Annotated in this window: 46 protein-coding genes and 1 pseudogene (1 of these 47 cut by a window edge); 27 read left to right on the top strand and 20 right to left on the bottom strand. The window is 66.9% G+C overall.

The features are described from left to right. The 3 genes in view from mnmA to ACTOWJ_RS23985 are tightly spaced (at most 5 nt apart) and all read right to left on the bottom strand, a layout consistent with a single transcriptional unit that may run on beyond the window. On the bottom strand, window positions 1-861 hold the 5' portion of the coding sequence (mnmA, locus tag ACTOWJ_RS23995; protein WP_441337141.1) for a tRNA 2-thiouridine(34) synthase MnmA. It extends 330 nt beyond the left edge of the window; 861 of the gene's 1191 nt are visible here — the first part of the coding sequence; it begins with the start codon at window positions 859-861; its stop codon lies off the left edge, out of view. Between the two features lie 5 nt (window positions 862-866). Further along, a complete protein-coding gene (locus ACTOWJ_RS23990; RefSeq protein ID WP_441337140.1) occupies window positions 867-1361 on the bottom strand; it encodes an NUDIX hydrolase in 495 nt (164 codons plus the stop codon). 1 nt (window position 1362) lies between these two features. Next, window positions 1363-1956, bottom strand: coding sequence for a hypothetical protein (locus ACTOWJ_RS23985; RefSeq protein WP_441337139.1), 594 nt, complete (start codon window positions 1954-1956; stop codon window positions 1363-1365). 171 nt (window positions 1957-2127) lie between these two features. On the opposite strand from ACTOWJ_RS23985, the gene clpS reads away from it, so the two are divergent. The 3 genes from clpS to ACTOWJ_RS23970 all read left to right on the top strand — a co-directional run bounded on the left by clpS (window position 2128) and on the right by ACTOWJ_RS23970 (window position 5373). After that, window positions 2128-2448 carry an ATP-dependent Clp protease adapter ClpS gene (gene clpS, locus ACTOWJ_RS23980; protein WP_441337138.1) on the top strand — a complete coding sequence of 107 codons (321 nt, stop codon included), beginning with the start codon at window positions 2128-2130 and terminating at the stop codon, window positions 2446-2448. A gap of 89 nt (window positions 2449-2537) precedes the next feature. Next, window positions 2538-4820 carry an ATP-dependent Clp protease ATP-binding subunit ClpA gene (clpA, locus tag ACTOWJ_RS23975; RefSeq protein WP_441337137.1) on the top strand — a complete coding sequence of 761 codons (2283 nt, stop codon included), beginning with the start codon at window positions 2538-2540 and terminating at the stop codon, window positions 4818-4820. Between the two features lie 358 nt (window positions 4821-5178). Then, window positions 5179-5373, top strand: coding sequence for a hypothetical protein (locus ACTOWJ_RS23970; RefSeq protein WP_441337136.1), 195 nt, complete (start codon window positions 5179-5181; stop codon window positions 5371-5373). Window positions 5374-5737: 364 nt separating this feature from the next. On the opposite strand, the gene ACTOWJ_RS23965 is transcribed toward ACTOWJ_RS23970, so the two are convergent. Further along, the gene (locus ACTOWJ_RS23965) at window positions 5738-6055 is read right to left on the bottom strand and encodes a hypothetical protein (protein WP_441337135.1); all 318 of its coding nucleotides are present in this window, start codon (window positions 6053-6055) and stop codon (window positions 5738-5740) included. A gap of 201 nt (window positions 6056-6256) precedes the next feature. Further along, window positions 6257-6601: a DUF6491 family protein gene (locus ACTOWJ_RS23960; protein ID WP_441337134.1), complete on the bottom strand. Its 345-nt coding sequence runs from the start codon at window positions 6599-6601 to the stop codon at window positions 6257-6259. Between the two features lie 86 nt (window positions 6602-6687). On the opposite strand from ACTOWJ_RS23960, the gene ACTOWJ_RS23955 reads away from it, so the two are divergent. The 3 genes from ACTOWJ_RS23955 to ACTOWJ_RS23945 all read left to right on the top strand — a co-directional run bounded on the left by ACTOWJ_RS23955 (window position 6688) and on the right by ACTOWJ_RS23945 (window position 7976). Then, on the top strand, window positions 6688-7407 hold the full coding sequence (locus ACTOWJ_RS23955) for a hypothetical protein (protein WP_441337133.1): 720 nt from the start codon (window positions 6688-6690) through the stop codon (window positions 7405-7407). 101 nt (window positions 7408-7508) lie between these two features. Then, window positions 7509-7718 carry a hypothetical protein gene (locus ACTOWJ_RS23950; protein WP_441337132.1) on the top strand — a complete coding sequence of 70 codons (210 nt, stop codon included), beginning with the start codon at window positions 7509-7511 and terminating at the stop codon, window positions 7716-7718. 63 nt (window positions 7719-7781) lie between these two features. Then, window positions 7782-7976: a hypothetical protein gene (locus ACTOWJ_RS23945; RefSeq protein WP_441337131.1), complete on the top strand. Its 195-nt coding sequence runs from the start codon at window positions 7782-7784 to the stop codon at window positions 7974-7976. A gap of 84 nt (window positions 7977-8060) precedes the next feature. Here the strand turns inward: ACTOWJ_RS23945 and infA are convergent, their stop codons facing one another. The 5 genes from infA to trxB form a co-directional block, all read right to left on the bottom strand. Next, complete coding sequence (gene infA / locus ACTOWJ_RS23940; protein WP_031372296.1) at window positions 8061-8279, bottom strand: translation initiation factor IF-1; 219 nt, start codon at window positions 8277-8279, stop codon at window positions 8061-8063. A 104-nt stretch (window positions 8280-8383) separates the two neighbouring features. Next, window positions 8384-9166 carry a leucyl/phenylalanyl-tRNA--protein transferase gene (gene aat, locus ACTOWJ_RS23935; protein ID WP_441337130.1) on the bottom strand — a complete coding sequence of 261 codons (783 nt, stop codon included), beginning with the start codon at window positions 9164-9166 and terminating at the stop codon, window positions 8384-8386. Window positions 9167-9323: 157 nt separating this feature from the next. Continuing rightward, entirely contained in the window at window positions 9324-10481 is a 1158-nt protein-coding gene (locus ACTOWJ_RS23930; RefSeq protein ID WP_441337129.1) for a GNAT family N-acetyltransferase, read from the bottom strand. Window positions 10482-10498: 17 nt separating this feature from the next. Further along, window positions 10499-11011, bottom strand: coding sequence for a GNAT family N-acetyltransferase (locus ACTOWJ_RS23925; RefSeq protein WP_441337128.1), 513 nt, complete (start codon window positions 11009-11011; stop codon window positions 10499-10501). Continuing rightward, the gene (gene trxB / locus ACTOWJ_RS23920; RefSeq protein ID WP_441337127.1) at window positions 11011-11964 is read right to left on the bottom strand and encodes a thioredoxin-disulfide reductase; all 954 of its coding nucleotides are present in this window, start codon (window positions 11962-11964) and stop codon (window positions 11011-11013) included. Before trxB ends, ACTOWJ_RS23925 begins: the two co-directional genes overlap by 1 nt. Window positions 11965-12371: 407 nt before the next feature. Between trxB and ACTOWJ_RS23915 the strand changes: the two genes are divergently transcribed. From ACTOWJ_RS23915 to ACTOWJ_RS23895, 5 genes are all read left to right on the top strand, one after another. Continuing rightward, window positions 12372-13439: an alanine dehydrogenase gene (locus tag ACTOWJ_RS23915; protein WP_441337126.1), complete on the top strand. Its 1068-nt coding sequence runs from the start codon at window positions 12372-12374 to the stop codon at window positions 13437-13439. 291 nt (window positions 13440-13730) lie between these two features. Then, window positions 13731-16094, top strand: coding sequence for a DNA translocase FtsK (locus tag ACTOWJ_RS23910; protein WP_441337125.1), 2364 nt, complete (start codon window positions 13731-13733; stop codon window positions 16092-16094). Window positions 16095-16166: 72 nt separating this feature from the next. Beyond that, window positions 16167-16439: a hypothetical protein gene (locus ACTOWJ_RS23905; protein ID WP_441337124.1), complete on the top strand. Its 273-nt coding sequence runs from the start codon at window positions 16167-16169 to the stop codon at window positions 16437-16439. After that, window positions 16436-17071 (top strand): outer membrane lipoprotein chaperone LolA, encoded by a 636-nt coding sequence (gene lolA / locus ACTOWJ_RS23900; protein WP_441337123.1) that lies wholly within the window; start codon window positions 16436-16438, stop codon window positions 17069-17071. Before ACTOWJ_RS23905 ends, lolA begins: the two co-directional genes overlap by 4 nt. Before the next feature lie 55 nt (window positions 17072-17126). Beyond that, complete coding sequence (locus ACTOWJ_RS23895; RefSeq protein ID WP_441337122.1) at window positions 17127-18116, top strand: SMI1/KNR4 family protein; 990 nt, start codon at window positions 17127-17129, stop codon at window positions 18114-18116. Window positions 18117-18143: 27 nt separating this feature from the next. On the opposite strand, the gene ACTOWJ_RS23890 is transcribed toward ACTOWJ_RS23895, so the two are convergent. Next, window positions 18144-18617, bottom strand: a complete 474-nt coding sequence (locus ACTOWJ_RS23890) for a GNAT family N-acetyltransferase (protein WP_441337121.1) — start codon at window positions 18615-18617, stop codon at window positions 18144-18146. A 151-nt stretch (window positions 18618-18768) separates the two neighbouring features. On the opposite strand from ACTOWJ_RS23890, the gene ACTOWJ_RS23885 reads away from it, so the two are divergent. Beyond that, window positions 18769-19992, top strand: coding sequence for a DMP19 family protein (locus ACTOWJ_RS23885; protein WP_441337120.1), 1224 nt, complete (start codon window positions 18769-18771; stop codon window positions 19990-19992). A 7-nt stretch (window positions 19993-19999) separates the two neighbouring features. Here ACTOWJ_RS23885 and ACTOWJ_RS23880 read toward each other — a convergent pair whose 3' ends face one another. Continuing rightward, window positions 20000-20200 carry a putative peptidoglycan-binding domain-containing protein gene (locus tag ACTOWJ_RS23880; protein ID WP_441337119.1) on the bottom strand — a complete coding sequence of 67 codons (201 nt, stop codon included), beginning with the start codon at window positions 20198-20200 and terminating at the stop codon, window positions 20000-20002. 321 nt (window positions 20201-20521) lie between these two features. Between ACTOWJ_RS23880 and ACTOWJ_RS23875 the strand changes: the two genes are divergently transcribed. Both ACTOWJ_RS23875 and ACTOWJ_RS23870 read left to right on the top strand, forming a co-directional pair. After that, complete coding sequence (locus tag ACTOWJ_RS23875; RefSeq protein WP_441337287.1) at window positions 20522-21832, top strand: replication-associated recombination protein A; 1311 nt, start codon at window positions 20522-20524, stop codon at window positions 21830-21832. 240 nt (window positions 21833-22072) lie between these two features. Beyond that, a complete protein-coding gene (locus tag ACTOWJ_RS23870) occupies window positions 22073-22474 on the top strand; it encodes a fluoride efflux transporter FluC (protein WP_441337118.1) in 402 nt (133 codons plus the stop codon). 246 nt (window positions 22475-22720) lie between these two features. Here the strand turns inward: ACTOWJ_RS23870 and ACTOWJ_RS23865 are convergent, their stop codons facing one another. Continuing rightward, window positions 22721-22933 (bottom strand): hypothetical protein, encoded by a 213-nt coding sequence (locus tag ACTOWJ_RS23865; RefSeq protein WP_441337117.1) that lies wholly within the window; start codon window positions 22931-22933, stop codon window positions 22721-22723. Between the two features lie 339 nt (window positions 22934-23272). Here ACTOWJ_RS23865 and ACTOWJ_RS23860 point away from each other — a divergent pair, with 339 nt between their 5' ends. The 12 genes and pseudogenes from ACTOWJ_RS23860 to ACTOWJ_RS23805 form a co-directional block, all read left to right on the top strand. Then, complete coding sequence (locus tag ACTOWJ_RS23860; protein ID WP_441337116.1) at window positions 23273-24013, top strand: SapC family protein; 741 nt, start codon at window positions 23273-23275, stop codon at window positions 24011-24013. A 925-nt stretch (window positions 24014-24938) separates the two neighbouring features. Beyond that, window positions 24939-26531, top strand: a complete 1593-nt coding sequence (locus tag ACTOWJ_RS23855; RefSeq protein ID WP_441337115.1) for a ShlB/FhaC/HecB family hemolysin secretion/activation protein — start codon at window positions 24939-24941, stop codon at window positions 26529-26531. A gap of 142 nt (window positions 26532-26673) precedes the next feature. After that, entirely contained in the window at window positions 26674-28509 is a 1836-nt protein-coding gene (locus ACTOWJ_RS23850) for a DUF2341 domain-containing protein (protein ID WP_441337114.1), read from the top strand. Beyond that, window positions 28506-28910, top strand: coding sequence for an ExbD/TolR family protein (locus ACTOWJ_RS23845; protein WP_441337113.1), 405 nt, complete (start codon window positions 28506-28508; stop codon window positions 28908-28910). Before ACTOWJ_RS23850 ends, ACTOWJ_RS23845 begins: the two co-directional genes overlap by 4 nt. A gap of 13 nt (window positions 28911-28923) precedes the next feature. Beyond that, a complete protein-coding gene (locus tag ACTOWJ_RS23840; RefSeq protein ID WP_441337112.1) occupies window positions 28924-29595 on the top strand; it encodes a TonB C-terminal domain-containing protein in 672 nt (223 codons plus the stop codon). Between the two features lie 70 nt (window positions 29596-29665). Beyond that, complete coding sequence (locus tag ACTOWJ_RS23835) at window positions 29666-31390, top strand: putative porin (RefSeq protein ID WP_441337111.1); 1725 nt, start codon at window positions 29666-29668, stop codon at window positions 31388-31390. Between the two features lie 16 nt (window positions 31391-31406). Then, a complete protein-coding gene (locus ACTOWJ_RS23830; protein WP_441337110.1) occupies window positions 31407-32081 on the top strand; it encodes a hypothetical protein in 675 nt (224 codons plus the stop codon). Then, window positions 32081-32491 carry a hypothetical protein gene (locus ACTOWJ_RS23825; RefSeq protein WP_441337109.1) on the top strand — a complete coding sequence of 137 codons (411 nt, stop codon included), beginning with the start codon at window positions 32081-32083 and terminating at the stop codon, window positions 32489-32491. Before ACTOWJ_RS23830 ends, ACTOWJ_RS23825 begins: the two co-directional genes overlap by 1 nt. A gap of 376 nt (window positions 32492-32867) precedes the next feature. After that, window positions 32868-44903, top strand: a complete 12036-nt coding sequence (locus ACTOWJ_RS23820; protein ID WP_441337108.1) for a filamentous haemagglutinin family protein — start codon at window positions 32868-32870, stop codon at window positions 44901-44903. A gap of 319 nt (window positions 44904-45222) precedes the next feature. After that, complete coding sequence (locus ACTOWJ_RS23815) at window positions 45223-46596, top strand: substrate-binding domain-containing protein (RefSeq protein WP_441337107.1); 1374 nt, start codon at window positions 45223-45225, stop codon at window positions 46594-46596. A 469-nt stretch (window positions 46597-47065) separates the two neighbouring features. Further along, window positions 47066-48400 carry a PstS family phosphate ABC transporter substrate-binding protein gene (locus ACTOWJ_RS23810; protein WP_441337106.1) on the top strand — a complete coding sequence of 445 codons (1335 nt, stop codon included), beginning with the start codon at window positions 47066-47068 and terminating at the stop codon, window positions 48398-48400. Between the two features lie 256 nt (window positions 48401-48656). Further along, window positions 48657-48976, top strand: a pseudogene (locus tag ACTOWJ_RS23805) (transposase); the annotation flags it as partial. 143 nt (window positions 48977-49119) lie between these two features. On the opposite strand, the gene ACTOWJ_RS23800 reads toward ACTOWJ_RS23805, so the two are convergent. From ACTOWJ_RS23800 to ACTOWJ_RS23770, 7 genes are all read right to left on the bottom strand, one after another. Then, on the bottom strand, window positions 49120-49563 hold the full coding sequence (locus ACTOWJ_RS23800) for a hypothetical protein (RefSeq protein ID WP_441337105.1): 444 nt from the start codon (window positions 49561-49563) through the stop codon (window positions 49120-49122). 230 nt (window positions 49564-49793) lie between these two features. Then, window positions 49794-50297 carry a HEAT repeat domain-containing protein gene (locus tag ACTOWJ_RS23795; protein ID WP_441337104.1) on the bottom strand — a complete coding sequence of 168 codons (504 nt, stop codon included), beginning with the start codon at window positions 50295-50297 and terminating at the stop codon, window positions 49794-49796. A gap of 839 nt (window positions 50298-51136) precedes the next feature. Next, complete coding sequence (locus ACTOWJ_RS23790) at window positions 51137-51634, bottom strand: hypothetical protein (RefSeq protein WP_441337103.1); 498 nt, start codon at window positions 51632-51634, stop codon at window positions 51137-51139. Window positions 51635-51969: 335 nt separating this feature from the next. Next, the gene (locus ACTOWJ_RS23785) at window positions 51970-52755 is read right to left on the bottom strand and encodes an ABC transporter permease subunit (protein WP_441337286.1); all 786 of its coding nucleotides are present in this window, start codon (window positions 52753-52755) and stop codon (window positions 51970-51972) included. 26 nt (window positions 52756-52781) lie between these two features. Further along, window positions 52782-53639: an ABC transporter permease subunit gene (locus ACTOWJ_RS23780; protein WP_441337285.1), complete on the bottom strand. Its 858-nt coding sequence runs from the start codon at window positions 53637-53639 to the stop codon at window positions 52782-52784. Window positions 53640-53927: 288 nt separating this feature from the next. Beyond that, on the bottom strand, window positions 53928-55061 hold the full coding sequence (locus tag ACTOWJ_RS23775) for an ABC transporter ATP-binding protein (protein ID WP_441337284.1): 1134 nt from the start codon (window positions 55059-55061) through the stop codon (window positions 53928-53930). Window positions 55062-55107: 46 nt separating this feature from the next. Beyond that, entirely contained in the window at window positions 55108-56256 is a 1149-nt protein-coding gene (locus ACTOWJ_RS23770) for a polyamine ABC transporter substrate-binding protein (protein WP_441337102.1), read from the bottom strand. 267 nt (window positions 56257-56523) lie between these two features. Between ACTOWJ_RS23770 and ACTOWJ_RS23765 the strand changes: the two genes are divergently transcribed. Beyond that, window positions 56524-57306: a TorF family putative porin gene (locus ACTOWJ_RS23765; protein WP_441337101.1), complete on the top strand. Its 783-nt coding sequence runs from the start codon at window positions 56524-56526 to the stop codon at window positions 57304-57306. Window positions 57307-57671: the final 365 nt, after the last annotated feature.

Below are 57671 nucleotides of genomic sequence, written 5' to 3'. Positions count from 1 at the left end.
GACGTACAGCACGTTGCCGACGACATCCTTGCCGATCACGTACCACGGCGCGGGCTCGAAGCCGCGCACGCCGCCGATGTTGAGGCCTTCGCGTTGGCCCAGGGTGAAGTAGAACACGCCTGGATGAGCGCCGACGAGCTGCCCGTCCGGAGTGCGGATCTCGCCCTGTTTCGCCGGCAGATAACGCGACAGGAACTCGCGGAAATCGCGTTCGCCGATGAAGCAGATGCCGGTGGAATCCTTCTTGGCCGCGGTCGGCAGCCCGGCCGAATGCGCCATTTCGCGCACGTCGCGCTTGAGCAGTTCACCGAGCGGGAATTTGGTCGCGCTCAGTTGTGCCTGGCCCAGCTGATGCAGGAAGTAGCTCTGATCCTTGCTGCGGTCGAGCGCGCGCAGCAGACGGAAGCGGCCGCCGGCCTGATCGACCCGCGCGTAGTGGCCGGTCGCGATGTAGTCGGCACCCAGTTCGCGCGCTGCGTCGAGGAAATACTTGAACTTGATCTCGCGGTTGCACAGCACGTCGGGATTGGGCGTGCGGCCGGCCGCGTATTCGGCGACGAAGTGCTCGAACACCCCGGCCCAGTACTCGCCAGAGAAATCGCGGAAATGGATCGGCAACCCGAGCCGGCCGGACACCGCGACCGCGTCGCGGCGGTCGTCCTCGGCCCGGCAATCGCCGCTGCCGGTCGCTTTCGGCTTCCTGCCTTCGGCGGCACTCGCGCTGTCCTGCGCATCGTCATCGGCCCAGTTCTGCATGAACAAGCCCGACAGGGCTTCGCCGGAATCGCGCAACAGCAGGGCTGCGACCGAGGAATCGACTCCGCCCGACATGCCCACGATGGTGTTGGCCGACCTGGACATCGCGATCACAGCGCTTCGGGCGCGACCGAATGCTGCAGCAGGTCGAGCGAGTGCCGGCGCCCGCCGAGGTAATCGGCGACGACCTGCCAGACCAACGGGCTGCGATGCTCGGCCGAACGCGCCTGCAACTCGGCCGGAGTCATCCACAGCGCCTGCACGATGCCCTCGTCGAGCTTGCGCCCGGCGTGGTGGCGCACCGGTTCGGCGGCGAAGGCGAAGCGCAGGTAGTGGCGCCCGCCGGAGCCGTCGGGCTGGGCCGGCGCTTTCCACTGATAGGCGCCGACGAAAGCGGTCAGGCGCACGTCCCAGGCGGTCTCCTCCAGGGTCTCGCGTAGGGCCGCGTCGCGCAGGCTCTCATCCGGCTCCAGGTGGCCGGCGGGCTGGTTGATGACGCGCCGTCCGCCGACGTTTTCTTCCACCATCAGCAGGCGGCCGTCGTCGATCACGATCGTGGCGACGGTGACGTCGGGTTGCCAGAAGCGGCCTTCGCGGTAGCTCACGTCAGAATTCGTCCTGCGCGGGGGTGAGTTCGGATTCCATCTCGTCGGCGGCGCGGACCACGTAATCGATCGCGTCGTCCAGGTCTTCCTGCGAGGCGCCGGCGTCGAGCTTGACCACGAACACCGCCACGCCGTCCTGCTTGACCCAGCCGCCCATCTTGCTGAGTTGGCTGTCCTCGAGCAGACGGTTGGCGACGTCGCCCGGCAGCTGGCTGTCGCTGCCGCGGTAGCCCGGCGACCAGATCTCGCGCACTTCCAGCTTGCCGTAGCGCTGGGTGCCCGACAGCACGTAGGCCATCTGGCTGCGGTCCTTGTCCAGGGCGAAGGTCAGGACGAAATCGCCGTCCTTGTCGACCTGGTACTTGTAGCCCAGCGCGTCGAGCTGGGCGCGCACGCGCGGGTCGCCGCCTTGGGACTCGCTGCGGTCGGGTTCGACCCGCGCCGGATCGTTGCGGTCGGCCTTGGCCGGCGCAAGCTTGCCGGGGGCGGAGGCCGGCGCGGCGGGCTTGGCCGCATCGGCGGCCAGCGCCTGGCCGGCCGCCAGCAGCGGCAGCGACACGAGCACGGCGGGCAGCAAATGGCGGATCGGGCGCATGACGGTCCTTGAATTCGACAGCATCGGCGCAATCTGGACCGACGGCTCCGCAGTAGATGGCGGCGCTACGGCATTTTGCAATGCGGCCGTGCACGCGTCCATGTCGCGACGCGACCCTCTCCACGGCCCCATGCTCCACGCCGGCATGGGGCAGACGTCTATAATCGCGAAATGGCAAAACAGACCGAACAAGAACACAGTCATGGCGTGCTGGTGGCAACCGGCAAGCCCGAAGTCGCCCGTCCGCCGCTGTATTCCGTACTGCTGCTTAACGACGATTACACCCCGATGGACTTCGTCATCGAGGTGTTGATGCGCTTTTTCCCGATGAACGTCGAAAAAGCCACCCAGATCATGCTCCACGTCCATACCCGCGGCCGCGGCGTATGCGGCGTCTTCACGCGCGAAGTCGCCGAATCCAAAGTCGCTCAGGTGAACGAATTTTCAAGACTGCATCAGCACCCCTTGCTGTGCACGATGGAAAAGGCCTAAAAGGGAGCTGAGCACCGCCCGGGGGCGGGGCATGGAAAAGCCGGCGAGCGCCCCCACGTAGCGTGCATACGTCCTGGAGGCTCCGCCCCATGTTCAGCAAGGATCTCGAATACAGCATCGGCCAGTGCTACAAGCGCGCCCGCGAGGCGCGCCATGAGTACATGACGGTCGAGCATCTGCTGCTCGCGCTACTCGACAACCCCTCCGCCGAGGCCGTGCTCAAGGCCACCGGCGCGGACTTCGCGCGATTGCGCAGCGACCTGGAACAAGCCATCGCGACCTCGGTCCAGGTGTTGCCCGACGACGTCGACCGCGACACCCAGCCCACTTTGGGCTTCCAGCGGGTGTTGCAGCGCGCGGTCTACCACGTACAGTCCTCGGGCAAGAAGGAAGTCACCGGCGCCAACGTGCTGGTGGCGATCTTCGGCGAGAAGGACTCGCACGCGGTCTACTTCCTCAACCAGCAGGACGTGGCCCGGCTCGACGTGGTCAATTACCTGTCCCACGGCATCGTCAAGCACAGCGGCGAGGACAGCCACGGTCATCACGAGGAAGAAGCCAAGCCGCCGGAGGGTCCGGACGTGGACGGCAAGTCGTCCGACGCCCTGGCCGAGTTCGCCAGCAACCTCAACCAGCTCGCCCGCGAAGGCAAGATCGACCCACTGGTCGGCCGCGCGGATGAAGTCGAACGCACCATCCAGGTGCTGTGCCGCCGGCGCAAGAACAATCCGCTCTACGTCGGCGAAGCCGGCGTGGGCAAGACCGCGATCGCCGAAGGCCTGGCCAAGCGCATCGTCGACGGCGAAGTGCCTGAGGTGCTGCGCAACGCCACCATCTTCGCCCTCGACCTGGGCGCGCTGGTCGCCGGCACCAAGTACCGCGGCGATTTCGAAAAGCGCCTGAAGGCGGTGCTCGCGCAGCTCAAGAAGCAGCCCGAGGCGATCTTGTTCGTCGATGAGATCCACACCATCATCGGCGCCGGTTCCGCCAGCGGCGGCACCATGGACGCCAGCAACCTGATCAAGCCGGCGCTGTCCTCGGGCGAGCTGCGCTGCATCGGTTCGACCACGTTCCAGGAATACCGCGGCATCTTCGAGAAGGATCGCGCGCTGGCGCGGCGCTTCCAGAAGATCGACATCGTCGAGCCGACCGTGGGCGAGACCTACGAAATCCTGCAAGGTCTCAAGCCCAAATACGAATCGCACCACGGCGTCACTTATGCCGACGAGGCGCTGCAGGCCGCGGTCGATCTGTCGGTCAAGCACATCGGCGACCGTCTGCTGCCCGACAAGGCCATCGACGTGATCGATGAGGCCGGCGCGCGGCAACGGCTGCTGCCCGAGTCGGCGCGCAAGTCGGTGATCGATATCGAGGAAGTCGAGATGATCGTGGCCAAGATGGCGCGCATCCCGACCAAGCAGGTTTCGGCCAGCGACAAGGACGTGCTGCGCAATCTCGAACGCAACCTCAAGATGGTGATCTTCGGACAGGATCCGGCGATCGAGACCCTGGCCTCGGCGATCAAGCTCGCGCGCTCGGGCCTGGGCAATCCGGACAAGCCGATCGGCAACTTCCTGTTCTCCGGTCCCACCGGCGTGGGCAAGACCGAGGTGACCAAGCAGCTCGCGCTGCAGTTGGGCATCGAGCTGGTGCGCTTCGACATGTCCGAGTACATGGAACCACATTCGGTCAGCCGCCTGATCGGCGCGCCTCCGGGCTACGTCGGTTTCGACCAGGGCGGCCTGTTGACCGAGAAGATCGTCAAGACCCCGCACTGCGTGCTGTTGCTCGACGAGGTCGAGAAGGCGCATCCGGACATCTTCAACATCCTGTTGCAGGTCATGGATCGCGGCACCCTGACCGACACCAACGGTCGCGAAGCCAACTTCAAGAACGTGGTGCTGGTGATGACCACCAATGCCGGCGCGGCGCAGGCCTCGCGGCGTTCGATCGGTTTCACCAAGCAGGACCATTCCACCGATGCGATGGAAGTGATCCGCAAGGGCTTCAGTCCGGAATTCCGCAACCGCCTCGACGCGGTGGTGCAGTTCCAGGCGCTGGGCTTCGAGCACATCCTGCGCGTGGTCGACAAGTTCCTGATCGAACTGGAAAGCCAGCTGCACGAGAAGAACGTGACCCTGACCGCCACGCCGACCGCGCGCGACTGGCTGGCCCAGCACGGCTTCGACCCGCTGATGGGCGCGCGTCCGATGGCGCGGGTGATCCAGGATCAGATCAAGCGTCCGCTCGCCGACGAACTGCTGTTCGGCAAGCTGATCGGCGGCGGCCGGGTCACCATCGACGTCAAGGACGATCAACTGGTGGTCGACGCGCAGGCCGAACCGGAGAGGCTGTTGCCGGCGACGGTGTGATCTTGGGTGGCGCGGATCTTGGGTGGCGCGGATCTTGTATGGCGCGATCGCGCGAAGAAAAGGCGGCCCTCGGGCCGCCTTTTTCGTAACCGGACATGGTGGACAAAGCCTCGGTCGTCGCCGATGGGACGGGGAGCGAGCGCGCCGAGTGGCGATGCGCCGATCGCGGACCGCAGGGTGCCAGGCGCGTCGAGGCGAATTGCCCGCCAACATGCAGGTGCGTGTGCCCGAACTGCGAGTTGCCGCGATTGCCGCCATGCGTCCCGACAGCCGTCGCCGAGGCGGTGCTAGTTTCGGGCCCGCTCGCGATCTCGCGGGCCGCAGCCTCAATGGCTGCCTCATCGACCAGGAGAGAGCCATGACCCGATTGTCCAAGCGTTCTGTCGCCGCGATCTCGGCGTTCGTGTTCGGTTGTGCGTTAGCCAGTACCGCCAGTTATGCCTACGACCCCTGCGAGCGTTGCTGGACGACGTACTCGCGGTGCGTGCAGCTCGGGTCGCCGAACTGCAAGACCCAGCTCAATCAGTGCCTGCATCGTTACAGCTGCGGGTAGTCGCCGGTCGCGGCCGCGAGCATCCGTTGCGGTTTCGGCTCGGCGGATGCTGTGGGCGACTTTGGCGTGCTGAGCCGTGATTGGGCGGCGATCGAAGGGGGCGCGCTTCGGGGCAGTTGGGGAGTGGGTAAAAGCGTCCGAAGAGGCGGGGCTTCGGTTGGGGAGCGTGGTATTCGGTCTCTTCGGTTGATCGCGGCTTGGACCGCTCCTGCAGGGGCTTCATCGCGATGCGATGGCCTCGGGTAGCCCCCTGCAGGAGCGGCGCAAGCCGCGACCGCCGGGTCGCCTGCGCCATTGCAACTATGTCGATGCTGCACCAGGTCGATGCCGCGGCCGTCGCTAGAAGCCGGCCGCGGTGCGCGAATCAACGTCCGCCGTGTCGTTGGTAGGCCGCCTCGTCGATTTTCTCCGCAAGGATCACTTCGCAGTTGTCGCGGTTGGTCAGCACGCGCGTGCCGCTCGGGCAGAGCCGGCCTTTTTGCTTGTCGGTCGAGATTCGGAACTGCTGGGTATAGCCCAGGTCGGAGCAGGCCTTGACGTTCAGGCGGTAAAAACTGTCCGCGTCCTTGATCAGCACGGCCTTATCGCCGAGACGCGAAATCCTGGGCTTGGCCAAGTCGACGCAGGCGTCGAGCGGAGCGGCGAACGCGGCGTTCGCGGCGAGGCTGAGCAGGGTGGCCAACGCAATCCTTGTGGGCAACATCATGGAGACATCCTCGGTGGGGGCGGTTCGATCTTGCAGCGCAATCTATCGATGCGTGCTCGTGTGCAAATCTGGAGGAGTCGTGGTGACCTTCGTCATGGCATGACCTTCGGCATGACCGTGTCGCGTCGCGCGTTCGGCGAATCGGCGTCGCGAAGGCCGGCCCGTATCGACTCGACTTCAACGCGTGCGGCGCGCGCGTTCGAACGCGTTGGCGTCGATGTCCTGGATCGCGCTCACCGCGCAACGGTCGCGCGAAGTGACGATCTCGCTGCCGCTCGGGCAGAGCCGGTTTTTGCGCTGTTCGGCGGTGATTTCCAGCTTCCCGGAGGTGTTGAGATCCTTGCAGGCGGACTGCAGATCGAGCCGGTAGTGGCTGCGATCGTGTTTAAGCAGCACCGCGTTGCGTGCGCGCGCCAGTTGCCAGCTCGCATCGAGATCGACGCATTGCGTGAGCGTGTCGGCGTGCGCGGACGTCAGCGAGGCGAGCGCAAGCAAGGGGAGGGCGACGATGCGAGTCTTCATGGAGGCCGATCGCGATGGCGGCTCGGATTGAGCCCTCGGCGCAATCTATCGGCATGCGGTTCGCGTGGAGCCTGCATAAAGTCGCCATGACCTTCGTCGTGTCGCGACATCGCTTTAAACCTTTTTCGCGTCGACGGCATCCGTCGACGGCCACGCACGGACCCGGCGAGCATGGCCGCGATGCGATCGGCTGCGATGCGCGGTCGCGCGGCGTTGCGAACGGCGAATCGTGCGCGCGAGGTTTTCGATGCGCACGCGATGCCGCGCGCCGGATCAGGGTTGCGACGAATCCGGAGCAACCGATCGGCCGAGACGATCGGCCGACAGTGCGCCGACCGAAGCGGGGGCGATCGGCGATGCGCCTGGTCGGTGTCGGCGACCCGCACGATCCCGCAGCGTTCGCGGCTTGTTGCGCGGCAACATCGAATCGGCCGATTCGGAACAGCCGGGGGGTGCGCAGCGCGGCCCCGGCCGTCGCGTTCCCGGACGCCGTTCCGATTACGGCAGTGCGCCCCGGCACGCGTCGCGCCGCGGTGCTAGCGTCGGCCTCGCCCGCGATCGCGTGGGCGGCAGCCCAGAGCGGCTGTCTCATCGATCAGGAGATGATCATGACCAAGTTGTCCAAGCGTTCTTTCGCCGCGCTCGCCGCATTCGTATTCGGTTGCGCGCTGGCCGGCACCGCCAGCTCCGCCGCCGATGCCTGTCAGACGTGCTGGAACACTTACAACAAATGCGAGCAGTTGGGAGGCTTGAACTGCGAGATCCGCCTCAACGATTGCTTGCGCCGCAACAACTGCCCGTTGTAACCGCCGGCCCTGTCGTCGGTATTCGCCACTGCGTCCGCTCGCGGGCGCAACCACTCCGGCCGGGTCTCGTCCCGCGCCGATCCAAGGAAAAGGATGCATCCATGAAAATGCGCAAGCTCACCCTCGCGGCCACCGCCGCATTCGTCTTCGCCGCTTCGACCGTCGCGCTCGCCCGTCCGCCGCTCAGTCCCTGCCAGGAGTGCCGGATCGCCTACAACGTGTGCATGTACGAGAGCGGGGGGCAGCACGACGGCGAGTGCGAAGCCGAGTTCAGCCGCTGCCTGATCGGCGCGGGCTGTCCTTTGGAGTAAGGCCTCGGCCCGACGCCGCGCAGCGGCGAGTAGCGAGCTAGTCAAACAAGACGGAGATCGATCATGAAATCGAAGCGATGGACGCTGGCGGCATTGGCCGCATTCGTATTCGCCGGGTCGCTGGTCGCAACCGCGAGCGCTATCCCTAGCCAGTGCCTGGAGTGCTACACCAAGTACCAGGCCTGTGTCGCCAATGGCGGCAGCGATTGCGCGGCCCGGCATACGCTGTGTCTGAAACGGTACCTGTGCCCCTTGTAGCAGGGCGGTCCGCAGGCCGGAAGCGCGGTCTGCTGGCATGAAAAAGGCGGCCAATGGCCGCCTTTTTTCAAAGAGTTACCGCGATTACTTCATGCGGTAGGTGATGCGACCCTTGGTCAGGTCGTAGGGCGTCATCTCGACCTTGACCTTGTCGCCGGTGAGGATGCGGATGTAGTTCTTGCGCATGCGACCCGAGATATGGGCAATGATTTCGTGCCCGTTTTCGAGACGCACGCGGAACATGGTGTTCGGAAGAGTTTCCGCCACCGTGCCCTCGAATTCGATCACGTCGTCTTTTGCCATGTGTCTCTCAAAAAGGTGGACCGGTGCGGTCCGCAAGGATCGGGCGTCGCGCGCCCGCGAAGCCGCGCATTCTGCCACGGCAACGGCCCAGGAGCAAAAATCCGTTAATCGGCTGGCCTGGGGGCCGTGTCGCCGGGCTGCGGCGGGGGCGCCTGTGCCAGTTGCGCGGCGGGCATTTCGCCGAACCGCTGGGTCCACGGGCCGGGCTCGAAGCCAGGCTGGGCGGCCAATTCGCCGGCCTGGGCCAGGAACCGCGCGCGCGGCAGGGCGGTCGCGCCCAGGCTCAGCAGGTGCGGATTCTCGACCTGGGCATCGAGCAGCGGCCAGCCCCAGTCGCGCAGGCGCCGCGCCAAAGCCGCCAGCGCGATCTTGGATCCGCCCGATTGCGCGCTGAACATGCTTTCTCCGTAGAACATGCGACCGATGGCGATGCCGTAGATGCCGCCGGCCAGACGCTCGCCGTCGAACACTTCCACCGAGTGGGCATGGCCGAGGCGATGCATGCGCACGTAGGCCTGGATCATCTCCTCGCTGATCCAGGTGCCGTCCTGGCCCGGCCGCGGCGCGGCGGCGCAGGCGGCGATGACCGCTTCGAAGGCGGTGTCGGCGCGCACCGTCCAATCGCTGCGGCGCAGACCGCGCCGGAACTTGGAGGTCAGGCGCACGCCGTCGGTGCGGAACACGGTGCGCGGATCGGGGCACCACCACAGCAGCGGATAGCCCTCGGTCGGCCACGGAAAGATCCCGTGCCGATACGCGTTGAGCAGCCGCGGCGGAGTCAGATCCCCGCCGACCGCGAGCAGGCCGTCGGGATGCGCCAACGCCCGCTCGCCGGGTGGAAACTCGGCATCGGGGTCGGGCGAGAGCAGGAAGGGAAGGCGGCGCATGGAGCGGTGGGACTCAGGATTCGGGATTCGGGATTTGGGACTCAGGATTCGGGATTCGGGATTCGGGATTCGGGATTGGTCAGAGCCTAAGCCAGAACGGGATTCGTGATTCGGCATCAGGAGAGGCTGGTTCTGCTTTGGCTCTACGAATCGCGAATCACGAATCCCCAATTCCCGCCTTGAACGGCGTATGCGCCGCCAACGTGCGCGCATACCCAAGCACCGAAGTCGCTTCGTCGCGGCACCAGGGTCGCAGCGCATCGCGGAAGCCGGGGTGAGCGATCCAATGACGGCTGCGCACCTGAGTCGGCAGAAAGCCGCGGGCGAGTTTGTGCTCGCCCTGGGCCCCGGGTTCGAAGGCGTGCAGGCCTTCGCGCAGGCAGTACTCGATGCCCTGGTAATAGCAGGTTTCGAAATGCAGGCCGGGCAGGTTGGCGTGCGCGCCCCAGTAGCGGCCATACAACGTGTCGCCGCCGCGCAGGCACAGCGCGCCGGCGATCGGTTCGCCGTCGCGCTGGGCGAGGAAGATCACCAGCGAGCGCGGCATCTCGCGCGCCAAGTGGCGCAGGAATTCCAGGGTCAACGCGGCGTGGTTGCCGTACTCGGCGAAGGTGTTGCGGTAGAAGCCGTGCATGGTCGCCAAGTCCGCGTCGCTGGCGTCGCCGCCTTCGATCACGCGGAAACCGATGCCGGCGCGGGCGACCTTGGCGCGTTCCTGGCGGATATTCTTGCGGTGCTTGTGGTCGAACGCGGCCAGGAATTGATCGAAGTCCTGCCAGCGCCGGCCTTGCGCGTCGGGCTCGTTGCGCCAGTGGTACTGGATGTCGACGCGCTGCAGCCAGGCATCGTTGTCGTCTTCGAATGCGCGATCGTCGTCGGCGCTATGGAAATTGACGTGCGCCGACGACAGGCCCTGGCGTTCGCACAACTGCGCCATCGCTTCGACCAGCACGCGCCGATGCTCGGGCGTGCGCGCCAGCAGGCGCGGGCCGGTGACCGGCGAGTAGGGCACCGCGGCCAGCCATTTGGGGAAGTAGTCGAGCCCGCGCTGGGCGTAGGCGTGCGCCCAGGCGTGGTCGAACACGAACTCGCCGTGCGAGTTCTGCTTGAGATAGGCCGGCATCGCCGCGACCAGGGTGTCGCCGTCCCACACCGTCAGATGATGCGGCGTCCAGCCCCAGTCCTCGCGCAGGCAGCCGTGTTGCTCCAGGCCGAGCAGGAAGGCGTGGGCGAGAAACGGATTGGCGCCATCGTGCAGTGCGTCCCATTGCGCGGGCGCGAGCGCGGACAGCGAGTCGAGCAGGCGGATCGACACGGAGCTCTGTGGCGCGTTCACGGCTGCGGCGCGACCTCGGGCTGAGTGTCTTGCATGGATGAGCGACGCAGATAAACGTCGGGATCGTGCTTCTGCATGTGCTGCCCGGGCTGGCTCAATTCGCTGAAACCGACCTGCGCGTACAACGCTTGCATGTCGCGGGTGACCAAGTGCCAGCGGCGCAGGCCTTGCAGGCGCGGATCGGCCATCAGCGCGGCGACCACCGCGCGGCCGTGGCCGTGTCCGCGCTGCGCCGGCGCGACGAACACATCGGCGAGATAGGCGAAGGTGGCTTGATCGGTGATCGCACGCGCGAAGGCGACCATCTGCCCGCCGATATGGCCGCTGCAGCAGATCGAATGCTGCAGCGCCCGCCGCAGCGTAGCTTCGGGAATGCCCGCCGCCCAATAGGACTGGCGGGCGAGGAAGTCGTGGATCGCGGCGAAGTCGAGATCGCCGGGCTCGCGGCTGATGCGCAGCGGGCCGGTCGGCGAGGGTTCGCTGTCGTGCGCGTCCGCGCCTTCGTCCATCACGCGTCCTTGTCGAGGAACTTCTCCGCGTCCAGCGCGGCCATGCAGCCGAAACCGGCCGAAGTGATGGCCTGGCGATAGACCTGGTCGGCGACGTCGCCGGCGGCGAACACGCCCTCGACCGAGGTGCGGGTGGCGTTGCCGTCCAGACCGGTTTCGATGGTCAGATAGCCGTTCTTCATCGCCAACTGGCCTTCGAACAGGCTGGTGTTCGGGGTGTGGCCGATGGCGATGAACAGGCCGTGGATCGACAGATCCTTGGTCGCGCCGTCCTGCACCGACTTGACCCGCAGGCCGGTCACGCCGGCGTCGTTGCCGAGCACTTCCTCGACAGTGTGGTGCCACACCGGCTCGATCTTGCCGGCCTGGATCTTGGCCTGCAGCTTGTCCTGCATGATCTTCTCGGCGCGCAGGCTGTCGCGGCGGTGCACCAGATAGACCTTGCGGGCGATGTTGGACAGGTACAGCGCTTCCTCGACCGCGGTGTTGCCGCCGCCGATCACCGCCACGTCCTGATCCTTGTAGAAGAAGCCGTCGCAGGTCGCGCAGGCGGATACGCCGCGGCCCTTGAATTCATCTTCCGAGGGCAGGCCCAGGTACTTGGCGGTGGCGCCGGTGGCGATGATCAGCGCGTCGGCGGTGTAGTCGCCGTTGTCGCCGGTGAGCCGGAACGGGCGCTTGGACAGGTCGGCGCTGTGGATGTGGTCGAACACCACTTCGGTGTCGAAGCGTTCGGCGTGCGCCTGCATGCGCGCCATCAGGTCCGGGCCCATCAGCCCATGCGCGTCGCCGGGCCAGTTATCGACCTCGGTGGTGGTCATCAGCTGACCGCCCTGCTGCAGACCGGTGATGACCAGCGGCTTCAGGTTCGCGCGAGCCGCATAAACGGCGGACGTCCAGCCGGCCGGACCGGAACCGAGGATGACGACGCGGGAGTGCTTGGTAGGGCTCATGTATATAATCGCGGCCTGTTGGGAATGCGCTGGGCGCGGAAAGAATCTTCTCGATCTCGGCCATACGCCGGCGTGTTGAAGATTCCGAAGCAGGGCATAGCTTGGAGGCGCCGTCCCGGCAAAACAAGGCGTGATGGGCGGATGCAACGTTGCGTATCGCGCAGTGTGGCGCGAACCGCCAAACGGCAGCTAGCGCGCTGCCGGGCGCGGGCCGTACAAAGGCCGCCGTGCCGGTGTCGTTCCACGCGGTATTTCCATCGCAGCATCCGGCTCGACCGCGGCACCGGTTTCAGTTTCAGCAACACCGCTTTACCGCAAGCTCCACCCAAACGACAACCGCTAATAAGACAACATGGCTTGGGACGCCGCATATGCGGCGTTTTTTCTGGGCCGCACTGGAGACAGCAATGCGTATCGGCGTACCGAAGGAAACCAAGACTCTCGAAGGGCGCGTCGCGCTCGTTCCCGCCGCGGCGGGCGATCTGGTCAATCGCGGCCACGAGGTCTGGCTGGAAAAGGACGCGGGCATCAAGAGCGGCTTCAAGGACGCCGACTACACCCGTCTGGGCGTGAAGATCGCGCCGGATGCCGCCGCGCTGTACGAAAAGGGCGAGCTGATCGTCAAGGTCAAGGAGCCGATCGCCGGTGATCTGCAGCATCTGCGCAAGGATCACCTGCTGTTCTGCTACCTGCACCTGGCCGCCGAGCCGGTGCTGACCAAGCAGTTGCTCGACATCGGCCTGACCGGCGTCGCCTTCGAGACCGTCGAGCTGCCCAACGGCGATCTGCCGCTGCTGGCGCCGATGTCGATCATCGCCGGCAAGATCGGCGTGCAGGTCGGCACCCACCTGCTGCACCAGCCCATGAGCGGCAAGGGCAAGCTGCTCGGCGGCCTGCCGTCGACCGAACGCGGCAAGGTGGTGGTGTTCGGCGCGGGCCAGGCCGGCGGCGCTTCGGCGGCGCTGGCGGCCAGCGGCGGCTCCAACGTCACCGTGTTCGAAATGCGCCAGGACCGCATGGATCAGATGATGCGCCTGGGCAATAACGTCACCGCGTTGTTCCCGTACGTCGACGTCGTCGCCCGCGAAGTGGCTTCGGCCGACCTCGTCATCGGCGCCGTGCTCGTGACCGGCGCGCGCGCACCGCACGTGCTGACCCGCGAAATGCTCAAGGGCATGGAAGACGGCAGCGTGGTGGTCGACATCTCGATCGACCAGGGCGGCTGCTTCGAGACCTCGCGTCCGACCACCTGGAAGGAACCGACCTACGTCGAAGAGGGCGTGACCCACTTCTGCGTGACCAACATGCCCGGCGCGGTGCCGCAGACTTCTTCGCAGGCGATCTGCGCGGCGATCCTGCCGTGGGTCAACAAGCTCGCCGGCGGCGAGTGGCGCGGCAACCAGGCGCTGGTGCGCGGCATCAACGTCGAAGGCGGCAAGCTGATTCACCCGGCGCTGCAGGGGATGAAGCTTTAAGGCGGGGAATGAAAAGCGGGAATGGGGAACCGGGAATGGAAGGGACGGCCTGATTCGGGCCCCCGCCATGGCTTGATTCCCCGCCAGGGGCGGTGGGTTGAACGGGCACTTTGGGTGCTACCGTTCGCCCATCGCCTTTTTTCCATCCGCTATCAACCCAAAAACCCCGGGGGCAGTCACCGCGGGCCTGATCGGCGCAACCATTCCCCATTCCCGCCTCATCATTCCCCATTCCCCGCTTCTGCCGTATATTCAACGACTAACGAAACCATCCTAAGGCAGCACATCACGGTGGCGTCCGCTCCCACAGCCAGTCGCAAGAAGGTCAAGCCCACCGAAGCGACGGTCAACACGCCGTCGCCGAAGCGACAGCGCCTGATGCGCGATATCTCGCTGATCATCATCGCCCCGTTGCTGCTGTACCTGCTGGCCAGCCTGGTCACCTTCTCCCCGACCGACCCAGGTTGGTCGCATTCGGGCTCGATCACCGCGCCGCTGCACAACCTCGGTGGTCGCGTCGGCGCCTGGATCGCCGATGTGCTGCTGTATCTGTGCGGTTACGTCGCGTTTTTGCTGCCGATCATGCTCGCTGCGGTCGCCTGGATCGCGTTGTTCGGCATGGACACCGATGGCGACGGCGAGGCGGACCTGGGTCCGGCGCTGCGTCTGGTCGGGATCGTCGGATTCCTGGTGTCGGCCACCGGCCTGCTGCAATTGCGCTTCGGCCCGGCCGAGGATTTTTCCGCCGGCAGCGGCGGCATCCTCGGCCAGTTGGTCGGGCGTTCGCTGTACTCCGGCTTCGGCCCGGTCGGCGGCAATCTGTTCTTGCTGGCGCTGCTGCTGATCTCGGTGACCCTGGCCACCGGCATCTCCTGGTTCGCGGTCATGGACAAGCTGGGCCAGTGGACCATGGCGCTGGGCCCGGTGCTGAGCAAGCTGTTCCGCCGCGGCAGCCAGCAGGCGACCGAGTGGCGCCAGACCCAGGTCATGCGCGAGGAGCGCGAGGAAGCGCGCAAGGTTGATACCGAGCTGCGTTCCAAGCGCGAGAAGGTCAAGATCGAGCCGCCGCCGGCGCCGGTGGTGGAAAAGAGCGAACGCGCCAAGCGCGAAACCCAGATTCCGTTGTTCAACACCGGCGACGGCAGCGGCTTGCCGCCGCTGGCGCTGCTCGACGATCCCAAGCCGCAGGCCAAGGGCTACAGCGAAGAAACCTTGGAAACGCTGTCGCGGCAGATCGAGTTCAAGCTCAAGGATTTCCGCATCGATGCGCAAGTCATGGGCGCGTACCCGGGCCCGGTGATCACCCGGTTCGAGGTGCAGCCGGCGCCGGGCGTCAAAGTCAGTTCGATCAGCTCGCTCGACAAGGACATCGCGCGCGGCCTGTCGGTGAAGTCGGTACGCGTGGTCGATGTGATCCCGGGCAAGTCGGTGATCGGCCTGGAAACGCCGAATACCAGCCGCGAGATGATCTATCTCTCCGAATTGCTGCGTTCGAAGGAATACGACAAGTCCGGCAGCCCGCTGACCCTGGCGCTGGGCAAGGACATCGCCGGGCGGCCGACCGTCGCCGATCTGGCGCGCATGCCGCACTTGCTCGTCGCCGGCACCACCGGCTCGGGCAAGTCGGTCGCGGTCAACGCGATGGTGCTGAGCCTGCTGTACAAGGCCTCCGCGAAAGAGCTGCGGATGCTGATGATCGACCCGAAGATGCTCGAGCTTTCGGTCTACGAAGGTATCCCGCACCTGCTCGCGCCGGTCGTCACCGACATGAAGGAAGCCGCCAACGGCCTGCGCTGGTGCGTGGCCGAGATGGAGCGGCGCTACAAGCTGATGTCGATGATCGGCGTGCGCAACCTGGCCGGTTTCAACAAGAAGGTCCGCGACGCCGAGGAAGCGGGCCAGCCGATGATGGATCCGCTGTTCAAGCCCAATCCGGAGCTGGACGAGGCGCCGCGTCAGCTGGAGACCTTGCCGTTCATCGTCATCTTCATCGACGAATTCGCCGACATGATGATGATCGTCGGCAAGAAGGTCGAAGAACTCATCGCCCGTCTGGCGCAGAAAGCGCGCGCCGCCGGCATTCACTTGATCCTGGCCACCCAGCGCCCGTCGGTCGACGTCATCACCGGTCTGATCAAGGCCAATATCCCGACCCGCATCGCCTTCCAGGTGTCGAGCAAGATCGACTCGCGCACGATCCTGGATCAGTCCGGCGCCGAAACCCTGCTGGGCCACGGCGACATGCTGTACCTGCCGCCCGGCACGGCGATGCCCGAGCGCGTGCACGGCGCGTTCGTGTCGGACGAGGAAGTGCATCGCGTGGTCGAGCACCTCAAGCAGATCGGCGGCCGTCCCGATTACATCGAGGGCGTGCTCGACGAAGTGCAGACCATGGGCGACGGCTCCGTGGTCGGCGCGACCGGGCTGCCGGAAACCGCGAGCAGCGGCGGCGACGAGTCCGATCCGCTCTACGACGAAGCCGTGCGAATCGTCACCGAAACCCGCCGCGCGTCGATCTCCGGCGTGCAGCGCCGCTTGAAGATCGGCTACAACCGCGCCGCGCGCCTGATCGAGGCGATGGAAGCGGCCGGTATCGTGACCCCGCCTGAACATAACGGCGACCGCAGCGTGTTGGCGCCACCGCCGCCGAAGTAAGATTGCACGCCCAGGCACTTTGGGTGTGCGTATCGGGCGGCCCGATGCGCGCAAATCGCATTCGGAAGGTCAATGGCGCTCAAGGCGAAACTGCGGCGGATTGGCAAGCGTATCCCGCCGGTCTACTGGCTCGGCGGTCTGGTCAATTACCTCGGTTTCCGGCGTGAGCTTGCGCGCGAGCAAGCGCTCTACGACGCGCAGTCGCGGCGCGGTCCGGTCGCGGTGCCGCCGATGCTGCGATCGCCCGTCATCAGGCGACCAGGCGCGGCCGGCCTGGTCGTGCAAACCTTGTTCAGCCAGGGCTGCGCACACTGCCGGCCATCGCATTCAGGAGCTTTCCCGTGAATCGTTCCGCCCGTTGTTTCGCCGTCGCACTGTCGCTGTCCGCGTCGCTGTTCGCGGGTGTCGCCGCGGCGGGTGCCCGCGACGATCTGGGCGCCTTCACCCGCGGCCTGAAGGGCCTGGACGGGCAGTTCGCCCAGCAGGTCTTCGATGCCAACGGCAAGCTCAAGGAATCCTCCACCGGCCAGGTCGCGCTGTCCGCGCCGCGCCTGTTCCGCTGGGAGTACGTCAAGCCGTATCCGCAGTTGATCGTCGCCGACGGCAAGAAGGTGTGGGTGTACGAACCCGACCTGCAGCAGGTCAGCGTGCGTCCGCAAGGCGCGGAAGAACAGAACAGCCCGCTGGCCGCGCTGATCGATCCGGGCAAGCTCGACGCGATGTTCGTGGTCAAGGAAGCCGGCAGCAACGGCGGCCTGAACTGGCTGGCGCTGGAGCCCAAGAATCAGGGCGACGCGAGCTTCCGCAACGCCAAGCTCGGCTTCAACGCCAGCGGCCTGGTCAAGATGGAAATCGTCGACGCGCTCGGCCAGAAGACCGAGATCAGCTTCAGCGGCTGGAAGCGCAATCCCAGCTTCCCGGCGAGCACGTTCAAGTACGCGCCGGGCAAGGGCGTGGATGTGATCGGCGAGGGCTGATCCGACCGCGCTGAATTCGCTTGCGGCCGATGATCGCGGAGAGCGCACGAGACCCATGACTGCAGATCCGGATCGGCCGCGCAATTTCTGGATCCAGCCCAGCAAGGGACATACGCCGCGGACATTGGGTGTGGATGCGGCTTCGCTGCAGCGCATGCAGGCGGGATTGCGCTGCGTTTTGCCGCGGCTGTACGTGGAGTTGATGCAGGAGCAGAACGGCGGCGAACTGCGCCGTGCCATCATGCCTGCGCAGTTTCCCGGTGTGGTGATCGCCGAATTCGAGGCGATCGGCTTCGGCGCCGGGCTGACACTCGCCGAGCGGCTTGCATCCGATGGCAACCGGGGTTGCGGCGAGCAACAGCGACAGGCGGCATTGCGCTCGCTGGTCTCGCGTCAGCCGGAACGGCTGGTGGTATTCGCCTGCGATCTCGCCGCGGGCCTGCTGTGCTTCGACTGTCGCGATCGAAGCGCCGATAGCCACGGACCCGCGGAGCCGCCGATCGCGCACGTCGCCGCCGCCGACGAGGAGATGCTGGATTGGCGAATAAGGCCGCTGGCCGAGAATTTTTCCGCCTTGCTTCAGCAGCCGCGCGAGCAGCCGGAAACCATCGCCGTCGGCTTGCGCACCGGGCAGCCCTTCGAGGTCGCGGCCGCGGCTCTCGATCGCGCCTGGAATCTGGCGTTGATGCGGCGCGAAGACGACCGCAATGGACGCTTCGACTTCGAGCATTACTACGAAGTGCAGGTGCCGCTACGGATCGACGAAGGCGATATCGCAGCCTATGTCGCCCTCTATCCGGAACAGGCCGAGGCCATTCGCCAATGGTTCCAGAAAAACGGATCGGTAAGGCGCATCGTGTCGTACCTGTCGCCGAACCGTCATCGCTCGGGAAACTTCCTGTATCAAGACGACCCGCAGTACGACGCAATCCTGCACGTGCCGGCGCGTTCGTGGTTCGATCTCGGGCCGGCGCTGGCGCGTTTCGTTGCCGGAGCGACCGCTTCCACAACGGTGGAGCGGGCCGACTTCATCCGCGCCGAATGATTCGGGTCCGCCGCAACGACGCCGCCTTTACAGCGATTTTTCGTAGCGAATCGTAGTCAGGCCGCTGTTCCACTCTTCATCGGGATAGCGCGCGACTTCGCGATAGCCCAATGCGAGATACAGCCCCTGGCTGCCGGTATTGAAGGTGTCGGTTTCCAGGCTGGCCAGGCGCAGGCCTTCGGCGCGCATCGAAGCTTCCAGGGCGTTCATCAGCGCGCGTGCGATACCGCGGCGGCGACCGGCCGCGGCGACATGCAGCGCCTCGACGAAACCGCCTTCGCGATGGGCGAAGCCGAGCACCTCGCCAGCGATTTCGGCGATCACGAAATCGGGCCACTGCGACTCGACGAAGGCTTGCGCGACACGGTTGCGGTGGTAATCGGCGATCGCCTGTTCGGTCAGCTGCGGCCGCCAGGTGTCTTCGAAGGTTTCCGCGAGCAGCGCCAGCAGGGCGGTGCGGTCGGCGGCGACGGCGGGGCGGATCAGCGGTGCAGCGGTCATGGACGGCGTGGGGACGAGTGGGCGTAACGCGGCCTGTTCAGTATGGCGGCCGGGTCGCGACGGCGAGTGGCGGAACCGGTCGGCAGCGCGTCGCATGGGTCATGAACTGATACGACTGTCACATTTGTGCGCGACTCCTTACACTCGCACCATGACCCTGCCGCGCATCGATTGGTCCGGCTTGCTGGAAGCCGCGCCTTACTTCAACTCCGCCTTGATCGACGCGGTCGACCCCGAACAGGCGCCGGCGTTGCCGCCGCTGCCGCGCGCGGCGTGGTACTGGGACATCTTCAACGGCGAGGTGTCCAACGGCGGGTTCTCGCAGTACTTGCTCAATCAGGCATCGAGTCTGCCGGGGTTCGAGCGCGTGCCCGAGTTCGTCGCCGAGCATCCGCAGTTGCAGGACGCGTTGCCGTTCGTGCGGGTCGCGCATCGGGCCTGGGAGGAACTGCGGCCGGAGTTCGAGCAGGCGCGACTGCGCGATGAGTGGCCCGAGGATTTGTTCACCCGTCATGGCGAGCGGTTCGAGGCCCTGCAACAGACCTTCTTCAAGATCAATCACGGCATCGCCTGCCGCATGCATGGGGCGATCGTGCAGGCGCCGCACGAGTATTTCCGGATCGAGCCCATCGCCGGCGTGCCGGCGCGCGGCGTGGCCCACGTGCAGGCGCGCGAGGGCTGGCACCGGCTGCGCTTCAAGGATGGATTTCCGATCGGGCCGAATCTGCTGGAGACGCCGGACGGGCAGTGCGACGTGGTCTGGTTCAGCGACGACCGCGGCACCGTGGAGAGCGAGCGCGGCGGTTACGGCCGGCATGCGCGGCAGTGGCTGCATTTCGCCAGCCTGACCAGCGCGTCGATGGACTTCGAAGCCGGTCGCTTGCGCGTGCATCAGAACCAGCGCGCGCTGTGGGAACACCACGGGCTGAGCCAGCAGTTGTCGCACGAGGGCGCGGTCGAGCATTTGGGCCTGCACTTGCGCGGCAAGGAGTTGCTCAGCGAATTCTTCGATCGCGACGGCGGCCTGAACCTGCGCATCGAACCGGGCGAGGAGGGCAAGCGGCGGCTGCGTTTCTGGCCCGATGGCGCGCTCAACGTCGATTCGATCGAGGACGAGCAGGCGCGGGTGACGCGTTACCTGCGATGCCTGGATCGCGACGGAACCGATCTGGCGCCGGACGGAAACGGGCGTTTGCTCGAACTGATCGAGGAAAATGCCCGCCGCCGGCTGTGGCTCGAAGGCGCTTTGCGCGCAGGCCTGCTCGACGGCGAGGTGCTGCGTATGGAACTGGATTTCAGGAGCGGCGCGCAGCGGGAAATCTCGCGCACCCGCTACTTGGCCGGCCGGCCGGCGGAGACCGCGGCCGCACGGTGATCGTCGCTCACTCGGTTGCGGGCAATTGCGTGGGGAACCCGTGGGCCCGCGCCAGCCAGCCGGGCACGAAGCGTTGCAGCAACGGATGGCTGGTGGCCAGGTCGCGGTAGTAGTCGATTCGGCCTTGCCGATACCGCGCATACAGCACGGTCTGATCGGCGCTCTGCACGGCGGTCAGGGTCTGCGGGCCGGTGCCGGTTCGAGACAACGGCTTGCGGCGCGGGCGCCGGCCTGGTCGCAGGGCGGTCGGCCAGGTCTGGTCTGGTCTGGTCCGGCCTGGATTGGCCTGGATCGGCCGCAGCGAAACTCCGCGGCCGGACGTCCGGAGCGCCTGCGTGGCCGGTCGGCGCGCCGACCGGCCGAGCCCGGCAAACCGTGGCCGCCTCGCCTCCAGGCCGATCTTGTTATCGTGTCCGCCCCCTGCAACGAACCGGTTTTGCCCGTGGCCCGTCGTACTCCCCCCTTGGCCGAGGACGGCCGCGACCTGCTCAGCGTGGACCGCGACGGCCTGCGTCCGCTGGCCGAGCGCATGCGCCCGCGCAGTCTCGACGAGATGGTCGGCCAGCGCCGGCTGCTCGCGCCGGGTTCGGCGCTGCGCCGCGCGGTCGAATCCGGGCGCGTGCATTCGATGATCCTGTGGGGCCCGCCGGGCTGCGGCAAGACCACCCTGGCGCTGCTGCTGGCGCGTTATGCCGATGCCGAGTTCAAGGCGATCTCGGCGGTGCTCTCGGGCCTGCCCGAGGTCCGCCAGGTGCTGGCCGAGGCCGCGCACCGCTTCGCCGACGGCCGCCGCACGGTGCTGTTCGTCGACGAGGTGCACCGCTTCAACAAGACCCAGCAGGACGCGTTCCTGCCGCATATCGAGCGCGGCACGATCATCTTCGTCGGCGCCACCACCGAAAATCCCTCGTTCGAACTGAATTCGGCGCTGCTGTCGCGTTGCCGCGTGCACGTGATGGAGGCGGTCTCGCCCGAGGACATCCGGCAGACCCTGCGGCGCGCGCTGGAGGACGAGGATCGCGGCCTGGGCGCGCAGCCGGTCCGGGTCGAGGACGAGTTGCTGCTGCAGATCGCCACCGCCGCCGACGGCGACGTGCGCCGCGCACTGACCTTGCTGGAGATCGCCGCCGAACTGGCCGCCGACGAGGACGGGCAGATCACCGCCGCGACCCTGGCCCAGGTGCTGGCCGATCGCACCCGCCGTTTCGACAAGGGCGGCGAGCAGTTCTACGACCAGATCTCGGCGCTGCACAAATCCGTGCGCAGTTCCAACCCGGACGCGGCGTTGTACTGGTTCGCGCGCATGCTCGATGGCGGCTGCGATCCGCATTATCTGGCGCGCCGGTTGACCCGCATGGCGGTGGAGGACATCGGCCTGGCCGATCCGCGCGCGCTGCAGATGTCGGTCGACGCCTGGGATACCTACGACCGCCTGGGCAGCCCCGAAGGCGATCTGGCCCTGGCTCAGGTGGTGATCTATCTGGCCAGCACCGCCAAGTCCAACGCCGCCTACGCCGCCTTCAACGCGGCCAAGGCCGATGTCGGCCAGCACGGCGCCCAGGACGTTCCGCTGCATCTGCGCAACGCGCCGACCAAGCTGATGAAGCAGTTGGGTTATGGCAAGGGCTACCAATACGATCATGAGGCGGCTGACGGCATCGCCCTGGATCAGACCGGATTTCCCGATGCGATGGGCGAGCGGGTCTATTACCAGCCGGTGGAGCGCGGGCTGGAGATCAAGCTGGGCGAGAAGTTGAACCGGCTGCGGGCTCAGCGGGCGCGAGCGCGCGGCGAGCCGGCGGACCGAGGCGAGGACGAGGGCGAGGGCGAAGCGCGATGACTGGGATGTTCGGCATGGTCACGAGGTCTTTTGTGGGAGGGGCTTCAGCCCCGACGCTTTTCGCTCAATTGGCCTGGATACATCCTGCGTGAGCGAAAAGCGTCGGGGCTGAAGCCCCTCCCACAAAAAACTTCGGACTCGCGCTGCTGCCCGCACCGATGTCAGCCGGCACCGCGCAGTACCAGCATCGGCAACACACATGCCATCGCCACTCATGCCACTTCACAGAGCCCGCAACCGATGACCCGAACCGCTTTGCTGCAACTGCTTGCCGTCGGTCTGGGCGGCGCCTTCGGCGCGATGCTGCGCCACGGCGCCAACCTGCTGCTGCCTCGCGCGCCCGCGCCGTGGCCGGCGGTTTCCACCCTGTGCGTCAACGTGGTCGGCTGCCTGTGCGCGGGCATGCTGCTGGTGTGGCTGGGACAGCGCGAACACGCCGATTTCTGGCGCGCGCTGCTGCTGACCGGCGTACTCGGCGGGCTCACCACGTTCTCGGCCTTCGGCGTGGACCTGCTGGCGCTGCTGCGTGCGGCGCGTTACGACTGGCTGGCGCTGACCATCGCCGCGCATGTCGGCCTGGGCCTGCTGGCGATCGTCGCCGGTTGGAAGCTGGGGCAGTTGTGGTGGCCGGCGCAGGCGTGAGCGGCCGGGCCGGGAGCGGGCTTTCCTAAACAGCGATTTGTGTGCGAGAGCTTTTGTGGGAGGGGCTTGAGTCCCGACGCTTTTGCTCGCGACAGCGCAGATCCGCTGCAACGGATCGAACAATATCGGGGCTCAAGCCCCTCCCACAAAAGCCCTCCCAGCCAGGCAGCTCCCGCCACGCAGGGGCGGGGCGATCCAGGCAACTGCGGATTCAAACCCTCGTCGAGACAGCCCGGACCCGACCGCTCACTCGGCCCTGGGCGCGACCGGCAGCCGCGACATCCGCAGCACCTCGTCGCTGGGTGCCGAGGACTTGTTGGCCAGCACTTGCTGCAGCGACTCCACCTCCGCCCAGACCATGTGCTGCAAGGCCTGCAGCAAAGTGGTGCCGGCGTCGGACAGGCCCAGGCGGCCGTCGTGGCTCAACGCCAGCCCATCCTCGATCAACGCATGTTTCATGTGGCTGGTTTCAGGCTGCACCCCACGCTGCAGCCCCACCAGGACGCTCAGCAGAGCGTGCTCTCGCAGTGACACCTTGAACAAAATACTTTCCCCTCATCGCACCCGGCACCTATGTTTTATGTGCCGAAAGTCACGATATTGGATGCGATGTGATGACAGTTTTGACAGGGATCGATGCAAGTGAAAATGGCATTCACGCAAAGTCGGCAGTACGGTGCAGGCTGCTTGTAACTGTCATCTCGATCTTGCATCTTCACTGCCGCGCCATTCATCACCGCGCGTCTTCGCCGCGCCCGCCGGGACGACCGGCCGGCCGCCACCAGGAATCGGACCTCCATGCTGATCTACGACAAAGTCGTACCGCTCAATCGCCATACCCATCGCCGTCTGCGCCTGCGCGCGTCCCATCACAACGCCCGCTTCGCCGCCGAGCTCAACTCGGTGCCGGTGACCACCATCGAGTTCCCGCACGCCGCCGGCGAATACGCGATCGTGTTCGCGCGCCTGGAGAACGGTGACTTCCTGCCGGCCGTGGTGGTCGGGCTGCGCAATCAACAGAATCTGTACGTGGACGAGAACGCGCGTTGGAAGCGCGGCTACGTGCCGGCGTTCCTGCGCCAATATCCGTTCATGCTGGCCGAGGACCGCGACAGCGGCACGGTGACCGTGTGCGTCGACATCGCCTACGACGGCCTGTCGGAGGAAGAGGGCGATGCGTTGTTCACCGAAAGCGGCGAAGACGGCGAGACCCTGGGTCGCGCGATGGGCTTCCTGCAGGAACTGCACGGCGAGTTCAAGCGTACCGCCGCGTTCACCGCCAAGCTCAAGGAACTGAACCTGCTCGATCAGCAGGTGATCCGTTTCGGCGGCGAGGGCGAGCCGCAGCGCGAACTGGGCGGCGTGTACGTGGTGTCGGAGGAACGCCTGCTCCAGCTCGGGGACAACGTGGTCGTGGATTTGTTCAAGAGCGGCGCGTTGGGCCTGATCTATACCCACCTGGTGTCGATGCGCAATCTGGACCGGCTGTCCGAACTGGCCCAGTTGGGCGGGGCGGCCAAGTCCGACGCGGTGAACTGAGCCGAAGGTTCGGATCGGGCGACTCGCCGGATCGAGTCGGACGGTTCATCGGCGCGGTCGCAATGGCCGCGCCTTGGGCGGCGCTTGTCTGGGCGTGAGTGGCGATCGCGGGTTGGTCCGCGGGTCGCGCACTGGTCCTAAGCCCGCGCAGTTATCGAATTGGCGCGGTCGCGGCTTGCGCCGCTCCTACAGCGGCGGCGTTGGGGCGTATCCCCTGTAGGAGCGGCGCAAGCCGCGACCGCGCACCTGCCCGACGGCGGCGCAACTGTCGATGCGAGGCACTCGCGACCCTCGCTGCGTGGCTGAAAGCATCGACCGATACGACGAGCGTCGATTGCAGCTTTGTGTCAGCGTCGCGCGGACTCCATCGAAGCCTGTTGGGGCGTCGCGACCGCGCGACATCGCGCCAAACCGCGCATGCGCCACCGCAGATGACAACCTCGCGCGCGCATTCGGATTGCGGATGGAAGCACGCGATGCGTCGGCATGCGCTCGCAATACCACCCATCTTCGCTTGCTTCATTTCCGCCGTACGCGACGCGAACGCGGCCGAAGGATCGAGCCGCGGTCGCGCATGAGTGCGCGGGCAGCGAGCGAAACGACGCTTGATGCAAGCGCCGATCCGTCGCGGAACAACCAGGCATCCGGTATCGGAATGGCCGTCGAACCCACGCAACTACAACTCGCAACATGTCTCACCTGTGTGATACCGCTCATTCAACGATGAGATGACAGGTGACCGAATGCGTAATTCACAGGTCATTGCAACGACTTGTGACAAACCCGCGCATCGCTTGACAGAAGGATTACCACATTCGTGTGCCTTGTCATGCAGTAGTTCCACCAGCGTCACATAGCGCACCTAACGTGACGCCGTCTGCCGCCCCGACCGCCGGGCCGGCTCAACAGGGATGGTTCCGGGTCGATGCATCTACGCCTCATCGCAGCCGTTGGTCTGACTTTCCTCGGACCGACGGGCCTACACGCGCAGGAAACCTCCTCGGGCTCGCCCGGCGCCGCCGCGCCGGTGCGTTTCGATGTGATGGCCTATCAAGTGTTGGGCAACACCCAGCTCCCCACTATAGATATCGAGAAGGCCGTGTACCCGCATCTGGGGCCGCAGCGCAGCGAACAGGACGTGGAAGCCGCACGCGCCGCGCTGCAATCGCTGTACGACCAGCGCGGTTATCCGACGGTGAGCGTGGTGATCCCCGAACAGGACGCCTCCACCGGCCTGGTCACGCTGCAGGTCAACGAACAGAAGGTCGGTCGTCTGCGCGTGAATGGCGCGGACTATTTTTCGCCCGACGACATCGAGCGCCAGGCGCCGTCGCTGGCGCAGGGCAAGGTGCCCAACTTCAAGGACGTGCAACGCGACATCGTCGCGCTCAATCAGTTGCCCGATCGGCGGGTCACGCCGGAGATCAAAGCGGGCGCTACGCCGAACACGGTCGATGTGGATCTCAACGTCGAAGATTCCCTGCCGCTGCACGGCTCGCTGGAACTCAACAACCGCAACAGCGCCAACACCACCCGCCAGCGTCTGGCCGCGAGCGTGCGCTACGACAATCTGTGGCAGCGTGGCCATAGTGTCAGCCTGTCGATGCAGACCGCGCCGCAGCGCCGCGAGGACGCCGAGGTGTTTTCGGCGTCGTATCTGGCCCGGTTCGGTCGCTCGCCGTACTCGCTGCTGGGTTATGCGGTGCGCAGCAAGAGCGATATCGCGGTGGTCGGCGATCTCAACGTGATCGGCAACGGCACCTTGGCCGGTCTGCGGCTGATGCGCTCGTTCGCCGCGCGCGAGGGGTTCTATCACTCGCTGAGCCTGGGCGTGGATTACAAGGACTTCAACGAGGCCTTGGTGCAGGGCGCCGATCGCGGTTCGGTGCCGATCGAATATTTTCCCTTCAGCGTCAACTACAACGCAGATTGGGTCAAAGAGCATTCGGTCAGCGATCTGGCGTTGTCGGCGGTGTTCAACTTGCGCGGCATCGGCGACGGTCGTCTGGCTTTCGACGCCAAGCGCTATCAGGCCCAGCCCAACTTCTTCTATCTGCGCGCATCCGGATCGCATACCTGGAAATCTTCCAACGACGCGCAATTGATGCTGCGCCTGCAGACTCAGTTCGCCGGCGAACCCTTGATCAGCAACGAACAATTCAGCATCGGCGGTCTGGACAGCGTGCGCGGTTACTACGAATCCGAATCGCTGGGCGACATGGGCGCGGCGGCGACGCTGGAGGCGCGCACGCGTTCGTTCGCCGATGCCTTGGGCGACGCATTCCAGGAACTGCGCCTGCGCGCCTTCGTCGACGCCGGTTATGCGCGTATCAACGATCCACTGCCCGATCAGCTGCGCAGCGAAACCTTGGTCAGCGCCGGTCTGGGCGCTTCGCTCAAGGCGTTCGGGCATTTGAACGGTTCCATCGATGTGTCCCATCCGCTGTCCAGCCCGAACGGAAACGACCGCAAGCCCGACAAGGTCGAGGTGGGCGTGCGCGTGTGGGGCGAGTTCTAAGCAGGCGATAACCGGGCAGGAGGGATTTGCGCCCCGATGCCTTTGTTTCACTCGTCCGATGCCTCGACCGTCATAAGTCGAAACGCATCGGGCCTGAGGGCCCTCCCAGCGAGGGCGTACCGAAAACTTCTGGGGAAGTGTCGTGACTCAATTGCGCGTGTTGTTGGCCTGTTTGTTCCTGTCGCTGCTTTCGCTGCCGGTATCGGCGGCGTCGTGGTGGGACGGCAAATGGAATTACCGGGCCAAGATCGATCTCAACACGACCTCGGCCGGCGCCGCGGTCAGCGAGCCGGGCGGCCGCGCGCAGATTCTGGTGCGCCTGCATTCGGGCAACTTCAATTTCGCCGACGCCAAGGAAGACGGCAGCGACGTGCGTTTCCTCGCCGCCGACGACCGTACGCCGCTGAAGTATCACTTCGAGAAGTATGACGGCCTGGTAGATCAGGTCGCGCTGGCGTGGGTCGACGTGCCCAAGCTGGAAGCCAACGCGGCGTCGTCGATCTACGTCTATTTCGGTAATGCCGAAGCCACTCCGGGTGGCGACGCCAAGGGCAGCTACGACGCGGACAACGTCGCGGTCTACCACTTCGCCAATCAGGGCGCGGCCGGCAGCGATCAGACCGCTTACGCCAACAACGCGCAGGCGCCGTTGACCCTGGCCGAATCGGCGCTGATCGGCGCGGGCCTGCAATTGAACGGCCAGCAGCCGGTGACCGTGCCGGCATCGTCCTCGCTCAATCTCGCCGCTGCCCAGCCGTTGACCTTGTCGGCATGGATCAAGCCAACCGGAGCCAGCGCCAGCGGAGTAATCGCGTCGCTTCCGGGTGCACTGACACTCGGCCTGGAATCCGGCGTCCTCTACGCCGAAACCCCCAGCGCCACCGGCCCGCTTCGCACCTCCGCCGGCGCGCCGCTCACCGGCGAAGGCTGGGTGCACGTGGCCGTACGCGCGGCCGACAACAAGCTCGGCGTCTACCTCAACGGCGCACCGGTCGGTGAAGTCGCGGCAGCCTTGCCCGCGGCCAACGCCGGCCTGCTGATCGGCGGCGAGCGAGCGGCCGACGCGGTTGCGGCGCGGCCGAACTTCATCGGTCTGGTCGATGAGCTGCAACTGTCCAAGACCGCGCGCCCGCTGGGTCTGCTCCAGGCCGCCGCGCACAGCCAGGGCCTGGACGCGAAGCTGTTGACCTTCCAGCCGGTCGAGCAACATTCCGGCGACGGCGGCCACAACTACTTCGGCATCCTGTTCAACGCGCTCACCGTCGATGCCTGGGTGGTGATCGTGATCCTCGGCTTCATGGCCGTGATCTCGTGGTGGGTGATGATCGGCAAAGGCCTGTTCGTCAACACCACGTCCAAGGCCAACGAACGCTTTCTGCAGGCGTTCCGCAAGTACGCCGGCGAATATCCGCTGCACGATACGGCCTGGGTCAAGGGCGCGGAAGGCGACGGGCCGCTCAACGGCGAAAAATCCAATCTCGCGCGCCTGCTGGCGATCGGCCTGGACGAACTGCGCAATCGCGTCGCGGCTGCCGGCGGTCGTTCGGTGGTGCGTTCGCAGTCGATCGCCGCGATCCGCTCCGCGCTCGACGCCGCCGCGGTGCGCGAAGGCCAGCGCTTGAACAAGACGATGGTGCTGTTGACCATCGCCATCTCCGGCGGTCCGTTCCTGGGTCTGCTCGGCACCGTGGTCGGCGTGATGATCACCTTCGCCGCGGTGGCCGCGGCGGGCGATGTCAACATCAACGCGATCGCGCCCGGCATCGCCGCGGCGCTGCTGGCGACGGTCGCCGGCCTGGCCGTGGCCATCCCCGCACTGTTTGGCTACAACTACCTGCTCAGCCGCACCGAAGCGATCAGCGCGGACATGCAGGTGTTCGTCGACGAACTGGAAAAGCGCATCGCCGAGGATTACACCGGCGACGCGCCGCTGCCGGGGCACGTGGCGCGCAGCGTGTCGACGGAGACGCTGCCGTGAAGGTGCAGGGCAAGAAGCCTTACGACGACATCAACATTACGCCGATGCTGGATCTGGCGTACGTGCTGCTGGTGATCTTCATCATCATGTGCACCGCGGCGGTGCAGGGCATCAAGGTCGACCTACCCAAGGCCAGCGCCAGCCAGCCCTTGTCGGAGCCCAAGACCAAGGTCATCGCGATCGACAACGCCGGCCAGATCAGCATCGACGCGGTGCCGGTCAGCATGAGCGAACTGGAACAGCAATTGCGCAACGCGCTGGCCAACGACGCCGAGCTGCCGGTGATCCTGCGCGGCGATCGCGCCGTGCAGTACGAAAAAGTCATGGCCGTGCTCGACCTGTGCAGCAAGCTGGGCATTTCCTCGATCGGACTGGCGTCGCAGCGCCAGGCCGCCGGCTGAGGCCGCCACGCTCATGCCCGCGCCGAATACCTACGGCCAACCTTCGCGCTTCGCCCGCGCGCTCGGCCTCGTCGGCGCGCTCGGCGTATTCGCCGTGCTGGCGTGGCTGGTGTGGTCGCTGATGCAGGACTCGCGTCCGACGTCCAAGCGCATGCCGCCGCGCATCACTCAGGTGATGCTGCCGCCGCCTCCACCGCCGCCGCCTCCGCCGGAGCCGGAGAAAGTGCCGGAAGAGGAAAAACTGGTCGAGAACACGCCGTTCGAGGCGCTGGACACGCCCAAGGAAGACTCGCCCGAACCGCCCGGCGATCCGCTCACCGCCGAAGCCGGTCCTGGCAGCAACGAATTCGGACTGCAAGCCGGCGACGGCGGAGGCACCCGTATCGGCGGCAAGGGCGGTGGCGGCAATCCTTACGCCGGTTATGCCGCGATGGTGCAACGCACCGTGCAGCAGTACCTGCAGCAGAGCGAGAAAACCCGCAAGGGACGCTACAGCGCCACGGTGGCGATGTGGTTGAACGCCGACGGCACGATCCAGCGCTCGCAGGTGGTCGTCACCACCGGCAAGGCCGAGCTGGACGCGGCCATCGTCGCGGCTTTGCAGGGACGCTCGCTGCCGCAGGCGCCGCCGGCGGAGATGCCGCAACCGATCAACCTGCGCATCGGCGCGGTCTCGCCGGGATGAGATCGCGCCGCAACGATTCGCCGGGCCAGCACGCGATGCGCCCGAACTTATTCACTTCAGGACTCAACGCATGACCGCTTCGACTCGCTCCCACCGCCGCTTCAGATTCCGCGCGCTGACCCTGGCGCTGATCGCGCTGTGCGCCGCGCCCGCGCTGGCCGCGCCGCCGGTCGACGCATCGAAGATCAGCCCGGAAGTCACCCTCAAGCTCATCGATCTGCTGGTGGCCAAGGGCGTGATGACGCGCCAGCAGGCCGACGACATGATCGCCGAGGCGACCGCCAGCGCGGCCGCGCATCCCGCGATCGCGGCGCAGCCGGCGTATCAGACCCAGCCCGGCGCGGTGGTCGTGCCTTACATCCCCGAGGTCGTGCGCCAGCAGATCAAGGACGAGTTGCGCGCCGAAGTGACCCAGCAGGCCAAAAGCGAAGGCTGGGCGGCGCCGAATGCGCTGCCCGAATGGACCCAGCGCATCAGCTTCTACGGCGACCTGCGCGCGCGCGCCGAGGACGTGCTCAACGACGGCGAGAACTACCGCGAGTTCCCCAACTTCGCCGCGCTCAACAGCGGCACCGGCTACGACGTAGCCGACCCGGTCTCCAACCCGGTGCCCTACGTCAACACCACCAAGAACCGCGGCCGCATGCGCTTGCGAGCGCGCCTGGGCATGCACGCGCAGATCGCCGATTGGGTCGAGGCCGACCTGCGTCTGGCGACCGGCAGCGATCGCAGCCCGGTCTCGACCAATCAGACCCTCGGTGCCGGCGGCAACTTGTCCAAGTACTCGCTGTGGCTGGATCGCGCCTACATCCGGCTCAAGCCCACCGACTGGCTCAGCGCCGACGTCGGCCGCATCGCCAATCCGTTCTGGACCAGCGAACTGCTGTTCGACAACGACCTCAATTTCGACGGCGTGGCCTTGCAGACCAAGTTCGAGCACAGCCCGCAGTTCCGTTCTTTCGTCAATGTCGGCGCGTTCCCGGTGTTCAACACCGATTTCGACTTCGGCTCGACCCAGAAACAGGACAAGGAAAGCAGCCGCGACAAGTGGCTGTACGGCGTGCAGGCGGGCGCCGACTGGGCCTTCGCCGAGGACATGTCGCTGAAGCTGGGCCTGGGCTACTTCCTGTTCGACCACCTCAACGGCGAGTTCTCTTCGCCGTGCCTGGCGCCGACCTCCAAGGACGTGTGCGATACCGACCTGTCGCGCCCGCAGTTCCAGCAGTTCGGCAACACTGCGTTCGCGATCCGCAACATCGTGCCGGCCACCGGCGCACCGAACGGCCCGCAGCTGCAGTACTTCGGTTACGCCAGCGAGTTCGGCGTGGCCAACCTGCATGCCTCGCTGGAGATCGCCAGCTTCGATCCGGTCAAGATCGTGCTCGAGGCCGACGTGGTCAAGAACCTCAAGTACGACGCCGCGCGCATCCGTGCGCTGGGGCCGCTGAACAACTTCAAGCCGAACCTGGATCCGGCCGACACCACCGCGATCTTCGACGGCGGCGACATGGGTTATTACGTCAACCTGCTGGTCGGCCAGCCGAAGATCGCCAAGGCGTGGGACTGGAACGCCAGCGTCGGCTACAAGCGGATCGAATCCGACGCAGTGCCCGATGCGTTCACCGATTCGGATTTCCATCTGGGCGGCACCAACGCGCGCGGCTTCATCGTCGGCGGTTCGCTCGGTCTGGCGCGCAACACCTGGCTGGGACTGCGCTGGCTGAGCGCCAACGAGGTGACCGGCCAGCCGTATTCGGTCGATGTGGTCCAACTCGACCTCAACACTCAATTCTGATCCGGGAGCCGAGCGCATGAGCCTGTCCATCGCTTCGATCCGCCACGGCGCGCTGCGCAGCGCGCCGTTGTTGGCGGCCCTGTGGTTCGCCGCGTCTGCCGCGCACGCGCAGAGCGCCAGCGAGACCCGCCTGCGCGATGCGCTGCGCGACACCGCCGCGCGTCTGCGCACCGCCGAGGCGGCGCTCGCGCAGCAGCAGTCGGCCACCGCCGCGGCCGAACGCGAGCGCGACGCGCTCAAGACCCAGGCGCGCAAGCCGGCGCCGGCCGCGGACGGCGCACAGCTCGCGTCCTTGCAGCAACGGCTCGGTCAGGCCTCGGCCTCGGTCGAGCAGGCGCGTGAGGACGCGCAGAAGTGGCGCAGCGCGCAGGAGCAGGCCGCACAGCAGGCGCAGCAGAAAGAACGCGAGCGCGGCGAACTGGCGCAGCAGCTGGCGTCGACGCAGACGCGCGCGGCCGAGTGTGCCGCTGGCAGCGACGCGCTGTACCGCACCGGCCGCGAGCTGGCGCAGTTGTATCGCGATCCGAAGTATGCGCGCGGCAAGCGCCTGACTCTGATCGGCGTCGGTCAGATCGAGCGCGAGAACCGCGTGCGCGAACTGGAAGACCGGCTCGAAGACGAGCGAGCCAAAGCCGCGCAGTGCGGCGGCGGCGATGCGGCTGCGCGCACCGCCGCTAAAGGATCGGAATGATGGACGCGCCGCGCGCCTTTGCTGTTCGTCGCGCATGTCTGCGCGGTGTGGCCGTGCGCGCGGTGCTGGCGGCGTCGCTCGCGTGCGCGGCCACGGCCGTGCCGGCGCAGCCGCGGGTCCTGCCGGCCTCCAAACCGGCGCCGCCGCCGTGCGTGCAGGTGCGCATCGGCCAGGACCAGGCGGGACGTTGGGACTGCATCAACGATGCGTTCAAGGCCGAAGTGGACAAGACCGCGCAAGTCACGGCCGACGAGCCGCCGGGCGAGCGGGTGGTGCCGATCGAGCAGGGCCTGGCAGTGCCGGCGGCGACGCGGCAGCGGCTGGGCAACCAGTACGGCAAGTCGGTCACGCCGCAACGCCCGGAGCGTTCGTTCCCCACGCCGCCGCTCGCGCGGCCGCCGGGCGATTGAGGCGTGGACGCGCCGACAGCCAGTGCGATTGCGCGGCCGTTGCGAGGCCCGGACTGCGCGGTGCCGACTGGGGCGGCTGCGGCCTTGGTTCGTCGCGCTGAAAAAGCAGCGCAAGGCAGAATGTTCTACGAGCGGGCGCAGCGTTCTGGCGTCGGTTCGACGGCAGCAACAGCAACTGAAAATCTGCCGCGTCCTCGCTACGGGCGCCGCATGTTTTCGGACGCGGTAGCAACGGACCGATGTGCCGCCGCAGACGGCCCGTCCGTCGCTGTTGCGTTTGCGCCATCACCGTTTCCCACACCGACTACCTATCCAACCGCGTCGCCTTCGTGCGACGTCCACGCCGCGTCCCCGCGATCGCGCAAAGGAAGCTGTCATGACCCGCAAGCCCGTCGCCGGTAACGATTCCCACCGTCCCGCGCCCGCGCGGCTGCGTCTGCTTGCGCTCACCGCGGCGATCTCGCTGGCGCTGGTCGGCGGCGGCGCCCACGCCGATCCCAATCCGTTCGCGCGCCGAGGCGCCGACCCGTCCGCGCAGGCCGCGCGCGCCGCGCAGCAACAGGGACTGCAGTCGGCGCAGGCGCAGCAGATGGCGCAGCGTTCGCTGGCGGCGTTCGCCCAGGCCGCGCGGGTGCGCAACGCGCTGGACGCGGCGCAAGTGGCCGCGCGCGCCGCGGCGGCGGCTTCGGCGGCGGCCCAGCAGATTCCCGACGGTCTCGCCGAGGGCGGCCTCAAGGTCGCTGCCGGCGTGCGCTTCGAGTCCGGCGCGATCACCGTGGACGATCCGCGCCTGAGCGAGTCCAAGCTGTGGCTCGGCGCCAAGGGCCCGGCCCAGAGCAACGACAGCGGCGGCAACGTCACCGTCACCGTCGAGCAAACCCAGAAGAAGGCGATCCTGAGCTGGGAGAGCTTCAACGTGGGTCGCCGCACCACGGTCCACTTCGACCAGCGCGCCGGCACCCAGGCCAGCGGCGCCAACGACTGGATCGCGCTCAACCGCATCGACGATCCCAGCGGTCGGCCGAGCCAGATCTTCGGCCAGATCAAGGCCGAGGGCAGCGTCTACCTGCTCAACCGCAACGGCGTAGTGTTCGGTGGCACCAGCCAGGTCAACACGCGTTCGCTGATCGCCTCGTCGCTGAACCTGTTCAACAACAACACCGCCGCCAGCAACCGCGCTTTCATCCAGCGCGGCCTGCAGCAGGCCAGTCCGGACGCCACCGCGTTCCTGCTGACCTCCGAACTGGGCGAGTCTTATGCCACCAACGGCGCGCCGCCGGCGCGGCCGGGCGATATCCGCATCGAGGCCGGCGCGCAGGTCAAGACCGCCGCCGGCGGCTTCTCGCTGATCGCCGCGCCCAACGTGTCCAACGCCGGCACGGTCGAGGCCAAGGACGGACAGGCGCAACTGGCCGCGGTGCTCGGCGCGGGTTATCGCACCGACACGATGCTCGCCAACAACCTCAGCGGTAACAACCTGACCCTGGACTACCGCGGCTACGGCAGCGGCGCCGGTGTCGATCCGGCCGCGATGGGTTACGGCCGGCTCGACAATTCCGGGGTGATCGCCTCCACCCGTGGCGACGTGACCCTGGTCGGCGAACGCATCCGCCAGGACGGCTACGTGGGCACCACCACCAGCATCAGCCGCCCGGGCCACATCGCCATTACCGCGCTCAACCTCACCCAGGGCGGTGGCGTCGACGGCGTGCTGAGCGACCGCGTCGGCGGTGAGCTGACGTTCGGTTCCGGTTCGGTCACCACGATCACACCCGAGCGCGACGGCGAGACGACGTCCTCGGCGCGCAGTTCCGATCAGGCGTTCAAACCGCCGAGCGCGCTGCTGGCGGGCGCGCAAGTGCGCTTCCAGGAGAACTCGCTGGTGCTGATGCCCGGCGCCACGCTCGACGTGGTCGGCCTGGCGCTGTATCGCGGCCCGGGCGCGGTCGGCGGCATCTCGCGCATCCAGATCGATCCGGGCGCGACGATCGACCTGGCCGGCCTGCCCGACGTGCAACGCCCGATCTCGGACAACATCGTCACCATCACGCGCGTCGGCGAGAACGAACTGGCCGACTCGCCGCTGTTGCGCGGCGGCGGCCTGTACCGCGCCAAGCTCGATATCGACGTGCGCGAGAAGGGCGTCACCGAAGACGGGCGCGCCTGGGTCGGCAGCCCGCTGCTCAACGCCGCTGGCTATGCGGACCAGGTGCCGCGCACGATCGACCAGATGCTCATCGACGGCGGCACGCTCAATCTGACCGGGCGCGAGATCGTCGTGCGAGGCGGTTCCAACGTCCATCTCGATGGCGGCTATGTGCATTACCTCGGCGGCACGATCGCCTCCCGGCGTCTGGTCGGCATGGACGGACGCCTGTACGACCTGGCCGATGCCGATCCGAACATCGCCTACCGCGGCTTCGCCGGCGACTACACCCTGGATCACCAGCGCTGGGGCGTGAAGGAACAGTTCTACTCGCCGCTGTCGTCCTATGGGCGCCGCTACGAGTCCGATTACCTGCACGGCGGCGACGCCGGTTCGCTCAACGTGCGCGTGCTGGCCGAGACCTTGCAGCCGCTCGACGTCGGCCTGGTGCTGGCCGGCAACATCAGCGCGCGTGCCGAGTCCGGGCGTTACCAGATCAAGAATGGCGAACCGGCCAAGGGCGGCACGCTCGCCATCGCCAACGCCGGCGACCATGAGTTCACCCGATGGTCGATCGGCACGGCCGCGCCGCTGGACGTGCCCGCCGGTTTCGCCACCGATACGCCGTTCGCGAGTTTGCCGCAGGCGCGCAAGGACGAAGACGGTCTGCGCGAGACGGCGCTGTCGGCCGGTTGGATCGAGAACGCCGGTTTCGCCCAACTCCAACTCAACGATCCCTTCGCGGTGATCCAGGTCGACGCCGACGCGCAACTGCGCATGCAGGCGGGCGGGCGCATCGCCCTGACCGGGCGTCAACTGCGCGTGGACGGCACCCTGGACGCTCCGGCCGGCGCGATCGAGCTGACCGCCAGCGGCACGATGTACTCGCAGCGTCCCAACGAGTTGAGCGACATCCGCATCGGCTCCGGCGCGCGCTTGTTCGCGCGCGGCGAATGGGTCAACGATTTCGGCGCGCTCGCCGACGCGCAACGCGGCGGCGCTTACATCAACGGCGGCCGCATCGCGATGTCCACGCGCCAACAGGTCGCCAGCATCGACGGCCAACTGCGCGATGCCACCGGTTCGATCCAGATCGCCTCGGGCGCGCAACTAGACGTTTCCGGCGGCGGCCGCATCCTCGCCGACGGCAGCCTGTCCAGCCATGACGGCCGCCCCGATGGCCGCGGCGGCGACATCTCGCTGCAGCTCTACCAGGGCGCCGAATCGTCGTTGCAGACGCGTCTGCCTTCGGCCTTCTACGATCCGGCCGGCGATGCCGGGCAACTGCGTTTCGATGCCGCTTCGCTGATCGCGCACAACCTCGGCGGCGGCGGCAAGCTGAGCCTGAGTGCGCGCGATGTCTACATCGGCGGCCCATCCGGCGACGGCGCCGATGCGCGCGACCTGCGCCTGGGCGCCGACTTCTTCGCCGGCGGCGAGTTCGGCGCGTACGACCTGCAATCGCAATTCGATGCGGTCGTCGTCGCCGGCGCGCAGGTGCCGGTGTGGCAGCGCAACTTCATCGGCGATGCATCCGCGCTGCGTCAGGCGCGCAGCGGCAGCGACATCTTCGCCGGAGGTTACGGCGCGTTCGGGCGCTTGGACGATTCGCGTCGCCCGGCCGCCGATCTGTCGATCCAGGCGGGCGGCGCGGTCGGCCGCGCCTTCGCGCGGCCGGAGCTGGCGCAATTGCGCGATGAGCTGCGCGTGGAGCAGGGCGCGCATTTGCAGCTCGACACCGGCGCCAAGGCGCGGCTGGGCTCGCGCGGCCAGGTCACCGTGCTCGGCGCGGTCAGCGCGCGCGGCGGCTCGATCGAGATCTCCGGCGATACCGGCGGCACCGGCTTGTCGCCTGCGGCCGATCCGACCGGCTACTGGGCCAACGACAAATCGGTCTGGCTCGGTGCGCAAAGCGCGCTTGATGTTTCCGGCATCGCCCGGCTCGACGGCCTGCAACGGCCGCTGGCGGACGGGCGCGTGCCGCGCGTGGGCGAGGTGCTCGACGGCGGCACCATCACCCTGAGCAACAACAGCGGTTACGTCGTGGTCGAGGAGGGCGCGCGGCTGAACTTGTCCGGCGCTTCGGCGCAACTGGATATTGACAGCGGCGCCACCCGCCCGGGCGCGGCCCCGTTCGCGCCGGCTCAAGTGTGGAGCGACGCCGGCACCCTGCGTCTAGGCGCCAGCGGCGGCTTGTATTTCGACGGCACGATTCTGGCCCACGGCGGCGACGCGCAGGCACGCGGCGGTACTGTGACGGTGCAGGGGCTGAGCGGCACGCGCACCGACAACAGCGGGCCCAACGGCAACCGCCAGGACCTGATCGCGCGCGAGATCGTACTACGCCAGCAGTCCGCAGCGCTGGCCCCCGGCGCGGCGCCGGGCGAGCAGATAGAAGCCGAGCAGACCCCGTCCGGCCGCCTGTACCTGTCGGCCGAGCGGCTGCAGGACAGTGGTGTCGACACGTTGCAACTGGGCCAGACGAACGCGGAGGCGTATATCCCGGTGGTGTTCGAGGGCAACCTCGACCTGTCGCTGACGCGCGCGCTGGTGATGAACGCCAGCGGCTATGCGTTCCGCGCGCTGCCCGACGCCGCCGCCGCCGCGCCGCCGCAGGTGCATTTGTCCGCACAGTACGTCGCCTTCAACGGCCTCAGCATCAATGCCGGCGCCATCGCCTTGCCGGACCCGGCCGCGCCGGGCGATGCGACTCTGCGCGTGGATGCCGGCTTCATCGATTTCGGCGGACGCGTGCGCCTGGACGGTTTCGGCCTGGGCGATTTCCGCAGCCGCGGCGACATCCGTTTCTACACGCCCAGCCAGTTCCGCACCTACAACTCCGCCACGGGCCTGCGCGAGGCGCCGGGCGAACTGCTCACCGGCGGCGACCTGGACTTCACCGCGGCGCAGTTGTACCCGGCCACCGGTGAGCGCTTCATGATCCGTGCGCTCGGCGCGCTGGATCGTGCCACCGGCCGCCGCGACGCCACCCGCATCCGCATCGCCGGCAACGGCGCGCCGGCGCCGACGCCGCTGTCGGCCGGCGGCAGCCTGTTGCTGGACGCGAGCGTGATCGAGCAGGGCGGCGTGTTGCGCGCGCCGGGCGGCAGCCTGGTGCTGGGCGCGGCCAATCCGAACGACGCCGATACCCTGGCGGCGTTCAACAACGTCAAGCTCACCGCGACCGAACGGGTCGAATTGCTTGCGGGCAGCCTGACCTCGGTGTCGCTGGACGGCCGCATCGTGCCTTACGGCAGCACCGTCGACGGCCTGCAGTGGAAGGCCAATTCGCTCGACACCGATCTGGCCGCGCCGCCGCAGAAGCAGGTGCGCCTGGACGCGGCCGAGTTGTCGCTGGCGCAGGGCGCCAACATCGACCTGTCCGGCGGCGGCGACCTGCAGGCGGCCGAATGGGTGCCCGGCACCGGCGGCAGCCGCGACGTGCTGTCGACCTACAACACCAGCTACGCCTCCGGCAGCGCCCAGCAGACGCCGCTATACGCCGACGGCCGCGAGGTCTACGCGATCGTGCCCGGCGCGCAGTCGCCGCTGGCCGCGGCCGATCCCAGCTTCAGCTCCGGCGACGGCAGCGGCATGTCGGGCAAGTCGGTATACCTGTCCGGTGTGCCGGGCCTGCCCGACGGCGTCTATACGCTGCTGCCGGGCAAGTACGCGACCCTGCCGGGAGCGTTCCGCGTGGTCGAAAGCCGCGGCGGCCGTGATGCGCTGGCACAGGACAACCTGACCGCCGTCGACGGCACCGCGCTGGTCTCGGGTTACTACGTGGATGCCCTGAGCGGCGCGCGCGAGGCGCGCAACACCCGCTTCGAAGTGCAATCGCGCGACACCTGGGGCCGCTACTCGCAGTACCAGACCGTCGGCGCCAACGACTACTTCGCCAAGCGCGCGGCCGGGCGCAATGAGGATGCGCCGCCGCTGCCGCGCGACGGCGGACAACTGGCGCTGAGCGCGCTGCGTTCGCTGGAGCTGGGCGCGAGCCTCAACGCCAACGCCGCCGCGGGCGGCCGCGCCGCGCAGGTCGACATCGCCGCGCAGGCGATCCAGATCCGCGGCCAGAACCAGCCGGTGCGCGAGGGTGCGGTGCAGCTCGACGTGGCCGGCCTCAACCGCCTGGGTGCGGCCAGCCTGCTGATCGGCGGCGTGCGTCACGCGCGTACCGACGGTGTGTCGATCGATACCCGCGCCGATCAAGTCTGGCTCGACAACGACGCGGCCAGCGCGTTGAGCGGGCCGGAGATACTGCTCGCGGCCAACCAAAGCGTGCAGGTGGGCGAGGGCTCGGTGTTGCGCGCGGAGGGCGCGCTCGGCGGCGCCAGCGGCCAGACCCTGTTGATCGGCGAGGCCCCGGCGGCGAACGGGAGCGGCGGACGCAATGGCGACGGCGCGCTGCTGCGCGTGTCCAACGCAGGCTCCGCGCTGGTGCAGCGGCGCAACTTGTCGCCGCTGGCGCAGGCGCGCGGCGAACTGAAACTCGGCGCCGGCGCCAGCGTGGACGGCGGCGCTTCGCTGACGCTCGATGCGGCGCGCAACACCTTGGTCGATCCGAGCGCGTCGCTCGGCGGCCGCGACATCCAGGCCAACAGCGGCCTGATCGCTTTCGTCGGCGACGGCGCCCAGGCCGGCGATCTCGACGGTTTCGTGATCGGCCGCGCCACCCTGGCCCAGTTCGACCGCGCCGAGCGCATCGGCCTGCGCAGCTACGGGCGCATGGAGTTCCACGGCGCGGTCGACGTGGACGTGGCTCAGGCCCTGGCGCTGAGCGCGGCCGCGTTCGTCGGCGATGGATCCGACGTGAGCCTGCGCGCCGACGCGCTGAGCCTGTCCAACGACCTCGGCACGCGGCTCGCGACCGAAGCCGGCGGCGGTGGCGCGCTGAACCTGGCTGGGCGCGAAGTCGCCTTCGCCGGCGGCGACGCGACAGTCGGTGGCTTCGCCCAGGTGCGCGCGCAGGCCAGTGAGGCGATCTCGGTGCGCGGCAAGGGCAGTTTCGATGTCGGCGCCGCCAATCTGACCCTGCAGGCGCCGGTGATCCAGGCCGAAGCCGGCGCCGACGGCAGCTTGCGCAGCGGCGCCGAGCTGCGCGTGCTGCGCGGGCCCGGCAACGCACCGCAGGCGCGGCCGCAGGGCGGCGCGATGACCCTCAGCGGTGCCAGCATCGAAGGCGACGGTTTGTTGCGCGCCAATTCCGGCCGCATCGTCCTGCGCGCCGAGAGCGGCGACGTGCGCCTGGACGCCGGCGCCCTGGTGGATGTGTCGGGGCTCGACAAGATGCTGTTCGATCAACGCATCCTGGCGCCGGCTGGGCGCATCGAGTTGGCAGCGACGCAGGGTTCGGTGAAGGTGGCCGAAGGCGCCGCACTGGACTTTTCCACGCCGGCCGGCGGCGACGCCGGACGCCTGCGCGTGGACGCGGCGCAGGGCGCGATCGAACTGGCCGGCGCGCTGCGCGGCGGTACCCCCAACGGCGTGGGCGGCAGCGTCGAACTCGACGCCGGCCGTGCGCTCGATCTCGACGGCCTGGCCCAGCGCCTGAGCGCCGGCGGCATCGACCAGCGGGTGGCGGTGCGCACCCGCAGCGGCGAACTGCGCCTGAGCGAGGGCAGCACGTTGCGCGCGCGTCAGGTCAGCCTGATCGCCGACGGCGAAAGCGACGGTGCGGTGCGCATCGACGGCCGCATCGACGCCTCTGGCGCCAGCGGCGGACAGATCGAGTTGTGGGCGCGGCGCGAGGTCGCCATCGACGGGCAGTTGTTGGCGCGCGGCAGCGACGCCAAGCGCCGCGGCGGCGAGATCAGCCTCGGCGTCGGCGGCCAAGGCCACGGCGAACTGCACGAAACCCACGGTTACCAGCTGGTGGACACGGCCGATTCGGGTGCGATCACAATCGGCGCGAACGCGCTGCTGGACGTGTCCGGCGGAAGCGCCGGCGGCCTGTCCGGCGGCCGCATTGACCTGCGCGCGCCGTTGCTGAGCGACGGCGACGTGCGCGTGGACATCGCCGACCCGAAAAGTCTGGTCGGCGCGCGCGAAGTCGGCCTGGAAGCCTATGCGGTGTGGAGCACCGACGACGCCTCGACTTCGTTGGACAAGCATTTCGACGGTCTCATCGACCCGGCCGGCTGGTTCAAGCCCAATGGCGAGATGGTCAGTGGGCAGTGGCAGGACTTCACCGGCGCGAACCTGCACCCGCCCACCACCGAGCAACTGGCCGACTACCTCAACCGCCATTACTTCATCCCCGACGCCGGCCAGAGCAACGCCGAGCACCAGACGTTCTACGGCTACCGCACCGACGAGACCGGCGCGCAGTCGCCCGGCACGCTGATGGGCTTCGTGCAGAACCCCGGCTTCGACTTCGGCGCGCGCTTCGACGGCATCGCCAAGTTCCGCGCCCGGCCCGGCATCGAGCTGCGCAATCCGGGTGGCGAGGGCGACGGTTCGATCCAGGTGTTGACCAACTGGAACCTCAATTCCGGCCAGATCGATCAGCTCGATTTCCGCTACAACGGCGCCGCGCCGGTACTGACCCTGCGCGCTAAGGGCGACGTGGTGGTCAAGGCCAGCCTGTCGGACGGCTTCGCCCGCTTCATCGGCAGCGGTCAACCGCTGAGCGGCGATTTCCCCGCAAGCACGCTGCGCTACGACGCGGTGTCGGCCGAATACGTCGAACGCTACGGGTCCGACTACAACCTCGGGCGCTTCCTCGGCGGGCCCGAGCAGATCGACGCCGGCGATCCGGAGCAGATCGCGCAGTACTACGGCCAGTACGACGAGTTGGTGAAGATGCTGACCGCCAACGATCCGGAGCTGGAGGCGTTGTGGGGCACGCCGTTGAGCCTGCTCGATGCGCTCAAGATCATGTCGGATTACTTCGGCGACGTGCCGCAGAACACGCCGGCGCCGGCGGGCTCGCCGGTGGAATACGGTAAGTTGCGCGACGACGGCAAGCCGACCGAAGGCTCGTACCTGGAGCGTTACCGCAGCCACATCGTGCAGATGTTCGGCAGCGGCGACGGCACGGTGTTGATCGACGACAGCCAGAAGCCGTTGCTGCCGATGCTCGGCGAGCTGATCCCGCTGCCGCCGCCGGCCGACCGCAGTCCGAGCCTGCAGGCGCAGCGCGACGGCGACCGCCTTCCCTTCGCCAGCCGCACCCTGACCGAGGGCGACAGCAGCAGCTTCCGCCTGGTCGCCGGCGCCGACCTCGCCAGCGCCGCGCCGACCGCGTTGCGCGCGCAGGCGCTGGCCGGCGACATCGTGTTCGACGGCCACACCACCGTCACCAGCATCGACGCGCTCGGCAACCTGCGCACCCTGCCGGTGCCCAACGTGCTGCGCAGCGGCACCGGCGGCATCGAACTGGTGGCCGCGCAGGACATCCGCTTCCTCGACAAGACCGCGCCGGCCAGCGTCTACACCGCCGGCGCGCCGGCCGTGGGCACCCAGGCCTCGTCGGCCTCGCAGATCGTGTCGACCGATCGCGGCTCGCAGGTGATGCCGGACCTGATCCAGACCGGCCCAGTCAATCCCGAGGCCGCCGGCGATCTGGTCCTGCGCGCCGGCCGCGACATCGTCGGCGAACGCGAGATCTACGACGATGCCGCCGGCACCCGCAGCGGCAAGGCCGGCACCTATCTAGGCCAGTACTGGTGGCCGTGGATGCAGACCGGCAACGTGCGCGACGACCGCATCGTGCAGTCCAGTTCGATCAACTTCGGCGGTTTCGCCCAGGGCCTGCTCAGCGTCGGCGGCAACGTCTGGATCGAGGCCGGCCGCGACATCACCGAACTGTCGGTGTCGCTGCCGACCACCTGGGCCGGCGATGGCCAGGGTGGCACCCGCGTGTTCGGCGGCGGCGACCTGCGCGTGGACGCCGGTCGCGACGTGCTCGGCGGCGATTTCTTCGTCGCCAAGGGCGAGGGCCTGCTCAGCGCCGGCGGCCGCATCGGCTCGGCGTTCCAACTCAGCGCGCGGGCCGCGCGTCCGGACATCGTCGATCTGAGCACGCCGGTGGCGCCGGTGCTGGCGATGCAGGACGCGCAGTGGCGCGTGGTCGGCGCGCAGGATGTGGAGATCGGGCAGGTGCTCAATCCCTCGTATCTGCGCACCGACCTGATCGGCCCGTCCGACTCGCAGCGCTACGGCGACAACGCCTCGCTGCAGGTGCTGTCGGTGGCGGGCGATCTGAAGTTCGACACCGTCAGCTTCGGCGAAGCGCTCTACAGCTACGGCCTGTCGCGCAACCTGTTCCGTCCCAACACGCCTTACGAGGTCGGATTCACGCCGGTGTTCGCGCGGGTGCTGCCTGGACAGGTGTCGCTGAGCGCGCCCAATGGCGACTTGAGCCTGCAATCGGGCGAGCAGTTGTTCCCCAGCGCCAATGGTCAGCTCAGCTTGCTCGCCGGCGGCGATCTGGCGCTGTTCTCGCCGATGTTCTCCGTGGTCAATCAGCAGTGGCGGATGCTCGACTTCGATCCCTCGTGGATGCCGTCGCCGCTCAACCAACTCACCCGATCGCTCGGCGAAGGCGCAGGCACGATCGACTTCGGCGCGAACGCGAACTTGCAGTTCCGGGTCGGCCGCACCCAACTTGGCAACCTTCACCGCGACGATGCCGAGCCGGTGCGCATCTACGCCGGCCGCGACATCGTCGGCGGCTTGCAGATCGACGGCGTCAGCCTCAATCCGCTCGGCGTGGACGTGGCCAAGCCGGCCACGATCCTGGCCGGCCGCGACATCGTCGACCTGAACTTCCGTGGACAGAACTTCCGCGCCTCCGACACCACCCGCATCGCGGCCGGACGCGACGTGTTCAACCAGCCGCTGAAGACGCGCTACAGCACCAACGGACCGCTGCAGAACGTGGCGGCCTGGATGGAGTTGGGCGGTCCGGGTACGTTTGAGGTCCAGGCCGGGCGAGACCTGGGCCGACTGACCTCGGCCAACGAAGCCTACGAGATCGTGCGCCAGAACAATCCAGATGCCGGCGGCATCCGCACCATCGGCAACCGCAACAATGTCGGGCTGCCGTTCGAGGGCGCCGATCTGGTCCTGCGCTTCGGTGTAGGCCCGGGCGTCGCCACGGCCGATTTCGCCGGTCATTACCTCAATCCGGCCAGCGCCGATGCGGCGCCGTACCGCGACTGGCTGGTGCAGTTCATGGCCCGGATCGAGGCCGACCAGCGCGATCGCCAAGGGCAGGGCGCCGCGCCGGCCGCGGCGGCGGATGCCGCGCAGGCTTGGCAGGCGTTCCAGGCGCAACCGCAGAACGTGCGCCAATTGCTGGTGGACCGCGTGTTCCTCGACGTGCTCAAGCGCGCCGGCCGCGACACCCAGGACCGCAACAGTCCGAACTTCGGCAAGTACGTCGACGGCTACCGCGCGATCAACACGCTGTTCCCGGCGCAGTTGGGCTACACCGCCAATCAGCTCGAAGGCGGCAGCAACGGCGCCGACAAGCCGGTCGCAACCGGACGTCTGGACATGCGCGGCTCGACCGTGCAGACCGAGCGCGGCGGCGACATCCGCATCCTCGGACCCGGCGGCGACGTGCTGGTCGGCAGCGTCGGCGCGCCGCCGACGGTGATCGACTCCACCGGTACGGTGCGGGTGGGGCCGAACCAGCAGGGCATCCTGGCCCTGGACGTGGGCGACATCGGCATCTTCACCGACGGTAGCGTGCTGTTGGCGCAGAGCCGCGTGTTTACCCAGGGCGGCGGCGATCTGACCATCTGGAGCTCCAACGGCGACATCAACGCCGGCAAGGGCGCCAAGACTTCGTCGGACAAACCGCCGGTGCGCTACTTCTGCGACGATGACCACAACTGCCGCGTGGACGCGCGCGGTCTGGTCAGCGGCGCCGGCATCGCCACGCTGCAGACTGCGCCCGGCGCCAAGCCCGGCGACGCGGTATTGGTCGCGCCGCGCGGCACCATCGACGCGGGCGACGCCGGCATCCGCATCAGCGGCAACCTGATCGTCGCTGCGCAAAGCGTGGCCAACGCCGACAACATCCAGGTCGACGGCGATTCGCTCGGCATTCCGATCGCGCGCGGCGTCGACACTGGCGCGCTGTCGGCGGCCTCGAACGCGACTTCGGGCGTCAACGCGGCGGCCGAGGCGATGGCCGAACAGCGTCCGGCCGCATCGATGCGCGATACGCCGGCGATCATCTCGGTGCAGGTGATCGGCTTCGGCCGTTGCACGCTCGGCGATGCTTCGTGCATGAACGTGCCGCCGCCGTAAACGGCACGCGCGGCGGCCACGGCCGTCGCGCGTTCTACCGGGCTTTCGTTGGGACTCAGCTGTGCCAACCTAGTCGCGCAGGCGGGCGACGCCGCGACTGTTCGAATCGTCGTCCCCGCGAACGCGAGATCTACAGGCTTCGCGTCGCGCTTGCGTATCGCGTGTCGCCGCCCCGGGCATCGCGCTTGTCAGAAAACCGTCCGCATGCTGTCGCTGTACCGGCACAGGCGGAGCGCATGGTCTTGGTCGCCGGACGGCGCGCGCCGTGGCTGCGCGGCGCGCGCCGGGATCCGGCGACCCGTTCAAGGAGGATCACGCCATGCGCACCACTGCAATCCCGACGTCGCGTACTTTCGCGCGTCCCACCATCGCCGCCGCGACACTGCTGTGCGCGTTCGCCGGCAGCGCCGGCGCCGCCGATCTGTACGGCGGCGGTTCCAGCTTCGCCGTGCCGTTCGTTGCCGGCGACCTGTATCTGCAAACCTCGCCGCGCGCGCGCCTGTCGCGCGATCCGGCCGTCGTTTCGCCGGCGGTGCCGTTCAGCGCCGCGCAACTGGGACGTTGGAGTTCGCCAAGCTATGTTCCTGCGTTCCGGCGCTTCCGTGCGCTGTATCCCGGCGATGCGGTCTCGTACTGCCAGAGCGACGTGGAACGCAAGGTCTACAACCGGGACAGTTACGCCGCCAACGGTGTCTGCGGCGACTGGAGCGCTATCTACTTTCCCACCGGCTTCAGCGCGCTCGATCCGATGGCGGACTTCATCGCCACCGAGATGCCGGTGCGCACGCGGGACTATTGGTTGTTCGACGTCAATCTGGCGCCGACCCACACCGCGATGATGCAGATCCCGGCCTTCGCCGGCGCGATCGCGTTGACCTACCGTCCGCACCCGTCGATGGGCAGCGTGCCGCTTTCCCTGAACACCGAACGGCTGTGCCGGTTGTTCTCCGCGCAGATCACCGACTGGTCCGATCCGGCCCTGGGCCTGTCGCTGCCGTCGCCGGCGCCGATCACGATGATCCGGCCGGAGGGCTCCAACTCCTTGACCTACGCCTTCAGCGCCTACCTGGCCCGCACCTGCAATGGCCAGTACGGCGTGCCCGCCGGCCACTTCGTCGTCAGCGCGTACTTCGACTCGGCCTTTCACGCCGCCCAGCCCGGCGCGCGGCCGGCGTTCGCGGCGATCGCGAGCGTGCGCAATGGCGATGCCGATGCAGTGGCGCTGACCATGGGCACCGGCACCGGCGCGCTGGAATTGGGTTATGCCTCGCTGGGCGCTGTACAGGCACAGTCTGCGGCCTACGCCAGCCTCAACGGCTTTCTGCCCGAAAACCTGCCGCAGGCGTTCAACCTACCGGCCAATCTGTTGCTCAAGGCCAAGGTGATCGACGATGCCGGCGGCGCGGCGGTGCCGATGCCCGGTGCCAATGCCCAGGCGGTCAAGAACTGCACGCTGCTGGTCGACCCGCAGTGGACGCCGCCGGCGGGCACGTATCCGTTGGTCGCAGTGAGCTACTTCAACGCCTACTACCGTGGCAACGCCGCGCAGAAGCTGGTGCCGCTGAAGAACCTGTTCAAGTTGTTCTACGACCCGGCCAACGCGCCGCCGCCGCCGCCGGGTTACGCCTACCTGTATGGCAACCCCGGATTCCGCGCGCAGACGGTCTACAACATCAACAACTGCCTGGGCTGAGCGACCCGGCCAAAACGAGTACCCCAACGAGTGCCCGATTCCGGCGGTGCCGACTGCGCGCAAGCGCACGGCGCCGGCGGATGAACGCGACGCGCCACCTCGCATCGCGTGTACCTGGTATGTGACAACACAAACAGCGTCGTCGATTCGCCGCGAACCAAGACACGTCAATCCCATGACTTCGCTGGACCCAAGGGGCGCTGATATGACAATGCGCGCATCGCGGGCGGCGCATGCCGAAAACAAGCCGAAGGAAATCGCCGATGCGTTGAGATTCGCTGGCGAAATAGCGAAATGCGGCACGCTTCAAGGCCGTTTCGAACGTAACAAATGTGTATCCCCGTGGTCGTCGCCATGGCACACATCGCGGCGAATCTTGCCTGGCGTCGGACAACCCGTCATGGACGCAATTTGATCGAGCAAACGGATTTAGTCGGATACACGCCACAAACCCTTCAGGAGAAGTCACGTGCATCGCAACATGCTCATGCTGTCCCGCCTCGCTATCGCCACTGTCGCTTTCGCTGCCGCCGGTTCGGCCGCCGCGGTCGACCTTTACGGTGGCGGCGCCACCTTCCCGGCCCCGGCTTATGTCGGCGACCTGTACAACTCGACCACGCCGAAGGCTCGCCTGTCGCGTCCGGCCGGCGTGCTGCCGACCGTCACCGCCTACCAGGTCGCTGCCCTGGGCAACTCGACCGGCACGCTGGTGCCGGTGTTCGTCAAGTACGGCACTCTGACCACCAACCGCGTGTCCTACTGCCAGACCGGCAGCGGCACCGGCAAGAACGTGCTGAACCAGAACGGCATCAGCGCTAACGGCCAGTGCTTCGACAACGCCACCGCGAGCAGCGGCGTCACCGGCTTCACCTCGACCGACCCGGTCACCGACTTCATCGGTACCGACTCGCCGATCAGCACCAACGACTACAACACCTTCAACACCAATATGTCCGCCACCCGCGGCGCGATCGTGCAGATCCCGACCCTGGCCGGCGCCATCGCCATTCCGTACAACGAGACCAACGTCCCGGTCGGCCTGCGTCCCCTGGCGCTGACCACCGAGCAGGTCTGCCGCATCTACAGCCGCCAGTTCACCCTGTGGTCGCAGGTCAACGCGAGCCTGCCGGCGAACGCGATCAAGATCGTCTACCGCAAGGACGGCAGCGGCACCACCTTCGCCTTCACCAGCTTCCTGACCGCGAAGTGCAACACCCCGTTCGGCACCAGCTTCACCCCGAACCAGAACTTCGCCGCGGCGATGGGCGCGCAGGATCCGACCGATCCGACCCTGGTCCCGGCCGCGTGGGGCTGGACCGCCGCCACCGGCAACAACAACGTGGTCGCTACCGTCAAGACCACTGTCGATTCGGTCGGTTACGGCGACGTCGCCGAAGTCGTCGCGCAGGCCGCCAACTACGCTCTGGTCGACGGCTTCAACCCGACCAGCATGCCGGCTTCGCTGAACATCCTGCCGGGCAGCATCCAGCAGGGCCTGGTGCTCAACGGCGCCACCACGGCCGCGGTCCCGGGTGCCGGCACCACCGCGCAGAAGAATTGCCTGAAGCTGGTCAGCTCTTCGGCTCCGATCTCCGGCGCTTATCCGATCGTCGCGGTGACCTACCTCAACGCCTACTACAGCGGCAACGGCGCCACCAAGGCTCCGGCCCTGCGCGATCTGCTCAAGCTGTTCTACACCCCGGCCAATGCGCCGGCGCTGCCGACCGGTTACTCCTACCTCAGCGGCAACGCGCTGCTGCGTACCCAGATGACCTCGGCGATCGACTCCTGCATCAACAACTGATCCATGGCTAGCCGCGTCCGCCGGCCCGCGCCGGCGGCGCGCAGCGAACAGGCGACGGCGGCGGAAGGATCCGCCGCCGTCGGTGCAGGGTGCGGGATGTCGCCGCGCCGCGCAGGTTCGCTGAAGCGTTGCAGATACAAGTAAAGCTCCCCGCTGGCCCGGGGAGCTTTTTCTTTGCGCCGGCTCGCATTGCCGGCGGCGCAATCAGGCGTGACACAAGCCACGCAGGGCCGCGCGGATCGGTTCGGCATCACCGATGAGCGGCGAGAAGGAGGTGTTGGGCCTGTGGCTGGCGCAGACGGAGGACGCCAAGTTCTGGTTGCAGGTGATGACGGAGCTGCGCAACCGCGACGCGCAGGATTTTCATCGCCTGCGTCGACGGCCTGAAGGGGCGAGGTGATCGAAGCGGTGTTCCTGCACACCACGGTGCAGTTGTGCATCGTGCACATGGTCCGGCACCGCCTGAACTACGCGTCGTGGAAGCGGCGGCGGGAACTGGCGGCCGACTTGAAGCCCGTCGATACCTGCGCCACCGTCGAGGAAGCCGAGCGGCGACTGGCCGAATGGCGAGGTGAACGGCCTCGGCCTGGCGGCGCTGGGATCAGCGACGAGCTCATGACGTCATACCTGGCAACGATTGGCTTATCGGCCCCAATGGGGGCTACCAACGTCGGTGAGACGCAGGTAGCCGACATCTTCGGCAAGGAATAAAACTCCGATCAGCAGTGACCGCTGATCTCAACCCTGAAGGCCGTAGGACGCGCGCCATCAACGATGCTTCCCTGAGCGAAAACGCATCGATTCCTGCCATTAACAGAAACAGGTCCGGCCTGATATTTGAAATTTCCCCAGTCGCTCAACGCGAGACGCGGTGCGCTGCAGCCGTTACGCGGATCGAAGTTTTCCCGTTTGCAGGTTTGCAGAAGCACTTCGGTATGGCGAGACTTGCCCCAGGTTGTGCCTGAATGCATTGTGCGGGCGCAGTTCTTTCCTGTTGCTGCATCGTAATACAGTTGCAACTCCGCAAGTTTCTGTCCGGCTGAGTTTCGGATTGGCTTGAGCTCGACAAGCTTTCCCGGGCAGCTCTGGGCCAGAGCGCCGCCACTGAACGCGATACCTGCGAGCACGATTGCGAAAGAGCAGATCAAGCGAAGCATATCCATGCGTCTCCGTAAGAAAGTTCATGATAAACAGCCCGGACAGAGTCAGGCACTTTAAGCAATTCCCGCTCCAAACACAGAGCCTTTTCGCAATCGCCAAAGCCGAGGTCAAAAGCATCCGCAACGGGATGAAACCAGCTGCCGTGAAGATCAAACCCCTGTGAGATCCCGGCCAAAAGCATAGGATCACGAACGCCGTACGACAACACTCGCGTTGGTGCGATCTGAATAGTTCATTTCTGTGAATCCGTACTGGCCCGATCATAGGCTGCGTGATAAATCACGTATTCTTCACGATTCAGAGAGAAGTCGCGTAGCGCTTCCAGAGCGCTACGCTGTAGCTGGGAGTTGGGCGTTGCATCGCTCGCCTGCATCAGCAGAGCATCCTTGATTTCTTGAGTGCGCACGTTAGAAATCAAGACAGCAGTTGCGGCAGCACGAACGACTTCTGGGTTCTGATCATACAGACCCTTCCGAAGCACGCCAGCAACGGCTTCGCTACGGTCCCAGGCCGCGGTGCGAATCAACCCATCGGCGCGCACTTCGGGATCGGATGACTGCCGTACAAGCTCCAGTTCTTTAAGGAAGAGCGCCAAGTCCTCCGGCGGCAATGGCGCTGGAGTGATTTTTTCGAAGATTCGAGCTTTGGCTGCGGGATTTTGCTGCGCTGAAATCAACTGTAGAAATGTTCTGCGTACCTGGGAATCCTGGATGCCGATGGCGTCGAGTTGTTGCAAGCAACGCTCCGCAGTCTTCGTTTCTATGCCGCTAGCGCATGCTATGAGCGCCTGCAAGTCAGTACGAAGGTTAGAGGAATCGGTACTGGCGCCTCGCCCCGGAACGGCTCGTGAGTTGATGGGCCCTGCCGGAAAGTTCAGTGAGGATTGCACCGTAGCTCTGGGTTGCCGTGCATCGGAGCTCTGGGATTGCCGCTGCGACGAGCTTTCTCTTGCAGCGCTATCGTCGATGACCCGGGTGCCGATGCCGAGCAGGAACCCGACGCACAGGCATAAGATGACAGCCACCCAAAAGGTCATTCTGGACATGTACTGGACCTAGAGGCTCTGGGATTCTGCAAGCGGAGGCCTGCGTACGGATTTTGCGCCTTGGTTCCAGATTATAGCTGCCTTGATCGATCGTAGATGCCAGGAGGCGCTGGGGTAACTCTGTCCGCGGCGGAAGCCAGCACCTCGAAGAATGCGACGCAAGATCTTCGGCCTCATCCCATAATTGCCAGACATAATCGGCGCTTCGACCAGTCGATGTCTCGAAAATCCACTTTTCCTCGGATGCTCGAATTCTGGTTCGGCACGCCGGTAGAGGCAGGTTTCATGCGGAACGCCGATGGTCACGATGACGACCCGTGGCCTGGTTATACGCCCAATGCCACAGCTCGCCGAATGTGGCGTAACCGCCTGGTCCGGCCTGAGACCGGAGCCGAGCCCATCTACTCGCACCGCTCGGCAGGGTGACGGTGGAAGTCCAGCCGTCTTTCGAGCTCTTGCAGACATAAAAAAAGCTCCCCGCTGGCCCGGGGAGCTTTCCTTGCTCCGCCTTGCGGCGGCGCGAACGCGACTCAGACGCCGCAGAAGCAGGTGGCGTTGGCGCCGACCGAAGCGCCGGCCGGCGCGTCGACGAACACTGCGCAGTCCGCGGTGCCGGTGGTGCCGCGCGGCGCGACCGCCTCGTCCTTGCTGTTGCAGGTGCTGGCGGTGACGCCCTTGCGGGTGGCGACGTTGCTGTTGAGGCAGTTGGCCGAGATCGCGTCGCCGGTGGTCAGCACCGCGCTGTTGTCGACGGCGATCGCCGCATTGGGATTGCTCGACAGAGCGGAGCCGAACACTTCGACCTTGCGCGAGTCGTTCGGGCAAGCGTAGTTGGCGGTGCAGAACTGCGAGGCCGAGGCGTCGGCGCCGGCGCGCACCGTCGCGTAGACCTGGACGATGCCAGGCAGCAGGTTGACCGTCTTGCAATTGCCCTGAGCCTGAGCTTGCGGCGCGGCGAGCAGGCCGAGGCCGAGCGCGGCCGCGAGCAGAACCATCTTCGCGCCGGCGGCGCGCATTGCGTAATCCATTGCCTTATCTCCATGGTTTGGGTGAATCCGGCGCGGATGTGAGACATCCGGGGGAAACGTCAGGCCCGGGGGCAGTCGGTGAGGCCAGGTGGGCGAGTACAGATGAAGTGCCAAGACCGCGTCGTGCCGGACGGCGGCGGCATGCAGAAGACGAGTGATGCGGACGTTACGTTCCCCGCCAACATAAGAACAGCGGCACATGTCGCTGCGATTGCATGTGCGTGAACGCACATCCGGTCATGTCGCCGTTCGTCGTTTTGCGCGCGACGGGCGGCGCGTCTTGCGATCGCGTTTGGGATTTCGCGGTGGCGTCGCCGCGGCCCGGGGAGGCCGTCTCAGTCCGCGGTGAGCGCCAACTTGCGTTCGCGCCGATGCATCAACACGCCCGCCACGCTCACGCCCGCGGTCACCAGCATCACGATGAGGGTGGTCAGCGCGTTGATCTCCGGCGTCACCCCGATCTTGACCTTGGAGTAGACCAGCATCGGCAAGGTGGTCGAACCCGGGCCGGAGGTGAAGCTGGCGATCACCAGGTCGTCCAGCGACAGGGTGAAGGCCAGCAGCCAGCCAGCCAGCAGCGCCGGTGCGATCAGGGGCAGGGTGATGACGAAGAACACCCGCCAGGGTTTGGCGCCGAGGTCCATCGCCGCTTCTTCCAGGCTTGCGTCCATCGAGGTCATGCGCGAGCGCACCACCACGGTGACGTAGCAGGCGGTCAGGGTGATGTGGGCCAGGGTAATCGTGGTCATGCCGCGTTCGGGCCAACCGAAGATCTGCTGCAGACCGACGAACAACAGCAGCGAGGACAGGCCGAGCATGACGTCGGGCATGACCATCGGCGCGGAGTTCATCAGGCTCAGGATGCCGCGTCCGGGAAAACGGCCGAAGCGCGACAAGGCCAGGCCGCTGGCCGTGCCCAGCGCGACCGCCGCGGTCGCCGAGATCGCGGCGATGGTCAGGCTGCGCTGGGCCGCTTCCAGGATCTGCTCGTTGCGCGCCAGCGCGGCGTACCACTGCAGCGAGAAACCGCCCCAGGTGGTCGCGCGGTCCGAGCCGCTGAAGGAGTAGACGATCACCGACGCGATGGGCAGGTACAAGAACGCATAACCCAGCGCCATCATCGTGTACAGCGCGAACGGGCGGCGCTTCACGACTGCGCCTCGCGCGCAGCGCGGCGGTTTTCGACGTATTCGAACAGCAAGGTCGGCAGCACGATCAGCAGCAGCATGGCCACCGCGATCGCCGCCGAGCGCGGCCAGTCGCGGTTGGTGAAGAACTCGGTCCACAGCACCCGGCCGATGGTCAGCGCATCCGGGCCGCCGAGCACGTCGGGAATCACGAACTCACCGACCGACGGAATGAACACCAGCAAGGTGCCCGCCAGAATGCCCGGGAACGAGAGCGGCAAGGTCACCCGCACGAATGCGCGCCACGGCTTGGCGCCGAGGTCGGCGGCGGCTTCCAGCAAGGTGAAGTCGAGCCGGATCAAGGTCGCGACCAGGGGCAGGATCATGAAGGGCAGGTAGTTGTAGGTGATGCCGATGTAGACCGCCAGATCGGTATGCAGCACCGCTTCGCCCGGTTCGATCAGGCCCGATCCGGCCAGCGCCCGGCTGATCAGGCCGTTGGCGCGCAACAGGCCGATCAGCGCATAAGTACGCAGCAGCGAGCTGGTCCAGAACGGCAGGATCACCAGCACCAGCAACAAAAGGCGCCACAGGCGCGGCGCGCGCGCGATGCCGTAGGCGATCGGATAGCCCAGCAGGAGACAGCACAAGGTGGAGACGCTGGCGAACAACAACGACTTCAGATACGCGGCGATATACAGCGGATCGGCCAGCAGCGCGGCGTAGTTGGCGATGTGCAGGCGCAGCGTGGTCGCACCGTCCGGCGTGGTCTCCAGCAGCGGCGTGTACGGTGGCACCTGCCCGAACACCCACTGGGCGAAACTGATCTTGAGCACGATCAGGAACGGCACGCAGAAAAACAGCGCGAGCCACAGCATGGGAATCGAGGTGACCAGCAGTCGGCCGCGGCGGGTCTTGAATTCGTCGCCCACGGCGCGGAACCAACCGAAGAGATTATCAACGACATCCCCCCAGAAACCCCAAATCCCCCGGGCCTGCTTTTGCTCCTGCGCCTTCATGACCGAGCACTTCCTGCAGCGGTATTGAAGAGATTATCAACGACATCCCCCCAGAAACCCCAAATCCCCCGGGCCTGTTTGTTCTCCTGCGCGCTCACGACGGCGCACCCGCGACGCGCACAACCGCAGTTCCGACGAGGTAAGCCCTCATGACGTCAACACCACCGCACTAGCCGCATCCCAAGACAACCACAAGGTGTCGTCCCAGTCGTAATGCGGCTCGGAACTGCGCGCCACATGGGTCTCCTGCACGCGCAGGATCGCCCCGGCTTCGGTTTGCACGTGATAGATCGACACATCGCCCAGATAGGCGATATCGCGGACCTTGCCGGCGACCGCGTTCTCGATGCCGTCGGGTCGGGTTTCGTGCACGTCGATCTTTTCCGGACGCACCGCGATCGCCACCGCGGTGCCTTCCGGCAGCGGATCGGGATGGCGCGCGAGCAGTTCCTCGCCGACGCCGTCGCATTGGATGCGCAGCAGCCCGCCGTCGCCGTCCTGGCCCAGCACCCGGCCTTCGAGCAGGTTGATGCCGCCGATGAACTCGGCGACGAAACGGGTCGATGGATATTCGTACAGCACCGCCGGCGTCGAGACCTGGACGATGCGGCCGGCATCCATGACTGCGATGCGCGAGGACATGGTCATGGCTTCTTCCTGGTCGTGGGTGACCATGATGAAGGTGGTGCCGACCCGCTCCTGGATGCTGACCAACTCGAACTGGGTATGTTCGCGCAGCTTTTTATCCAGCGCGCCCAGCGGCTCGTCGAGCAGCAACAGCTTGGGCTGCTTGGCCAGGGCGCGCGCCAGCGCCACGCGCTGGCGTTGGCCGCCGGAGAGTTGATCGGGCTTGCGGTTGCCCAACTGCGGCATGCGCACTAGGTCCAGCATCGCCTGCACGCGGTCGCGGATTTCGCCGGCGCCGAGCTTGTCGGCGCCGGAGCTGGAATGCTTCAGGCCGAAGGCGATGTTCTGCGCCACGCTCATGTGCGGGAACAGCGCATAGCTTTGGAACATCATGTTGACCGGCCGCTGATACGGCGGCAGGTCGGTCACGTCGACGCCGTCGATCAGCACCCGACCGCGATCGGGCGACTCGAACCCGGCCAGCACCCGCAACAGCGTGCTCTTGCCCGAGCCCGAGCCGCCGAGCAGGGCGAAGAACTCGCCGCGATAGACGTCCAGCGAAATGTCGTCGCAGGCGTAGACCTTGCCGAAGGTCTTGGTCACGCCCTCGATGCGCACGAACGGCTGCGCCGCCGGGTCGCGCCAGGGCTCCAACGCGGGCGACGAACCCGATGGGCGGGGGACGGGAACGCTCACGCGCTCAGTGCCCGCTCTTGATGCTGGTCCAGGCGCGCACGCGCTGGCGCTGCACGTCCTCGGGCAAGGACTTGGGATCGATCAGCTTGGCCCGCACCGCTTCGGGCGGATACACCCCCGGGTCCTGGGCGATGGCCGGATCGACCAGGCTGGTCGCATCCTTGTTGGCGCTGGCGTAGGCGACGTGACTGCTGATCTGCGCGGACACCTTGGGTTCGAGCAGATAGTCGATGAAGGCGTGGGCGTTGCCCTGATGCTTGCTGTCCTTGGGAATGGCGATCACGTCGACCCAGCGGATCGCGCCTTCCTTCGGAATGGCGAAGCGCAGGTTCGGCACTGGCGAGCCGGCCTTCTTGGCCGCGTCGAAGGCATCGGTGGCAGCCTGGGCGATATCGCCGGAATAGCCCATCACCAGGCAGGCGTCGCCGTTGGCGAAAGCGTCCTTGTACTCGGCGTTGTTGAAGGTGCGCACGTACGGACGGATCGCCGCGTAGACCTTGCGTACCGCATCGATCTCGTCGGCGGCGCCGGCGTTGGGGTCGCGGCCGAGCCAGATCAGCGCCGCGCCGAAGGTTTCCTGGTCGTCGTCGAGCACGGTGATGCCGCACTTCTGCAACTTGGCCGCGTTGGCCGGATCGAACAGCAGCGACCACGAGTCCAGCGGCGCGTTCGGACCGAGCGCGGCCTGGATCTTGTCGACGTTGATGCCCAGGCCGGTGGTGCCCCACATGTACGGCACCAGATGCGCGTTGCCCGGATCGATGGCGGCCAGGTTCTGCAGCAGTTGCGGGTCCAGATGACTCCAGTTGGGCAGCTTGCTCTTGTCCAGCGGCGCGTACAGCCCGGCCTTGACCTGGCGCTGGGCGAACGGCCGCGCCGAGGGGAACACCGTGTCGTAGCCCGAAGCGCCGGCGCTGAGCTTGCTTTCCAGGGTTTCGTTGGCGTCGTAGACGTCGTAGTTGACCTTGATGCCGTTGGCGGTCTCGAAGTTCTTGACCGTGTCGTCGGCGACGTAGTCCGACCAGTTGTAGACGTTGAGCACTTTCTCCTCGGCGCCGGGCTTTGCTGCGGGAGCGTTGGCGTCGGACGGCTGCTTGCCGCCGCAGGCGGTAAGCAGCAGGGCGCAGGCGAGCGGGGCGAGGCGAAGGATCACGGCGGATCTCCTTGAATGCGGCGGGAACGCGGGTACTGGCGGGGATGTTCGGAGCCCGCCCGCGCGGTGTCAACGCGAAATCGGCGCCGCGGGCCGGGCGGCTTGGTCGCGGGCCTCGTGTCCGACGCATCGCAGCGGGCACGCGGCGATGGCGCAAGCGGTGACGGCCGGCCCGTTTGCGCCGAGCCGTTGCCCTGGGCCGGCGGGGCTTGCAGTATCGTCTTCGATCCTACGACCGCGCCGTTTCAGGGAGAAACCGTGATGCCGATGCTCTCGCCCCACCGCCCGTCGCCGAAGCCGGCGCTGACGCTCGCATTGTCCGCCCTGCTGGCCGTCGCCGCGCCGATGGCCGCGGCGCAGGACGCCGGCGAGGGAGATACGGGCACCGAAGCGGCCTGGAACGTGCGCGGCGGCGTGTCCGTGCTCAGCGATTACGTCTGGCGCGGCGTGTCCCAGACCCAGGAAGACCCGGCCGTGCAGGCCGAGATCAACCTGGAGCACCGCAGCGGTTTCTATGCCGGGCTGTGGGCATCGAGCATCGACTTCACCGCCAGCGGCGAAGAGGACGACGGGGTGGACTACGAACTCGACGGCTACCTGGGCTGGGCCGGCGAACTGCGTCCGGGCCTGGAGCTGGACGTGGCGCTGACCCGCGCCGCCTATCCGGGCGCGCGTTCGGGTTTCGAATACGACTACACCGAGTTGGAAGGCACGTTGAGCTTCGCCGAGTACTACCACGTCGGCCTGGCGTATTCGCCGGACATCTTCGGCCTGGGCGGCAGGGGCTATTACTGGAACGCCGGCGGCGAATGGCCGCTGGGCGAGAGCGGCTTCGGGCTCAAGGCGCAGATCGGTCATTACGATCTGGAGGACGCGGCGGGCGACAGTTACAACGACTATCTGTTGGCGCTGACCAGGCAATTCGGGCCGGTGCAGGCGGAGCTGCAGTACACCGACACTTCGAGTTACGGGCCGGAGTTGTCGGAGGCTTTGGACGATTCGAAGTTGGCCGATGGCAAGGTCGCGTTGGTGGTGGGGTGGAAGTTCTGAGGAATCGTTGGAGTCGTTGATTCCGGATCAGCGGTTTGATTCGCGTGAGATCTGTGGCGCTGTAGGTTGGCGCGCCGATTGTCGCTATTTTTTTTCCGCGCTGTCGCTGTCGCAAAGATTTTGTGCTCGCGTTGGCTTTAGCTTTTGCTGGGCGGCGCATCCGCCGCTCTATGGCGGAAGCGTTTGATCTTGCTTGTCATCACTGCTTTTGCAGCGTCAAGATATCCAAAGCTTCAAGAGCTTCAAGAGCTTCAAGAGCTTCAAGAGCTTCAAGAGCTTCAAGAGCTTCAAGAGCTTCAAGAGCTTCAAGAGCTTCAAGAGCTTCAAGAGCTTCAAGAGCTTCAAGAGCTTCAAGAGCTTCAAGA

It is taken from the genome of Lysobacter sp. CA199 (genome assembly GCF_052078715.1).
Lineage (GTDB): Bacteria > Pseudomonadota > Gammaproteobacteria > Xanthomonadales > Xanthomonadaceae > Lysobacter.
Note: the sequence above shows the minus strand (reverse complement) of the source record. Positions and strands in the feature narration are given on the sequence as shown.

Excerpts from the sequence above, each read along its gene's own strand:
- ACTOWJ_RS23785 (WP_441337286.1), bottom strand. The coding sequence starts at position 52,755 with ATGATGGCGCTGGGTTATGCGTTCTTGTACCTGCCCATCGCGTCGGTG.
- ACTOWJ_RS23890 (WP_441337121.1), bottom strand. The coding sequence starts at position 18,617 with ATGACCGCTGCACCGCTGATCCGCCCCGCCGTCGCCGCCGACCGCACC.
- ACTOWJ_RS23855 (WP_441337115.1), top strand. The coding sequence starts at position 24,939 with ATGCATCTACGCCTCATCGCAGCCGTTGGTCTGACTTTCCTCGGACCG.
- ACTOWJ_RS23925 (WP_441337128.1), bottom strand. The coding sequence starts at position 11,011 with ATGGACGAAGGCGCGGACGCGCACGACAGCGAACCCTCGCCGACCGGC.
- ACTOWJ_RS23800 (WP_441337105.1), bottom strand. The coding sequence starts at position 49,563 with ATGGATATGCTTCGCTTGATCTGCTCTTTCGCAATCGTGCTCGCAGGT.
- ACTOWJ_RS23895 (WP_441337122.1), top strand. The coding sequence starts at position 17,127 with ATGACTGCAGATCCGGATCGGCCGCGCAATTTCTGGATCCAGCCCAGC.
- ACTOWJ_RS23790 (WP_441337103.1), bottom strand. The coding sequence starts at position 51,634 with ATGGATTACGCAATGCGCGCCGCCGGCGCGAAGATGGTTCTGCTCGCG.
- infA (WP_031372296.1), bottom strand. The coding sequence starts at position 8,279 with ATGGCAAAAGACGACGTGATCGAATTCGAGGGCACGGTGGCGGAAACT.
- ACTOWJ_RS23780 (WP_441337285.1), bottom strand. The coding sequence starts at position 53,639 with ATGCTGTGGCTCGCGCTGTTTTTCTGCGTGCCGTTCCTGATCGTGCTC.
- ACTOWJ_RS23960 (WP_441337134.1), bottom strand. The coding sequence starts at position 6,601 with ATGAAGACTCGCATCGTCGCCCTCCCCTTGCTTGCGCTCGCCTCGCTG.
- ACTOWJ_RS23905 (WP_441337124.1), top strand. The coding sequence starts at position 16,167 with ATGGCGCTCAAGGCGAAACTGCGGCGGATTGGCAAGCGTATCCCGCCG.
- ACTOWJ_RS23970 (WP_441337136.1), top strand. The coding sequence starts at position 5,179 with ATGACCCGATTGTCCAAGCGTTCTGTCGCCGCGATCTCGGCGTTCGTG.
- ACTOWJ_RS23875 (WP_441337287.1), top strand. The coding sequence starts at position 20,522 with ATGCGCCCGCGCAGTCTCGACGAGATGGTCGGCCAGCGCCGGCTGCTC.
- ACTOWJ_RS23915 (WP_441337126.1), top strand. The coding sequence starts at position 12,372 with ATGCGTATCGGCGTACCGAAGGAAACCAAGACTCTCGAAGGGCGCGTC.
- ACTOWJ_RS23860 (WP_441337116.1), top strand. The coding sequence starts at position 23,273 with ATGCTGATCTACGACAAAGTCGTACCGCTCAATCGCCATACCCATCGC.
- ACTOWJ_RS23835 (WP_441337111.1), top strand. The coding sequence starts at position 29,666 with ATGACCGCTTCGACTCGCTCCCACCGCCGCTTCAGATTCCGCGCGCTG.
- trxB (WP_441337127.1), bottom strand. The coding sequence starts at position 11,964 with ATGAGCCCTACCAAGCACTCCCGCGTCGTCATCCTCGGTTCCGGTCCG.
- ACTOWJ_RS23870 (WP_441337118.1), top strand. The coding sequence starts at position 22,073 with ATGACCCGAACCGCTTTGCTGCAACTGCTTGCCGTCGGTCTGGGCGGC.
- ACTOWJ_RS23815 (WP_441337107.1), top strand. The coding sequence starts at position 45,223 with ATGCGCACCACTGCAATCCCGACGTCGCGTACTTTCGCGCGTCCCACC.
- ACTOWJ_RS23830 (WP_441337110.1), top strand. The coding sequence starts at position 31,407 with ATGAGCCTGTCCATCGCTTCGATCCGCCACGGCGCGCTGCGCAGCGCG.
- ACTOWJ_RS23955 (WP_441337133.1), top strand. The coding sequence starts at position 6,688 with ATGACCTTCGTCGTGTCGCGACATCGCTTTAAACCTTTTTCGCGTCGA.
- ACTOWJ_RS23945 (WP_441337131.1), top strand. The coding sequence starts at position 7,782 with ATGAAATCGAAGCGATGGACGCTGGCGGCATTGGCCGCATTCGTATTC.
- clpA (WP_441337137.1), top strand. The coding sequence starts at position 2,538 with ATGTTCAGCAAGGATCTCGAATACAGCATCGGCCAGTGCTACAAGCGC.
- clpS (WP_441337138.1), top strand. The coding sequence starts at position 2,128 with ATGGCAAAACAGACCGAACAAGAACACAGTCATGGCGTGCTGGTGGCA.
- ACTOWJ_RS23885 (WP_441337120.1), top strand. The coding sequence starts at position 18,769 with ATGACCCTGCCGCGCATCGATTGGTCCGGCTTGCTGGAAGCCGCGCCT.
- ACTOWJ_RS23820 (WP_441337108.1), top strand. The coding sequence starts at position 32,868 with ATGACCCGCAAGCCCGTCGCCGGTAACGATTCCCACCGTCCCGCGCCC.
- ACTOWJ_RS23840 (WP_441337112.1), top strand. The coding sequence starts at position 28,924 with ATGCCCGCGCCGAATACCTACGGCCAACCTTCGCGCTTCGCCCGCGCG.
- ACTOWJ_RS23865 (WP_441337117.1), bottom strand. The coding sequence starts at position 22,933 with ATGAAACATGCGTTGATCGAGGATGGGCTGGCGTTGAGCCACGACGGC.
- ACTOWJ_RS23950 (WP_441337132.1), top strand. The coding sequence starts at position 7,509 with ATGAAAATGCGCAAGCTCACCCTCGCGGCCACCGCCGCATTCGTCTTC.
- aat (WP_441337130.1), bottom strand. The coding sequence starts at position 9,166 with ATGCGCCGCCTTCCCTTCCTGCTCTCGCCCGACCCCGATGCCGAGTTT.
- ACTOWJ_RS23765 (WP_441337101.1), top strand. The coding sequence starts at position 56,524 with ATGCTCTCGCCCCACCGCCCGTCGCCGAAGCCGGCGCTGACGCTCGCA.
- ACTOWJ_RS23985 (WP_441337139.1), bottom strand. The coding sequence starts at position 1,956 with ATGCGCCCGATCCGCCATTTGCTGCCCGCCGTGCTCGTGTCGCTGCCG.
- ACTOWJ_RS23825 (WP_441337109.1), top strand. The coding sequence starts at position 32,081 with ATGGACGCGCCGCGCGCCTTTGCTGTTCGTCGCGCATGTCTGCGCGGT.